This is a genomic window from Pseudomonas sp. TWP3-1, assembly GCF_049896625.1.
In the GTDB taxonomy this organism is placed as follows: Bacteria; Pseudomonadota; Gammaproteobacteria; order Pseudomonadales; family Pseudomonadaceae; genus Aquipseudomonas.
This window is the reverse complement of the sequence record NZ_JAFCUQ010000014.1, coordinates 114084-170987: the sequence shown is the minus strand read 5'-3', so window position 1 is coordinate 170987 and position 56904 is coordinate 114084. Positions and strand designations below refer to the sequence as shown.

Sequence of the window (56904 nt, the reverse complement as noted above, 5' to 3'; positions counted from 1 at the left end):
GAGCAACACACCCCAGAGGAGCTGGCGGCTTTTGCTAAAGAAGCCATCGGCTGGATGGCCAGCCGAAGAACTTAGATGTGTAGATACCAATGCTCATCGCTGGCAAGCCAGCTCCCACAGGTTTTGCGGTGTTACAAGGTCAAAGTGAGTCGGCTGACCAGCGCGCCCGGCAGCAGCGCCGACGAAGTATTGCGCTGGCTATAAGTACTCGCCGACAGCAACAACTCGCGCTCTGCCGTCAACGCCTCAAGCTGCGAACCGAGCAGGCTGTAAGCGCTGTCATCAAAACGCATGGTGCTGACCGGCGCTTGAATCTCGCCGTTCTCGACCCAGAACGTCGCAAACCGGGTCATCCCGGTCAAACGCGCCGCCGGCTGATCGGAGAAGTTCAGGTACCACAGGTTGCTGATGTACAGTCCGGTGCCCAATTGTTTGAGGATCTCCGCTTGCGGCAGATCACCGGCGGCCATGTTCAGCGCACTCGGCGCTTCACCGCCGCCGGCGCCGTTAGCCGTCAGGCCATACTCGGCAGCGCTGCGCGAGCCGACCAATTGCTCGCCGGCCTTGCCTTCGATGATCAGCCGCAGATCGCTGCGCGGATAACCTTCGCCGGAGAATGCCGGGCTTAGCGAGTCGCTGACTTTCTCATCCAGCGACACCAGCGGACTGAACGACTGATCGCCGACATACAGCTTTTGCAGCGGACTGCTCTTGCTGGCAATCGACTGCGCCGAGAAGCCGCCCCAGCACAACATGCCCATGATTTCTTCCAGCGCGGCAGGTGCCAGATAAGCGCGGTATTGCCCCGGCGCCAGGGTGCGCAACGGCCGACCGAGAAACTCCAGTTGCTCGCGCGCCTGCTGGAAGCGCTGGGCGAAACCCTCGCTGCTCCAGTCATGCCCGGCGTAGCTAGCTTTAACCGCTTCGCCGTTCTCGTGGAACAGGCTGAAGTCGAAGTTGAAACTGTTGGCCTGATGCCAGCCAAACGCGCCCGCCGAACTGGCAAAGCCACGGCTGATCGGCCCGGCGGCATAGAAACCGACCAGGTCCAGACCTTCAGCGGCTTGGGCGATTTCCGCCACAACCTGCTCGGTGTCCGGCAGTGGAATGTCCTGCACATTCTGGCTCTGCCAGTCGTTGTGATTGAGCAGCAGGTACGGATCCTGCGGCAGCAACGGCAGGGTTTCGCGCAATTGTTGCAGGCCTTCGGCGAGGCGTTGCAGATCGGCGTCCTGATCACCGGAGAGGGTGATTTGCAGATCAGCGTGGCGCCCGTCATCGACCAGTTTCAGACCGATATCGGCCTGCTGCACTTGCCCGGCCTGACGCACCTTGGCGTGATTGAAGCGCACGAACGCCGAGGACTCGGCGGCGTAGCTGACAGTGAATTGTTCCGGCTCGCGCACCGCATCGCGCAGCCAGTTCACCAGAACCTTAAAGGCCTCAGCCTGATTCTTTACCGTACTCATCAGGCGTCTCCCCCAAACACATCAACGTTGCTGAACACGCAGGCCGGCGAAGCGTGGCCGACGCGGATCACCTGATTCGGTTCGCCCTTGCCGCAGTTCGGCGTGCCCAGCACCTTGACGGTGTTGGCGTCGCCGACCGCGCGCAGGCTCTTCCAGAAGTGCGCGGAAATCGCCCGGTAATTCGGGTTTTTCACCACGCCTTTGAGTTCGCCGTTCTCGATCAACTGGCCCCATTCGCAGCCGAACTGGAATTTGTTGCGCGCATCGTCAATCGACCATGAGCGGTTGGTGCTCATCAGAATGCCGTGCTCGATGCCGCCGATCAATTGCTCCAGCGACCGGTCGCCCGGCTCGATGTTGAGGTTGGCCATACGGTCGATCGGCGGACGGTTCCAGCCACAGGCGCGGCTGTTGGCCACGCCGTCGAGACCGGCGCGGAACTGCGACAGCGCACCGCCCAAAGGACGCAACAGCAGACCTTCGCGAATCAGGAATTGCTTGCTCGCGGCGGTGCCGTCGTCGTCATGCCCGTAGCTGGCGAGTTCTTCCGGGATGTCCGGATCGAAGGTCACGTTGAGCAGTTTCGAGCCATATTGCAGGCTGCCGAAATCGGACGCCTTGACGAAACTGGTGCCGGCGTAATTGCGTTCATCGCCGAGAATCCGGTCGAGTTCCAGCGGGTGGCCGATGGACTCGTGGATCTGCAACATCATTTGATCGGGCATCAGCAGCAGGTCGCGCGGGCCTTGCGGGGTGTTCGGTGCGAGCAGCAGTTGCAGTGCCTGATCGGCGACTTGCGGTCCGGCGCCGACCAGACCACAACGACTGATCACGTCTGCGCCGCCCTGCTGGCCGAAGTTCTCGCGGCCGAGGCTGCGGGTCTGGCTGTCGTTGCCGTCATATGCCGTGACGTCGAGGCTTGGATAGACGAAGCGCTGGGCTCGGCGCAGTTCTGCCCCGGCGCTGCTCAGATAGATCTGCTCGACATTGGTGATACCGACGCTGACTTCCCAATTCACCAGGCGCTCATCCTTTGGCACCGAGGCGGATTCTTTGCCGAGCAGCTCGTAGCAATCGCTCAGGGACGGGAAGGCTTGTTCGAGATTGGGTGAAAAGTAATCAGCGCGGTCGCTTGAAACCGGCTGCTCGCGCAGATCGAGCAAGGCGTGCGGTTTGAGCCGGCGGGCCTGCTGTTCGGCGCGTTCGAGGGCGGCTTGCAGGCCTTGCAGCGACAGATCATTGGTCGCGGCGTAGGCTTCGACGCCATTGACGCGCACGGTGAGCATCGCACCTTCGTCACGGCTCAGGCTCGGCGGTTCGGCGACGTTCTTGCGCACCGACAGGAACTGGCCGGACTCGCGTACATACCGCAGGGAAAAAAATTCAGCGCCCGTGCGCAAGGCAGCAAAGCGCTGCTTGAGCTGGGGGTGGAAATCGAACATTCAGGAACCTCCGTGTAATGGGAGTAGCGGCGATGCGGTTCGGCGGGGAAGGGGTGAAACGATTGCGCGAGGTCTAGAGTAGGCCTGCGTGGGGGTAGGATCAAGTGAAGAGGGGGTGTAGGAGGTTTTACTGTGGAGCTGGGGGATTTTCGCAGAATGTGAGGGCCTCATCGCTGGCAAGCCAGCTCCCACAGGTTTTTTTGGTGATCACAACATCTGTGAACAACACAAATCACTGTTGGAGCAGGTAAGCCATCTCCCACAAGATTTGTGAACGACACAAAACCCTGTGGGAGCTGGCTTGCCAGCGATTAGCCTTGACGCGGTGTAACGATCTTACTGAGCAGCAGGCGTGATATCACGCATCGGCTTGCCTTTCACCGGCGCATCGCCCGCGACGTAGTACGGCGCGGTGCTGCGCGGCAGTGGCTGACGGCCACGGATCTTGTCGGCGATTTTCTCGGCGATCATGATCGTCGGCGCGTTCAGGTTGCCGGTGGTGATGATCGGCATGATCGAAGCATCGACCACTCGCAGACCCTGCATGCCATGCACGCGACCTTCGCCGTCCACGACCGCCATCTCGTCGGTGCCCATCTTGCACGAGCAGGACGGGTGGAACGCGGTTTCGGCGTGTTCACGGATGAACTTGTCCAGCTGCTCATCGGTTTGCACGTCGATGCCCGGGCTGATTTCGCGGCCACGGAATTGGTCCAGTGCTGGCTGCTGCATGATTTCACGGGTCAGGCGGATGCCGTCGCGGAATTCCTGCCAGTCCTGCTCGGTGGCCATGTAGTTGAACAGGATGCTCGGGTACTCGCGCGGGTCTTTCGACTTGGCCTGGATGCGACCACGGCTTGGCGAACGCATGGAGCCCATGTGCGCCTGGAAACCGTGCTCTTTCACACCGTTACTGCCGTTGTAGTTAATCGCGACCGGCAGGAAGTGGTACTGAATGTTCGGCCATTCGAATTCCGGACGCGAACGGATGAAACCGCCGGCCTCGAACTGGTTGCTGGCGCCGATACCGGTGCCGTTGAACAGCCACTCGGCACCGATGGCCGGCTGGTTGTACCAGAGCAGCGACGGGTACAGAGAAACTGGCTGAGTGCAGGCGTATTGCAGGTACAGCTCAAGGTGATCCTGCAGGTTTTCACCCACGCCCGGCAGATCGTGAACCACCGGAATGTCGAGCTGGTTCAGCAGTGCGGCAGGGCCGACACCGGAACGTTGCAGAATCTGCGGCGAAGCGATGGCGCCGGAGCACAGCAGCACTTCTTTGCGTGCGCGGGCTTCAACGCGTTCTTCGGCGGCGCCGATCAGGTAACGCACGCCGGTCGCACGCTTGCCTTCGAACAGAATCTTGTCGGTCAGGGCGTGGGTGACGATGGTCAGGGTCGAACGCTTTTTCGCCGTGTCGAGGTAACCACGGGCGGTGGAAGCACGACGGCCGTTCGGCGTCACGGTGCGGTCCATCGGGCCGAAGCCTTCTTGCTGGTAGCCGTTCAAGTCTTCGGTGCGCGGGTAACCGGCCTGCACGCCGGCTTCAACCATGGCGTGGAACAGCGGGTTGTTGCCAGCCTTCGGCGTGGTCACGCTGACCGGGCCTTCGCCGCCGTGGTAATCGTTCGGGCCAATGTCACGGGTTTCCGCTTTGCGGAAGTACGGCAGGCAGTCGAGGTAGCTCCAGTCTTCCAGACCTGGCAGTTTCGACCAGCCGTCGTAGTCCATCGCGTTGCCACGGATGTAGCACATGCCGTTGATCAGCGAGGAACCGCCGAGGCCTTTGCCGCGACCGCATTCCATCCGGCGGCCGTCCATGTGTGGCTCTGGATCGGTTTCGTAAGCCCAGTTGTAACGACGGCCTTGCAGCGGGAATGCCAGTGCAGCGGGCATTTGCGTGCGGAAGTCGAGACGATAATCCGGGCCGCCTGCTTCGAGCAGCAAAACGGTGACGCCTTCGTCTTCAGTCAGACGGGTCGCCAGGGTGTTACCGGCCGAGCCGGCACCGATGATGATGTAATCGAATTCTTGGGACATTGGATGCACCCTCTTTGATAGTGGTCAGGTCAGACCTCGGCGAGTGCTGCGCACTCGAATCGCTGGCAAGCCAGCTCCCACAAGGATTGGGGGCTGCCACAGATTTGACGGACGACTCCAAACCTGTGGGAGCGGGCTTGCCCGCGAAGAGGCCTTCGCGGGCAACGCAAATCTCGGGTCTTAGAACACCGAGACGTAATCGCCCAGCTCGACCTGTACCGATTTGATGCGGGTGAAGTTGTTCAGCGAGCTGATGCCGTTCTCACGGCCAACGCCCGACTGCTTGTAACCGCCAACCGGCATTTTTGCGTCGGACTCGCCCCAGGCGTTGATCCAGCAGATACCGGCTTCCAGTTGATGAATCACGCGGTGGGCGCGGTTCAGGTCTTTGGTGACCACACCGGCGGCCAGGCCGAAGTCGGTGTCGTTGGCGCGGCGGATCACTTCTTCTTCGGTTTCGTACGACAGGATCGCCATGACCGGGCCAAAGATTTCTTCGCGGACGATGGTCATGTCGTCGGTGCAGTCAGTGAACACGGTTGGAGCCACGAACGCGCCTTTGGCGAACTCGCCGTCGGTCAGACGCTCGCCGCCGCACAGGACGCGGGCACCTTGTTCTTTACCTATGGCGATGTAACCGAGCACGCTTTCCATGTGGGCGAAGCTGACCAGCGGGCCGAAGTTGGTGTTCTCGTCTTCCGGGTTGCCGATGCGGATGCGCGCAACGCGCTCAGCGATCTTGGCTTCGAAAGCGGCTTTCAGGTGGCTCGGTACGAACACGCGAGTGCCGTTGGTGCAGACCTGACCGGAGCTGTAGAAGTTGGCCATCATCGCGGTGTCGGCGGCGCGATCCAGATCGGCGTCGTCGAAGATGATCAGCGGCGACTTGCCACCGAGTTCCATGGTCACGTCTTTCAGCGAGGATGCCGAAGCGCTGGCCATGACTTTCTTGCCGGTGTCGGTGCCGCCGGTGAAGGAGATCTTCTCGATGCGCGGGTGCTCGGTCAGCCAAGTGCCGACTTCACGGCCGCTGCCGGTCAGAACGTTGAACACGCCAGCCGGAACGCCAGCTTCGGTGTAGATTTCAGCCAGTTTCAGCGTGGTCAACGAGGTGACTTCGCTTGGCTTGAAGATCATCGCGTTACCGGCGGCCAGCGCTGGAGCGGATTTCCACAGAGCGATCTGGATCGGGTAGTTCCACGCGCCGATACCGGCAACCACGCCCAGCGGCTCGCGACGGGTGTAGACGAATGCGGTGTCACGCAGCGGGATCTGCTCGCCTTCGATGGCTGGCACCAGGCCTGCGTAGTATTCCAGCACGTCAGCGCCGGTCACGATGTCGACGTACTTGGTTTCGGAGAACGCTTTACCGGTGTCCAGAGTTTCCAGAGCAGCCAGTTCATCGTTGCGCTCGCGCAGGATGTCGACGGCACGACGCAGGATGCGCGAACGCTCCATGGCGGTCATCGCAGCCCAGATTTTCTGGCCCTTTTCGGCGCTGACCACAGCGCGCTCGACGTCTTCCTTGGTCGCACGTTGTACTTGTGCGAGGACTTCACCGTTAGCCGGGTTGATGGCTTCGAAGGTGGCGTCGCTGCTGGCATCGGAGTACGCGCCATCAATGTAGAGTTTTTGCAGTTCGAAACGGGCCATAGTGTCCTCGCAAGAGCATAAGTGGTTGGCGTTGGTCACCGGGTGAGCCATACAGCTGTGGCATCGCTGGTCGGTGACAGTTCAGGGGCCGAGCGTTTTCTCTGTGCTCTAGCTCACCTGCTTGGCCAATTGGAAATCCATGTATTCGTAAGCGATCTGTTGCGCCTGCTCGGTGTCGAAAGCGTCTCCCGACAGCGCGCCGCGCAACCACAAACCGTCGATCAGAGCTGCCAGTCCCCGGGCGGCGCTGCGCGCATCTTCGAGCGGCAACACCCGGCGGAACTCGCAGCACAGGTTGGAATACAGACGGTGATCGTTGATCCGCTGCAACCTGTGCAATGACGGCTGATGCATGCTGGTGGCCCAGAAGGCCAGCCAGGTTTTCATTGCCGGTCCATTGACCTGGCTGGCGTCGAAGTTGCCTTCGATGATCACCTGCAGATGCGCCCGTGGGCTGTCATCTGTCAGCGCCTGACGACGCGCGGTGACGTTCTCGCTGAGGACGTTCATCAGATACCGCATCGTGGCGGCGATCAGGCCATTCTTGTCCTGAAAATAGTGACTGATGATGCCATTCGAGACACCGGCCAAACGGGCGATCAGCGCAATGCTGGCGTCCCCCATGCCGACCTGATCAACCGCCAGCAATGTGGCTTCGATCAACTGTTGGCGGCGGATGGGTTGCATACCGACCTTGGGCATCTTGCACATCTCCTTAGGCCTTCCGAGGGGCGATCAACGCTCATCGGATTGACGGCCAGTCTATTTTGTTTTGATTGAACGTTCAATCAACAAAGAATAAGATCTGCGACAAATCGTCGCTACCTACAGGTTTTTCCTACGTGTAAATGGCGAGTATCCGACATCTAAATCGGCTCGAAACCTATACGCCACGGCGTTTCTGGGGCTTCGGGTTTTTCGCGGTGTCTTTATATCACCCGCTGGTCGGCTGCCAACTAACCGATTGGTCGGGTGCCCGTGTTGCCTTGTGTTCTTCTCTCGCACTGCCTGGAGCATTTGTGCCATGAGTTCTGCCTCTCTTATAAAGACCCCGCCCGAGAAGGTGACGGTCAACGGTTGGGTGTTCTACACCTCTACCGCGCTGATTCTGTTGTTGACCGCCATTCTGATCATCGCCCCGCAAGAGGCCGGCAGAATGTTGGGAGTGGCTCAGGCCTGGTTGTCGCGCAGCTTCGGCTGGTACTACATGGTGGTGATTGCCGCCTATCTGGTATTCGTCGTGGGTCTGGCGTTTTCCTCGTACGGCAAACTCAAACTGGGCAGCAAGGACGACACCCCGGATTTCAGTTACGGCGCCTGGGCGGGGATGCTGTTCTCGTCGGGTATCGGTATTTCGCTGTTGTACTTCGGCGCATCCGAGCCACTGGATCACTACTTCAATCCGCCGGAAGGCGTGGCCGGCAGCAACCTCGCTGCGCGTCAGGCGGTGCAACTGACGTTCCTGCACTGGGGCCTGCACGGCTGGGCGATCTACGCACTGGTCGGTCTGGCCGTGGCGTATTTTGCTTACCGCCACAACCAGCCGCTGGCCTTGCGTTCGGCGCTGTATCCGCTGGTCGGCGAGCGCTGGGTCAAAGGCGCGGCCGGGCACGCGGTGGACGGCTTCGGCATGTTCGTGACCCTGCTGGGGCTGGTGACCAATCTGGGGATTGGGTCGCTGCAAGTGTCGTCGGGGCTGGAAAACCTGTTCGGCATGGAACACAGCAACACCAACCTGCTGATCGTGATCATCGTGATGAGCACCGTGGCGACCATCGCTGCCGTGTCCGGCGTGGAAAACGGCATCCGTCGTCTGTCCAACCTGAACATCGTGCTGTTCAGCGGCCTGCTGATTTTTGTCCTGCTGTTCGGCCCGACCCTGCACCTGCTCAACGGCTTCGTGCAGAACATCGGTGACTACCTGAACGGCATCGTGCTGAAAACCTTCGACCTGTATGTGTACGAAGGCAGCGGCGAGAAGTCTGAACGCTGGATGGGTCTGTGGACTCTGTTCTACTGGGCCTGGTGGATTTCCTGGGCCCCATTCGTCGGCATGTTCATCGCGCGGATTTCCCGTGGTCGTACCGTGCGTGAACTGGTGGCCGGCGTGCTCCTGATTCCGCTGGGCTTCACCTTGGCCTGGCTGTCGATCTTCGGTAACTCGGCGCTGGACCTGGTGATGAACCATGGGGCGGTGGAGCTCGGCAAGACGGCGCTGGAACAACCGTCGATGGCGATCTACCAACTGCTTGAGCATTACCCGGCGTCGAAGATTGTCATCGGTGTGTCGATCTTTGTTGGTTTCGTGCTGTTCCTGACCCCGGCGGATTCTGGCGCGGTGATGATGGCGAACCTTTCGTGCAAGGGCGGCAACGTCGACGAAGATGCGCCGCACTGGCTGCGGATTTTCTGGTCGGCCGTGATCACGCTGGTGACCATCGGCCTGCTGTTCGCCGGTAACTTCGAAGCCATGCAAACCATGGTGGTGCTGGCCGGTCTGCCGTTCTCGGTGGTGCTGGTGTTCTTCATGTTCGGCCTGCACAAGCAGATGCGTCTGGACGTGCAAGTCGAGCAGGAACAGGCGCAACTGGCTGAACGTGGTCGTCGTGGTTTCAGTGAGCGTCTGACGCAACTGGATCTGCAACCGAGCCAAGCGGTGGTGCAGCGCTTCATGGACAAACACGTCAGCCCGGCGCTGGAAGATGCGACCGCGCAGATGCGTGCACAGGGTCTGGAAGTGCAGACGCTGTTGGGTAAATCCAAGCGCTGCATGGGCGTACGCGTCGAGATGGAAGAGGGCAACCCTTTCGTTTACGAAGTGAGCCTCGATGGCTATCTGGCGACCCCGACTGAATCGGCGCAGTCCGATGAGGAGCGCCAGCGCTACTACCGCGCCGAGGTGTATCTGCACAACGGCAGTCAGGACTACGACCTGATGGGCTTCACCCAGGATCAGATCACACGGGATGTGCTCGATCAGTTTGAAAGCCATCGGCAACTCCTTGGCCGGGTGTATAGCTAAGATCAAGGGCTACCCCTCACCCCAGCCCTCTCCCTAAGGGAGAGGGAGGAGAGGGAGCAGATCGTCGTGATCTTCAAGGCCTGAGTTCGACTCGATAATTCAGGTCGATGTAGCTTGGAAGTACAACTTGGTCAGTCCCCTCTCCCTCCGGGAGAGGGTTAGGGTGAGGGGCTCTTTTCCCTGACCCAATAAAAAAGGGATCGCTCACCGCGATCCCTTTTTTATCCCGCCTTAACCGAGGTTCTTGCCCAGCAACGCGTGATACAACTCGCTGTCGCCCAAGATCCCCACCACATGATTGTTGTCATGCAGCACCAGTTTGTTGCCGGTCTGATAACGAATCTGCAACGCATCGCGCATGCCGATATTGGAGTCCACCAACGTTGGCCTGCGCTCCAGGCCTTCAACCGCCTGGCCCGGTGCCCAGTTCTGCAAGTCCAGCGCCACGCCGTTCTGCCGTGCGCCTTTGATGGTGTTGCCTTCCGCCAGGTCCAGCCACGAATCACCGCCCGGATCGAGGCACACTGAACCGTTGATGCGTTTGCAGTTGTCCAGCGTGCGCATCAGGCTGCGCCCGCACAGCACGTTGAGTGGATTGGTGTGCGCGACGAAGGTCCGCACATAATCGTCCGCAGGGTTGAGAACGATCTCTTCCGGCACGCTGTACTGGATGATCCGCCCGTCCTTCATGATCGCGATGCGGCTACCCAGTTTGAGAGCCTCATCGAGATCGTGACTCACGAACACAATGGTCTTGTTCAGTTTGCGTTGCAGTTCCAGCAGTTCGTCCTGCAGGCCTTGGCGGATCAGCGGATCAAGTGCCGAAAACGGTTCGTCCATCAGCAGAATATCGGCGTCCATCGCCAGCGCACGGGCCAGGCCCACACGTTGCTGCATGCCGCCAGAGAGTTCGTCGGGTTTCTTGTTGCGCCATTGGGTCAGGCCGACCAGTTCGAGTTTTTCGTCGACCAGTTTGCGCCGTTCTTTTTCCGGGCGACCCTGCATTTCCAGACCGAAACTGATGTTCTCGCGCACCGTCAGCCACGGCATCAGCGCGAACTTCTGAAAGACCATGGCGATGCGTTTGGTGCGCATCATTTTCAGCTCGGCCGGGGTGCAGGACGCGATATCGATCTGCTTGCCTTCGTGTTCGACGAACAGCTTGCCGCGGCTTACGGTGTTGAGGCCGTTGATGCAGCGCAGCAGACTCGACTTGCCGGAGCCGGACAGGCCCATCAGCACGCAGATCTCGCCTTTGTTGATATCGAGGCTGGCCTTTTCCACGCCGACGATCTGCCCGGTCTTTTTCAGGATCTCACTGCGGGTCAAGCCTTGATCGAGAAGTTTCAGTGCTTCGCGCGGATCTTTGGTGAAGATCACGTCGACGTCTTCGAAGCGAATAATGCTCATGCGTCACCCCCTGCTTTAGCGTCGGGTTGTTTGCAGATACGGTCGAGCATGATCGCCAGCAGTACGATCGCCAGGCCCGCTTCGAAGCCCAGGGCGATATCAGCAGTGTTCAGTGCGTTGACCACCGGTTTGCCGAGTCCGTCGGCGCCCACCAGTGCCGCGATCACCACCATCGACAGCGACAGCATGATGCACTGGGTGATGCCGGCTGCGATGCTCGGCATGGCGTGTGGCAGTTCGATCCGTGAGAGCAGTTGGCGACGCGAGCAGCCGAAGGCCTTGCCGGCGTCCATCAGTTCTTGCGGGACATCGCGGATGCCCAGGTAGGTCAGGCGGATCGGCGCGGCGATGGCGAACACCACCGTGGAGATCAGGCCCGGCACCACACCCAGCCCGAAGAGGGTCAGGGTAGGAATGAGGTAAACGAAGGTCGGTACGGTCTGCATCAGATCGAGTACCGGCCGCATCATGGTGTAGAACATCGGTTTGTGCGCGGCGACGATGCCTAACGGCACGCCGATCAGCACGCACACGAAGGTGGCGAACAGCACCTGGGCGAGAGTTTCCATGGTCTCCTGCCAATACCCCAGATTGAGGATCAGCAGAAAGGAGGCGATGACGAATACCGTCAGTCCCCACTTGCGCTGGATGAAATGCGCGAGCAGGGCGATGAGGCCGATCAAGACAAAAGGGTTGAACCAGGTGAGCGCAAACGTCACGCCGTGGATCATCGTTTCCAGTGTCACGGCGATTGCGTCGAAGGTGTTGGCGCCGTGTTGCGTCAACCATTCAACGAAGCCCGCGATGTACTGGCCTAAAGGGATTTTCTGATCAATCAGCATGGTATTGAACGTCCGCATGCGAGGAAAAAACAGCCCGGACAGCCGAAGCCGTCCGGCATAAGCGATGCTCCTGAATTCAAGGCGCCAGCTTGGCTTTCACGGCTTCCAGGCCAGGTTTACCGTCAATGGTGGTCACGCCGGCGAGCCAGGTTTCGAGTACCTGTGGATTGTTTTTCAGCCAGGCCTTGGCGGCCGCGTCAGGCTTCATTTTGTCGTCGAGGATGTTGCCCATCAGTTCGCTTTCCATGTCGACCGTGAACTCAAGGTTTTTCAGCAATTGGCCAACGTTGCTGCATTCCTCGGCGTAGCCCTTGCGGGTGTTGGTCGCTACGGTGGCTGCGCCGAAATCCGGGCCGAAGAACTCGTCGCCGCCGGTCAGGTACTGGATCTTGAAGCGCTTGTTCATCGGGTGCGGCGCCCAGCCGAGGAACACCACTTCGGTACCGCGACGCGAAGCCCGGTCAACCTGCGACAGCATGCCTGCTTCACTGGACTCGACGACTTTAAAACCGGCGGTCTTCAGGCCGAAGGCATCCTTGTCGATCATGCTCTGGATCAGACGGTTGCCGTCGTTGCCCGGCTCGATCCCGTAGATCTTGCCGTCGAGTTCTTTCTTGAATTTGGCGATGTCGGCGAAGTCATGCAGACCTTTGTCGTATAGGGCTTGCGGGACGGCGAGTGTGTATTTGGCGCCCTTGAGGTTGGTGCGCACGGTTTCCACGGTGCCGGCCTCGCGGTAGGCCTTGATGTCGTTTTCCATGGTCGGCATCCAGTTGCCGAGGAACACGTCCATGTTCTTGCCGTCGGCCAGCGACTTGTAGGTCACGGGCACGGAGATCATGGTGGTCTTGGTCTTGTAGCCGAGGGCGTTGAGCACCACGGAAGTGGTGGCGGTGGTGGCGGTGATGTCGGTCCAGCCGACATCGGAGAAATTAACGGTACTGCACTGTGCCGGCTCTGCGGCTTGAGCCAGCAACGGCAGACTCAGCATGGCGGCCAACAACAACGACGGGGAACCTTTCATGGATGGACTCCTTGGTGTTTTTTTTGGCAGTGTTCCGACTGGACCACCGCACTTATGGGTTGCGGTTGGATGGCGTTCTGGAGACAGCTCTACCGCAGCGCCTTGCAATCGAGTCGATACGATCATGTACCAGTGAAAATCTGACGCCTACAGGGTGCGTCGTATCCAGTACAGGGATGGTCGCATCCAGTGTCGGTGACGTCGTTTACAGCTTTTTTTCGCTCGATTTGCCCGACTGCACCGCATAAAACGGCGAAAAACTTCGGTAAAAACGGCGCGGCGCTGGTGGACATGAGTGCGTCGGTGTCAGACGCCGGGCGAGTGACCAAAAGCCTGATGATGCGGCCATCCTGGCGGATCGCAGCTTGAGCGTAGCAGCTCCGCCAGCGGGCGCTCCCCGCCCCGAACCGGCATCTTCAGGAGTCCTGCAGTAATGGCTATCAGCGTGTTCGACCTGTTCAAAATCGGCATCGGGCCATCCAGCTCGCACACCGTCGGCCCGATGCGCGCCGCCGCGCTGTTCGTCGAAGCACTGCGCGACCGGCATCAACTGGAACAGGTGCGCAGGGTCGAGGTGCAACTGTTCGGTTCGTTGTCGGCTACCGGTATCGGTCACGGCAGCGACAACGCGGTGATCATGGGCCTGATGGGCGAGTGGCCGGACGCGATCGATCCATCGCAGATCGCCCCGCGGATTCAGGCGCTGCGCGAAACCCACACTCTTTTATTGGACGGTCGTTTGTCGGTGCCTTTCGTCTGGGCGCGCGACATGCGCCTGATCGATGAAAACCTGCCGTTCCACCCCAACGCCATGCGCCTGATTGCCGAGGGTGATCACGGTGAGCTGCATAGCGACACTTACTACTCAGTCGGTGGCGGATTTGTCGTGGATGAGGCGCAGGCTTCCAGCGGCGTGGTGGATCTGGATCGCACTGAATTGCCTTACGACTTTTCCAGCGCGGTCGAGCTGTTGGAGCTGTGCAAGCGCAACAATCTGCGCGTCGCCGAATTGATGATGGCCAACGAAAAGGTCTGGCGCAGCGAGGAAGAAATCCGCGCCGGGCTGATGAAGCTCTGGCGAGCGATGCAGGATTGTGTGGAACAGGGCCTCAAGCACGAAGGCATCCTGCCCGGTGGACTCAATGTGCGCCGTCGAGCGGCGAAGTTGCATCGCAGTCTTCAGGAACTTGGCAAGCCCAACGTGATTGGCTCGACCCTCAGCGCCATGGAGTGGGTAAATCTGTTCGCCCTTGCCGTCAACGAAGAGAACGCTGCCGGTGGGCGCATGGTCACGGCGCCGACCAATGGCGCGGCGGGGATCATTCCGGCGGTGTTGCACTACTTCATGAAATTCAGCGAAGCGGTGACTGACGCCAACGTGGTCGACTATTTATTGGGAGCCGCAGCGGTAGGGATTCTGTGCAAGAAGAACGCTTCGATCTCCGGCGCTGAAGTGGGTTGTCAGGGCGAAGTCGGCTCGGCCTGCGCGATGGCGGCGGCGGGGTTGGCAGAGATTCTTGGCGCGACGCCGGAACAGTTGTGCAACGCAGCGGAAATCGGCCTGGAACATAACCTCGGGCTGACCTGCGATCCAGTTGGCGGTCTGGTGCAAGTGCCATGCATCGAGCGCAACGCGATTGCGGCGGTGAAGGCGATCAACGCGGCGCAGATGGCCTTGCGTGGGGATGGTCAGCACTTTATTTCGCTGGACCGGGTGATCCGCACCATGCGTGATACCGGCGCTGATATGCATGACAAATATAAGGAGACATCGCGGGGTGGGTTGGCGGTCAGTGCTGTTGAGTGCTGAGACCGGGTTGGCCCCAATCGCTGGCAAGCCAGCTCCCACAGGTTCTGCGGTGTTGCTGATTTCTTCAAACCACTGAAGATCCTTGTGGGAGCTGGCTTGCCAGCGATTGGGCCAGACCAGTCAAAACTGCGCGCTAAGTGCACACCCGAATCAAAACGCGCCACGTTTTGGCGCGTCGCAATCAGATAAGAGCCTTTCCCACTGCCAGCGCCTGCTGCACGCCGCTACCGCCCGTCCCCTGTGCCTCTGGTGACACTGTCCGACAATCGCACCAAGCCTGTTCCCAAAAGTGCTACCGATATGCTCACAGGCTTTGGGACAGGGCGCCCGCTGCGGTTGATGGCACTTCGAAATACCCCTCGTCCGGCATCTTGTATAGACGCCTCGCGACGTCGTTTTCAGGAGTTATTGAACGGCCATTCAATTTCAGGCATGGCAATTGCTCTGTCATAACAAAGCCCGTCTCCCACGCGAGAACGATGGCAATAACAAGAGCCTCCGCCTGAGGCCATCACCCGCTTTGTGTGAGGAGATACCGCGATGACGACGTTCAACTCCGGGGCCCAACCCCAGAACCGTGCGCCTCAATCCATCGGCTTTCTGCTGCTGGACAATTTCACGCTGATTTCCCTGGCTTCCGCAGTCGAACCGCTGCGCATGGCGAATCAGCTGTCCGGTCGCGAGTTGTATCGCTGGACCACCCTCACCGTCGATGGCGGGCAAGTCTGGGCCAGTGACGGCCTGCAGATCACCCCCGACGCCTCCATGCACAAAGCCCCGGCGCTCGACACCATCATCGTCTGCGGCGGGATCGGTATTCAGCGCACCGTTACCCGTGAACACGTCTCGTGGCTGCAAAGCCAGGCGCGTCAATCCAAGCGTCTCGGTGCCGTGTGCACTGGCAGCTGGGCTTTGGCTTGCGCCGGTCTGCTCGACGGTTTTGATTGCAGCGTGCACTGGGAATGCCTGGCGGCGATGCAGGAAGCTTTTCCGCGCGTGGCGATGAGCACGCGTTTGTTCACCCTCGACCGCAACCGTTTCACCAGCTCCGGCGGCACCGCGCCACTGGACATGATGCTGCACTTGATCAGCCGCGATCACGGGCGTGAACTGTCCGCCGCGATCTCGGAGATGTTCGTCTATGAACGCATCCGTAACGAGCAGGATCACCAGCGTGTGCCGCTCAAGCACATGCTCGGTACCAATCAGCCGAAGTTGCAGGAAATCGTTGCGCTGATGGAAGCCAACCTCGAAGAGCCAATCGACCTCGACGAACTGGCGGTTTACGTCGCCGTGTCGCGTCGTCAACTCGAGCGGCTGTTCCAGAAATACCTGCACTGCTCGCCGTCGCGTTATTACCTCAAACTGCGGCTGATTCGTGCGCGGCAGTTGCTCAAGCAAACGCCGATGTCGATCATCGAAGTGGCCTCGGTCTGCGGCTTCGTCTCGACACCGCACTTCTCCAAGTGCTACCGCGAATACTTCGGCATTCCGCCGCGTGACGAACGCGTTGGCTCCAACACTACCCAGCAAGTGGCGATGTTGCCGCTGCCGCAAGCGTTGGTGCTGGCGCCGCTGTCGGGGCCGATGTCGGCGTTGAGTCAGGCGCGCAATGAGTCGACTTTTGCCAGTGTAAGGCTCTAGACCGAGCTGGCTTTATCGCTGGCAAGCCAGCTCCCACAGGTTTCTGTGTTGAACACAAATTCTGTGAACGACACTAGTCACTGTGGGAGCTGCGGTTCGACGACTCGACTTGCCAGCGATGACGGACTGTCAGGCGCTACGGGTCTGTTGGTACTGCGCCAACGCCGGCAACAACTGTTTATCGAACGCCTCACGCACCGCCGGCAAAATCGTCGCGCTGCTGGTGTACATCTGCTTGACCATCGTGCGCAGGGTATTCGCCCGCACATCATCCAGACCGCGCACCGCGTACTCGCAGGCCTGCTCGGCCGTGGCGCCGGACGGCACTTCGAAACCCAGCGACTTGAGCTGGCCCAACAGATCTTCCTGGTCAATCAAATCGGCGTACATCATCACGCAAATCCTTCTTCGGCATCGGAGGTCGTGGCTCGATTCTGGTAGTCGTACGTGGTGACGGCAAGGGCGTTTTGTCGCAGTGGCTGCGACGGCTATGAACAGGTCGTTTTCGGCTAACTCGCCGGGGAGGGGAATCGGCACACTGGGCCCAGCTCGCTTCACGAAGGTTTGGTCACCCTCGCCGCGCCAGCTCCTCAAAGGTATGTTCGCCCCGATCCAGTCACGGCTGGTCTCGGGGCTTTTTTTGTCTGCGTTTATCGCGGTGGCGGCAGGGCGATAACCCGGCCGATATAAGCGGGGGCAGGCAGGTCGGACTGCTCGGCGACGATGGCTTGCAGTCGGCTCAGGGTTTCTGGACTGAAGGGCGCCGAGCGCGGCCCTGCGAGGTCGACGTGCAGGAGCATTTGTTCGTTGCCGGCCAATTCCTTGTCGCCACCCGCCAGATGCAGGCTGTGGTAGAGGTGCAGGCGTTTCTGGTCGTGGCCGATGATTTGCGTGCGCACTTCGACCTCGGCGTCGAGTTTTACTTCGTGCAGGTAGTTGAGGTGCAGTTCGAGGGTGAACAGCGAGTTGCCGCTGGCTTCGCGGTTGCTGCTGTCCATGCCGAGGCGATCCATCAGGGCGTCGGTGGCGTAGCTGAAAATCAGCAGGTAAAAGGCGTCGCGCAGGTGGCCGTTGTAGTCGACCCAGTCGGGGATGATTTTGGTTTGGTAGGTGGTTAACTTGGGCATATCGGCTGATCCAGAACTGATTGTGATTGGGCTGCCGCCATCGCTAGCAGGCTAGCTCCCACATTGGAGTTGTGTGGTTCAGCCATCCAGTGTGGGAGCCGGTCCTGCAGGTCGATTACTCGCTGAATGCCATGCCGTGCTTTTGCTTGGTGGTCTTCACCGCCTCAAGCACTGCGAGCAGGCAATCATCACGATAGCGCTCCAACGCCGAAATGCTGCGCTCACCCAACTGCTCACTGGTCCCGTCCACCACATCATCAATCAACTTGTCCGTCAGCTCCGGCGCCGGCAGATACGTCCACGGCAACTGTAATGCCGGACCGAACTGCGACATGAAGTGCCGCATCCCTGCATCGCCACCCGCCAGCGTATAAGTCAAAAACGTGCCCATGAATGACCAGCGCAAACCCGCGCCAAAGCGGATCGCATCGTCAATCTCACCGGTGGTCGCCACGCCGTCATTGACCAGATGCAGCGCCTCACGCCACAGCGCTTCGAGCAAACGGTCGGCAATAAACCCTGGCACTTCCTTGCGCACATGCAGCGGGCGCATGCCGAGGGATTCGTAGACTTTCATCGCCGCTTGCACTGCCTCAGGCGCGGTGTTTTTGCCGCCGACCACTTCCACCAGCGGCAGCAGGTAAACCGGGTTGAACGGATGCCCGACCACGCAGCGTTCCGGATGAGTGGAGCTCTCGTAAAACTCGCTCGGCAACAGGCCAGAAGTACTCGAGCCGATCAAAGCATTGGGTTTGGCTGCTGCGCTGATTTTGCTGTGCAGATCCAGTTTCAGCTCGAGACGTTCGGGGGCGCTTTCCTGGATGAAATCTGCATCACGTACGCACTCTTCAATGGTCGAGACAAAGCGCAGGCGATCTTGCGACGCACCCGGCGCCAGGCCATTTTTCTCCAGCGCGCCCCAGGCATTGGCCACGCGTTTGCGCAGCGCCGCTTCAGCGCCCGGCGCCGGGTCCCACGCCACCACATCCAAGCCATGGGCGAGGGCGCGGGCGACCCAGCCGCTGCCGATGACACCGCTGCCGAGTGCGGCGAAGGTTTTGATTTCGGTGATAAAGCTCATGGTGACTTCCTGTAAATCGCTGATTTCTGGTGGAACACAGTCACTGTGGCGAGGGGATTTATCCCCGTTCGGCTGCGCAGCAGTCGTAAAATTTCAGGGCCGCTGCGCGCCCCAACGGGGATAAATCCCCTCGCCACAAATTCGGTTCCAAAAGGGGCGCAGTTATGAGGTTCAGCCGCGTTGGGTCAGGCCCATTTTTTTGCGGCCTTCAGCTGGGGTCAAAACGCGGGCGCCGAGGCGGCTGAGGATTTCGCTGGCGCGTTCGACCAGTTGGCCGTTGGTCGCCAGCACACCCTTGTCCAGCCACAGGTTGTCCTCCAGCCCGACCCGCACGTTGCCGCCGAGCAGCACCGCTTGCGCCGCCATCGGCATCTGCATCCGGCCGATACCGAAACCCGCCCACACCGCGTCAGCCGGCAAGTTGTCGACCATGGCTTTCATGGTGGTGGTGTCCGCCGGCGCGCCCCAGGGGATGCCCAGGCACAGCTGGAACAGCGGATTGTCGAGCAAGCCTTCCTTGATCATCTGCTTGGCAAACCACAGATGACCGGTGTCGAAAATTTCCAGCTCGGCTTTCACACCGAGTTCGGTAATGCGTTTGGCGCCGGCGCGCAGTTGCGCCGGGGTCGAGACGTAAATGGTGTCGCCATCGCCGAAGTTCAGCGTGCCGCAATCCAGCGTGCAGATTTCCGGCAGCAGTTCTTCGACATGTGCGAGGCGGGTCAGCGGGCCGACCAGATCGGTGTTCGGGCCGAACTCCATCGGGTTCTCGCCGGCGCCGATTTCCAGGTCGCCGCCCATGCCGGCAGTCAGGTTGACGATGATGTCGACGTCAGCCTCGCGAATGCGCTCCATGACTTCGCGGTACAGCGCGACGTCGCGGCTGAACTTGCCGGTCTGCGGATCGCGTACATGGCAATGCACAACCGTGGCGCCAGCCTTGGCCGCTTCCACCGCCGCAGCGGCGATCTGTTTCGGGGTGACCGGCACGTGCGGGCTGCGGCCGGTCGTGTCGCCAGCACCGGTGAGTGCGCAGGTGATGATGACGTCGTGGTTCATGAGGCGGTTTCCTTCAGGCGTGTCGGGTCTGTCCGCAGCCCGGCTGGGTCTGCGAAGCGTCGTGAGTCCCCTCTTCCTCCGGGCGGTCCGACGTATCGGGAGGGTTAGGGTGAGGGGCTCTTAAATCGAGGGTTACTTGGTGGTCAGTTGCAGGTTTTCCGCCGCTGGTTTGCCGTCGAAAGTGGTCACGCCTTCGAGCCAGCGCTGCTTGTCCTGCGGGTGATCCTTGAGCCATTGCCTGGCCGACTCAAAGGCGTCTTTATGATCGAGCAGCGGCTGCATCATGCGGCTCTCGTCTTCGGCGGTGTACGTCAGATTGGTCAGCAAGCGACCGATGTTCGGGCACTGCTCGGCGTACTTCGGCGAGGTGACCGTCCACACCGTGGCCATGCCTTCGTTCGGGCCGAGGGCGTCTTCGCTGCCGGTGAGATACGTCATCTGCACGTTGACGTTCATCGGGTGCGGCGCCCAGCCGAAGAACACCACAGCCTCCTTGCGGCGTACCGCGCGATCCACGGCGGCAAGCATGCCGGCCTCACTCGACTCGACCAGTTGGAATTTGCCGAGGCCGAACTGGTTCTTGGCGATCATCGCTTTGATCTGGGTATTGGCGCCCGAGCCTGGCTCGATGCCGTAGATCTTGCCGCCGAGTTCTTTTTCAAACTTGGCGATATCGGCAAAAGTCTTCAGGCCCTTGTCGGCCAGATAAGTCGGCACAGCGAGAGTGGCGCGCGCGTCTTTCAGGCTTGGCGCTTCGAGGACTTTGACCTGGTTGGCGTCGACGAACGGGGTGATGGTTTGAGTCATCAGCGGGTTCCAGTAGCCAAGGAACAGATCCAGCCGCTGATCGCGAATCCCGGCGAAGATGATTTGCTGGGACGCGCTGGTTTGTTTGGTGTTGTAGCCGAGGCCGTCGAGCAGAACCTGGGTCATGGCGCTGGTGGCGATCACGTCGGTCCAGTTGACCACGCCCATGCGTACGTTTTTGCACGAGGCGGGTTCGGCGGCGATAACGCTGGCGCTAAAAAACGCGGTACCACTGAGTGCAAGAACACAGCTGCTGATCAGTCGTTTCATGTCGGGTTCCTCGGCAGGTCGTTATTGTGAGTTCCGGCATCTGCGTGCCGGTGATGCAAAGTTACGCAGCCAGTGCGTCGTGCAAACGCACTACGGCGACCGGCAATTGCACTGTAGCGACCTGCACCCTTGAATGCCGCTCGCAACTGGCGTATCAACGTTGCACGCTACCCTCCCTCTCGTTACCCGCGAATCGAGTGCGCGCCATGTCCCAGGATTTCTACTTTCTGTTGCTGCCAGGGTTTTCCGCCATCGGCTTCATCTCCGCCATCGAGCCGCTGCGGGTGGCCAACCGTTTTCGCGGCGAGTTGTATCGCTGGCATGTACTGAGTGCCGACGGTGGAGCGGTGTTGGCGAGCAATGGCATGTCGGTCAACGCTGATGCGGCGCTGGAACCGTTGAAGAAAGGCGCGACGTTACTGGTGGTCGCCGGTTTCGAACCGCTGAAATTTGCCACTCCGGCGCTGGAGCATTGGCTGCGTCGCCTCGACAACGAAGGCGTGACCCTCGGCGCCATCGACACCGGCAGCTTCGTCCTCGCTGAAGCCGGTTTGCTCGACGGCCATCGCCTGACCCTCCATTGGGAAGCCATCGACGCCTTCAAGGAGTCTTATCCACAGCTCAGCGTCACCCAGGAATTGTTCGAAATCGATCGCCGACGCATCACCTCGGCCGGCGGCACTGCTTCCATCGATTTAATGCTGGATCTGATCGCCCAGGCCCACGGTCCGCAACTGGCCATCGAGGTAAGCGAACAGTTCGTGCTCGGGCGCATCCGACCACGCAAAGACCACCAGCGCATGGAAGTCGCCACCCGCTACGGCATCAACAACAAGAAACTGGTGCAGGTGATCGGCGAGATGGAGCAACACAGCGAGCCGCCGCTGAGCACGCTGCAACTGGCGGAATCGATCAAGGTCACGCGGCGGCAACTGGAGCGCTTGTTTCGCCTGCATCTGAACGACACGCCAAGCAACTTCTACCTGCGCTTACGCCTGGAAAAGGCCCGGCAGTTGCTGCGTCAGACCGATATGAGCGTGCTTGAAGTGAGCATCGCCTGCGGGTTTGAATCACCGTCCTACTTCACCCGCAGCTATCGGGCGAAATTTGCCCGCTGCCCACGCGAAGACCGACGAATCGCGCAGGCCTGATTTCGACGTCACCACAAGAACCTGTGGGAGCGGGCTTGCCCGCGATGAGGCCGGCACATCCAACATTGATACCGACTGACACACCGCCATCGCGGGCAAGCCCGCTCCCACAGGTTTTAATGTGACGTCGTGATTCGGTTTACTTCTTCACCAACGCCGAGCAAGCAGCCTTGTAAGCCTCATGCTGATACTTGTTCAACGTCCCCGGCAGGTCGAAATTGTGCTTCTTGGCCTGCGCATTGATCGTCTGCGGTGACAGCAACGTCACCTCACAACCATCGAGCAACTGAAACACACCCTCAATCTTGAACGTGGTTGGCCCGCCGGCAAACTCACCCTTCTTGCTGCGCTTCTTGATCGCGATCCGGTCAATCGAATTCTCACGCACAAACGACGCCACCTGCGCCGCGAAGCGTTTGACGTTGGCCGCTTCGTCGTCATCGTCGAGGGCGATTTTCTTGGTGCTCAAGGCGACATGGCTCAAGGTCGAACCGTCGAGCGAGGCCACGGCGATGATCGCTTCACTGCCTTTGATTTCGATGCCGCAGATGTTCATGAGAATCCCTTTTTTGGGTGAAGAGGTGCAGCTTACAGCTCAAGCACTCACTCCTGCCCAATCGACTCCAAAAACTCCGACCGCTCATCGCTCATGCGGGCCACGCAATCATTCTGCGCAATCTTGAATGCCTTGCTGCCGTCCGTCGCCGGGAAGGCTTCTACCGCGCAATCGGCGTCGCGGGTTTTCAGCCATTGTTGCTGGGCGGTTTTGATTTTTGCGTTGATGTCGGCCAGTTGCGTCGGGTTTTTGCCGTAGGCGGTCTGCATGCGCTCGGCCAGGCTTGCGTAGTTGTCTTTGAGCAGGTCTTCGGCGGTGGTGCGGCTGTAGGTCGAGCATTCCAGGGTCTGCACGTCGTTTTCGACCGCGTCGCACGGGTTGTTGTCGGACTCTTCGGCGGCGTGTACGCCGGTCGCAATCAGTGTCAGGGCCAGGAAGATCGATTTCATTGAGGTCGCCGCTCTAATCCGGTGATGTATCCAAGATGCGGGAGATTCTGGCCCAAGGAAGCGGGCTTGAACAGGTGGTCGGCCGGGCCGGCTGGCGACCCTTTGTCGCGGATTGACGCTTTCGGCAATTCCCCTGTCGTTTTTGCACCCGGCTGCTGCTGCACCGAGGCATATGCTGGCCCCAAAGCGCCGGCAGACGATTCGGCGCATGGATTGCCAATAAGGGGACGCCTGATGAGCCCAGCCGAATTACACGCCGACAGCATCGTTATCGACGGTCTGATCATTGCCAAATGGAACCGCGAGCTGTTCGAAGACATGCGCAAGGGCGGTCTGACGGCGGCCAACTGCACCGTGTCGGTTTGGGAAGGCTTTCAGGCCACGGTCAACAACATCGCCGCCAGCCAGAAGCTGATCCGCGAAAATGGCGACCTGGTGATGCCGGTGCGCACCACCGCCGACATCCGTCGCGCCAAGGAGCAGGGCAAGACCGGCATCCTCTTCGGCTTCCAGAATGCCCATGCGTTTGAAGACCAGATCGGCTATGTCGAGGTGTTCAAGCAGCTCGGCGTCGGCATCGTGCAGATGTGCTACAACACGCAGAATCTGGTCGGCACCGGTTGTTACGAACGTGACGGCGGCCTGTCGGGCTTCGGTCGCGAGATCGTTGCCGAGATGAACCGCGTCGGCGTCATGTGCGACCTGTCGCATGTCGGTTCCAAGACCTCCGAGGAAGTCATCCTCGAATCGAAAAAACCCGTCTGCTATTCCCACTGCCTGCCGTCGGGGCTCAAGGAGCACCCGCGCAACAAGTCTGATGAAGAGCTGAAATTCATTGCTGACCACGGCGGTTTCGTTGGCGTGACCATGTTCGCGCCGTTCCTCGCCAAGGGCATCGATTCGACCATCGACGACTACGCCGAAGCCATCGAATACGTGATGAACATCGTCGGCGAAGACGCCATCGGCATCGGCACCGATTTCACCCAGGGCCACGGCCAGGACTTCTTCGAATACCTGACCCACGACAAGGGCTACGCCCGGCGTCTGACCAGTTTCGGCAAGATCATCAACCCGCTGGGCATCCGCACCGTCGGCGAATTCCCGAACCTGACCGAAACCCTGCTCAAGCGCGGCCACTCCGAGCGCGTTGTGCGCAAGATCATGGGCGAAAACTGGGTCAACGTCCTCAAGGACGTCTGGGGCGAGTAACGCTTTCGACAGACCGCCGCCGAACTGCCCCCTCTCCTGCGGGAGAGGGCTGGGGTGAGGGCCGCGGCCACCACTGAACCATCATTTTTCTGGAGTCAAGTTTCCATGGCCAAGATCGCCCCGCAATTGCCAATCGAAGTCGACAGCGAAACCGGTGTCTGGACCTCCGACGCCCTGCCAATGCTCTACGTGCCACGGCACTTTTTCGTCAACAACCACATGGGTATCGAGGAAGTGCTGGGCGCCGACGCCTACGCGGAAATCCTCTACAAGGCCGGCTACAAATCCGCCTGGCACTGGTGTGAAAAAGAAGCTGAATGCCACGGTCTGGAAGGCGTTGCGGTGTTCGAGCATTACATGAAGCGCCTGTCGCAACGCGGCTGGGGCCTGTTCAAGATTCAGGACATCGACCTCGACAAAGGCACTGCCAGCGTCAAGCTCGAACACTCGGCATTCGTCTATGTGTACGGCAAGGTCGGGCGCAAGGTCGACTACATGTTCACCGGCTGGTTTGCCGGTGCGATGGATCAGATTCTTCAGGCGCGCGGCAGCAAGATCCGCACGGTTGCCGAGCAAGTCTACGGTGGCTCCGAAGAAGGCCACGACGACGGCCTGTTCACCGTCAAGCCGTTGTAAGTCGAGGAACCCGCCATGGCTTTCGAAGCAATGTTCCAGCCGATCCAGATCGGCAAACTGACCATCCGCAACCGCGTGCTCAGCACCGCCCACGCCGAGGTCTACGCGACCGACGGCGGCATGACCACCGACCGCTACGTCAAGTATTACGAAGAGAAAGCCAAGGGCGGCATCGGCCTGGCGATTTGCGGCGGTTCGTCCAGCGTGGCCATCGACAGCCCGCAAGGCTGGTGGAAATCGGTCAACCTCGCGGACGACCGGATCATCCCGCACTTCCAGAATCTGGCCGACGCCATGCACAAGCATGGCGCCAAGATCATGATTCAGATTACTCACATGGGCCGCCGTTCGCGTTGGGACGGTGAGCACTGGCCGACATTGCTCTCGCCATCGGGCATCCGTGAACCGGTACACCGCGCGACCTGCAAAACCATCGAGCCGGAAGAAATCTGGCGCGTGATCGGCAACTACGCGACCGCAGCAGCCCGTGCCAAGGCCGGTGGTCTGGACGGCGTCGAATTGTCCGCCGTGCACCAGCACATGATCGATCAGTTCTGGAGCCCGCGCGTCAACAAACGTACCGACGAATGGGGCGGCAGCTTCGAGAACCGCATGCGGTTTGGCCTCGAAGTGCTCAAGGCTGTGCGCAAGGAAGTCGGCGACGATTTCTGCGTCGGCATCCGTCTGTGCGGTGACGAATTCCACCCGGACGGCTTGTCCCACGAGGACATGAAACAGATCGCCAAGTATTACGACGACACCGGCATGCTCGACTTCATCGGCGTGGTCGGTTCGGGCTGCGACACCCACAACACCCTGGCCAACGTTATTCCGAACATGAGTTATCCACCGGAGCCATTTCTGCATCTGGCGGCTGGTATCAAGGAAGTCGTCAAAGCTCCGGTTCTGCACGCGCAGAACATCAAGGATCCGAATCAGGCCACACGCATTCTCGAGGGCGGTTACGTCGACATGGTCGGCATGACCCGTGCGCACATCGCTGACCCGCACCTGATCGCCAAGATCAAAATGGGCCAGATCGACCAGATCAAGCAGTGCGTCGGCGCCAACTACTGCATCGACCGTCAGTACCAGGGGCTGGATGTGTTGTGCATCCAGAACGCCGCGACTTCCCGCGAATACATGGGCGTGCCGCACATCATCGAGAAATCCACCGGCGTCAAACGCAAAGTGGTGGTGGTCGGTGCCGGTCCGGCCGGGATGGAAGCGGCGCGCGTGTCCGCCGAACGCGGCCACGACGTGACGCTGTTCGAGAAAAAAGAGTTTATTGGCGGGCAGATCACTACCGCCTCCAAAGCGCCGCAACGTGACCAGATCGCCGGCATCACGCGCTGGTTCCAGCTTGAACTGGCGCGGCTGAAAGTCGATCTGCGTCTGGGCACGGCTGCCGATGTCGCGACGATCATGGACTTGCGTCCGGACGTGGTGGTGCTGGCGGTTGGCGGGCATCCATTCCTTGAGCAGAACGAACACTGGGGCGCCGCCGAAGGGCTGGTGGTCAGCAGCTGGGACGTGCTCGACGGCAAGGTCGCGCCGGGCAAGAACGTGCTGGTCTACGACACGATTTGCGAGTTCACCGGGATGTCGGTTGCCGACTACCTTGCGGACAAGGGCAGCCAGGTCGAGATCGTCACCGACGACATCAAACCGGGCGTGGCCATCGGCGGTACGTCGTTCCCGACCTACTACCGCAGCATGTACCCGAAAGAAGTGATCATGACCGGCGACATGATGCTCGAGAAGGTCTACCGCGAAGGCGACAAACTGATCGCGGTGCTGGAGAACGAATACACCGGCGCCAAAGAAGAACGTGTGGTCGATCAAGTCGTGGTGGAAAACGGCGTGCGTCCGGACGAAGAGCTGTATTACGGGCTCAAGGACGGATCGCGCAACAAAGGCCAGATCGACATCGACGCGCTGTTCGCGATCAAGCCGCAGCCATCGCTGAGCACCACCGGTGACGGCTACTTGCTGTTCCGCATCGGCGACTGCGTGGCGCAGCGCAACACCCACGCCGCGATCTACGACGCCCTGCGCCTGTGCAAGGATTTCTAAAGGCACAACCATCACCTGTGGCGAGGGAGCTTGCTCCCGCTGGGCTGCGCAGCAGCCCCAAAAAACTCAAGTCGAGGTGCATCAGATAAGCACTGGAGACTGTTTTGGGAGTGCTTTGCACTCCAGCGGGAGCAAGCTCCCTCGCCACAAGTAGGTGCTCGCCCTTAGCGGCTTGTACATGACCCCGAAGTCTTTGGGAGCAACACCTATGTTGAACACCCTTCTTCCAATCCTGTTGTTCGCCGCCCTGGGCCTCGCCGTCCTTGGCGCGCTACGGCGGGTGGCCATGTGGCGTCGCGGTCGTGCCTCGAAGGTCGATCTGCTTGGCGGGCTGCTGGCCATGCCCAAGCGCTACATGGTCGATCTGCACCATGTCGTGGCGCGGGACAAATACATCGCCAACACTCACGTGGCAACGGCCGGCGGCGCAGTGGCGTCGATTGTGCTGGCGATTCTGGTACACGGTTTCGGTCTGCATAACCGCATCCTCGGCTACGCATTGCTGCTGATGTCGGCGGTGATGTTCGTCGGGGCGATCTTCGTTTATCTGCGCCGACGCAACCCGCCTTCGCGGCTGTCGAAAGGCCCGTGGATGCGCCTGCCGAAAAGCCTGCTGGCATTCTCGGCGTCGTTCTTTCTGGTGACCTTGCCAGTGGCCGGGATTCTGCCGGAGAACTTCGGCGGCTGGTTGCTGGCGGCGATTCTCGGGGTGGGCGTGCTGTGGGGCGTGTCGGAATTGCTGTTCGGCATGACCTGGGGCGGGCCGATGAAACACGCCTTCGCTGGTGCTTTGCATCTGGCCTGGCACCGTCGCGCCGAGCGTTTCGGGGGCGGCCGCTCCACCGGTTTGAAACCGTTGGACCTCAACGATCCAAGCGCACCGCTGGGCGTGGAGAAACCCAAGGATTTCACCTGGAACCAGTTGCTCGGTTTCGACGCCTGCGTGCAATGCGGCAAGTGTGAAGCGGCATGCCCGGCGTTTGCCGCCGGCCAACCACTGAACCCGAAAAAGCTTATCCAGGACATGGTCGTCGGCCTCGCGGGCGGCACTGATGCCAAGTTCGCCGGCAGCCCTTACCCTGGCAAACCGGTGGGAGAGCACAGCGGCAATCCGCATCAACCCATCGTCAACGGTCTGGTCGACGCCGAAACCCTGTGGTCATGCACCACCTGCCGCGCCTGTGTCGAAGAATGCCCGATGATGATCGAGCACGTCGATGCCATCGTCGACATGCGCCGTCACCTCACTCTGGAAAAAGGCGCAACCCCGAACAAGGGCGCCGAAGTCCTCGAAAACCTGATCGCCACCGACAACCCCGGCGGTTTTGCACCGGGCGGGCGGATGAACTGGGCGGCGGATTTGAACCTGACGCTTCTCAGCGACAAGCAATCCACCGATGTGCTGTTCTGGGTCGGCGACGGCGCGTTCGACATGCGCAACCAGCGCACCTTGCGCGCGTTCGTCAAAGTCCTCAAAGCGGCCAAAGTGGATTTCGCGGTGCTCGGTCTTGAAGAGCGTGACAGCGGTGATGTGGCCCGACGTCTCGGCGATGAAGCGACCTTCCAGTTGCTGGCCAAGCGCAATATTCAGACCCTGGCCAAGTACAGCTTCAACCGCATCGTCACCTGCGATCCACACAGTTTCCACGTACTGAAAAACGAGTACGGCGCGTTCGACGGCAACTACCTGGTGCAGCACCACAGCACCTACATGGCGGAAATCATCGCCGCTGGCGCGCTGAATCTTGGTCAGCACAAAGGCAACAGCGTGACCTATCACGACCCATGCTACCTCGGCCGCTACAACGGCGAATACGAGGCGCCGCGCGAAGTGCTGCGCGCCCTCGGCATCGAAGTGAAAGAGATGCAACGTTCCGGCTTCCGTTCGCGCTGCTGCGGCGGCGGTGGCGGGGCGCCGATCACCGACATTCCGGGCAAGCAGCGGATTCCCGACATGCGCATGGACGACATCCGCGAGACCGGCGCTGAACTGGTGGTCGTGGGTTGTCCACAGTGCACGGCGATGCTCGAAGGCGTGGTCGAACCGCGTCCGCTGATCAAGGACATTGCCGAACTGGTGGCCGACGCGCTGCTCGAAGACGCGGCCCCGAACAAACCCGCCACCCCGGCCAAACGTGAACCTGCGGAGGCCCACTGATGAGCGACATTATCCGCCGCGACCCGCGTGCTGAATGGATCGCACGCAACCGTCTGCATCCGCTGCATGCGGCGATGCAACCGGCGCAACACAGCTGGATGGGGCCGAACGGCGTGATCCGCAAGAACCTGCACGGCATCGGTTTCATCGGACCGAACGGCATCAAGCGGATTGACCGCAGCGGCGCCCAGCAGGGCGGGGCGACTAAACGTTCTGCCGCTGTGGAAGTGCAATTGCCGCTGCATCAGGTGCCGGCTCCGGCGTTCTACATCAGTGTGGTGCCGGACATGGTTGGCGGTCGCTTGAGCAGTCATGACCGTGACTTGCTGGGTCTGGCGCATCAATTGGCCGGCAGCGATGGTGCGGTGTTGGCGGTGGTGTTTGGTGAACACAAAGAAAATGCCTTCGCCACCGCAGGCGTTGATCGCTTGCTGGTACTCGAAGGCGAAGAATTCAGCGGTTATGCACCGGAGCAACGTGTGCAGGGGCTGCGGGCTGTGGATAACCAGTTCAGTCCGCGTCACTGGCTGCTGCCAGACAGTCGCAGCGGTGGCGGCGAACTCGGTCGGCGATTTGCTGCGGCACTCGGCGAACGCCCGGCAACGCGTGTATGGCAGGTCAAGGATCAAGAGTGTATCGGCCGCGCGGGCGCCGGTTTACAAGACTTGGCGCGTCCGGTCGCACGGCTGATTCTCGCATCCGCCGAATGTGCCGAGCCGGTCAGTGAAACGCGGCATGAAGCGCTGCCGGTAGAGTTATCCACAAGCGTCGCGCGCAGCTTGTCGCGGATCGAGGATCTGGGCGCAGTGGCGGTGGATCCGGCGGCGATTCCGATGGCTGAAGCCGAGTTCATCTTCTCCGGCGGCAATGGTGTTCGTGACTGGGAGCTGTTCCACAGGACTGCAGCAGCGTTGGGCGCCACCGAAGGCGCTTCACGCGTGGCAGTGGACGACGGCTTCATGGCCCGCGACCGCCAGGTCGGCGCGTCCGGCACCTGGGTCACCGCGCGAGTTTATGTTGCGGTGGGGATCTCCGGAGCGATCCAGCATCTGCAAGGCATCGGCGCCTGCGACAAAGTGGTGGCGATCAACCTCGATCCGGGCTGCGACATGATCAAACGCGCCGACTTGTCGGTGATCGGCGAGAGCGCGGAGATTCTTCAGGCCTTGATCGCGGCGGTAGAGGCTTACCGCAACGAAGCCAAGCGCGATGCGGCTTAAGGAACGCTTATGAACACGAAAATCATCAGTCTGGTTTCAATCGGGGCACACCCGACCTCCGGCCGCCCACGCCGTGCCGAACAGGATGCGCGCGCCGTGGAGCTGGGCTTGCAACTGGCTGGGGATAACTTGCAGGTGCTGCATGCCGGTGATGTTGCGGAACCCGCGCTGCGCGCGTACCTGGGCATGGGCCTGGAACAGATGCATGTACTTGAGCAACCGGCGGGCGCGGATGCGTTGCCGGCGTTGACGGAATATTTGCGTGAGGCTGGTGCTCAGGTGGTGCTGACCGGTAGCCAGGCGGAAACCGGCGAAGGCTCGGGGATGTTGCCGTTTCTGCTCGCTGAAGGTTTGGGCTGGCCGTTGGTGGTGGGATTGGCGCAGGTTGAGTCGATCAGTGAGGGTTCGGCGCTGGTACTGCAAGCGTTGCCGCGCGGGCAGCGGCGGCGGTTGAAGGTGAAGCTGCCGTTTCTGGCGACTGTGGATAACGCAGCGCCCAAGCCTCGGCAGAGCGCTTACGGGCCGGCGCGGCGTGGGGTGTTGCAGGCTGATGATGTTGAGGTGGTGGATGATGAGTTGCTGGCGGTGGCTACGCTGCAACCGGCCAAGCCTCGGCCGAAACGCTTGAAGGTGATCAAGGCCAAGAGCGGGGCGGATCGGATGAAAGCCGCCACCGCCAAAGCCAGTGGCGGAGGGGGGCAGGTGCTTAAAGGTGTAACTGCGCAGGCTGGCGCCGAAGCCATTCTCAAATTGCTCATCGAAGAAGGCGTTGTCCGCTGAAGAGCCCCTCACCCTAGCCCTCTCCCGGTGGGAGAGGGGACTGACCGAGGGGGATTGGCCGGGTACATCGACCTGCGACTTCGCGGTGGCCTTGGGTTGCCAGGCTTCAATTGCCTTGCTTTGCCAGTTTAAGGTCGCGGCGAACGCTCAGGTCGATGTACCTCGCAAGTTCACCACCGTAGGCCCCCTCTACCTCTGGGCGGTCCGACGTTTCGGGAGGGCTGGGGTGAGGGCAAGCAGATATCAAACCATCCACAAAGCTAAAAGTACCCACAATCTTTGTTGGCGCTTCTGTGGATAAGATGTTCGCTATTGTCTGCAAGCCATATAGAACGTGGCTTTCAGTGTGCTGGTTGAAAAATGAGCAATTCACTCGATCAGCCCTGTAAAACTCGCCAAAGCGGTTATATCTCAAAGCCTTCAGCACTTTTCCACAGACACCCCAAAGTTACCCCCGATCTCTGTTGGTGCTTCTGTGGATAACGTGTTCGCTATCCGCTGCGTGCCACGTAAAACGTCGCTCACAGAGATGTGATCAAAAAACACTCAATCCGCTCGGCAAACCCTGCTTCTGGATAAGTCACGCTTTTTCTGCACATATCCACCGACCATTTTGCACGTTACCCACAGTTGTCCCCATTACCTGAGGGTATCTATGTGGATAACTTGTACACCAAACCCTGCAAGCCCCGCTGTATATAGTCCAAACCGCTATTGATCACATTTCATACAGTTCTAAACCCCTGCCTTGACTTAGATCCGACCGCTGTCTTCACTGCAATGGCACAAGGACAGCCGTCACTTATCCACATCTGGTTCAGGGAGAACGCGTGATGGATAGCCCGCCACACAGCCCGCCCCCGATTCCCCGTCAGCGCACGTTGCGTCGCGCCGCCAATCAACGCGCCCGCCTCTAGCTGCCCGATCACTTTCACATTGCTGTTCTGCCGCCGCGCATTGCCGGTGGCCAGGTGCTCGTTCGTCCATTGATTGCAGGCAACCGCAGAGTTGCCCTCATCTGCCTGATAGAGGAACTACCTCATGACCCGGATCGCTACGCCCATCAGCGCCATCAAAGAACATTACGACGTGATCGTCATCGGCTCCGGCTATGGCGGCGGCATTGCCGCGTCGCGCCTGTCCCGAGCGGGGAAAAAGGTCTGCCTGCTGGAACGTGGCCGGGAAATCCAGCCCGGCGAATATCCCAACACCATGATCGCGGCCACTGAAGAGTTGCAGGTGCATGACCCGGACGGGCATATCGGTTCACGCACCGGATTGTTCGACCTGCACGTCAACGCGCAGCAAAACGTGGTGGTCGGTTGCGGCTTGGGCGGCACCTCGCTGATCAATGCCAACGTCGCGCTGGAACCGGAGCCGGGCGTGTTCGACGATCCGCGCTGGCCGCTGGAGGTGCGCGAGCACCGCGACACCCTGCTCAAGGACGGCTACGCCCGCGCCCGGGAAATGCTCAAACCCAATCCATACCCGAGCACTGCGCCAAATCTGCCGAAACTCGATGCCAACAAAAAATCCGCGGACTTCCTCAAGCAAGGCGCGCATTTCTACAAGCCGCCGATCAACGTGACCTTCGACAAACTGCCGAACAACCTCAACCACGTCGGCGTCGAGCAACTGCCGTGCAACCAGTGCGGCGACTGCGTTTCGGGCTGTAACAACAAGGCCAAGAACACCACGCTGATGAATTACCTGCCGGACGCCAGCAACCATGGCGCGGAGATTTTCTGTCAGGCCCAGGTGCGCCATCTGGAGCGCGACGGTAACGGCTGGATCGTGCACTTTCAGTATCTGGACAGCGGCCGCGAGAAATTCGATGCGCCGACGTTGTTCGTCAAAGCCGACATTGTTGTGGTGTCGGCCGGCACCCTCGGCTCCACGGAAATTCTCCTGCGCTCGCGGGACAAAGGCCTGGCGATGTCGGCTCAGCTCGGCGAGAACATGAGCGGCAACGGTGACATCCTCGGCTTCGGCCACAACTGCGAACAGACCATCAACGGCATCGGTTTCGGCGCACACCCGGCCAAGGAACTGCACCCGGTCGGCCCGTGCATCACCTCGGTGATCGACATGCGCACCGAAGGCGACTGGCGCAGTCGCATGGTGATTGAAGAAGGCTCGATCCCCGGCGCGCTCGGTCGGCCAATGGTGCCGGCGATGGCCGGTTTTGCCGAGATGATCGGCGAGCCGACCGACACTAGTTTCAGCGCCAAAGTGAAGTACAAGGCGCGCGAAGCCGAGAGCTTTTTGCGCGGTCCGTATTACGGTGCGCTGCACAACCTGCAGACCTATCTGATCATGAGCCACGACAGTGGCAACGGCCGGATGCTGCTCGACAGCAAGGATCAGCTGCGCATCGACTGGCCGGGCGTCGGCGAGCAGGAAAACGTCAAACTCGGCAACCAGCGTTTGCACCAGAGCACCGAGGCGTTGGGCGGGATCTGGGTGGAAAATCCGATCTGGACCAAATTGCTCAAGCACAGCATCGTTTCGGTGCATCCGCTCGGTGGATGCGTGATGGGCGCGGACGCCGGGCAAGGCGTGGTCAATCACAAGGGCCAGGTGTTCAGCGGCGCCAGCGGCACCGATGTGTACGCCAATCTATATGTAACCGACGGCGCGGTGATCCCGACGTCGCTGGCAGTCAATCCGCTGCTGACGATCTCCGCCGTCAGCGAGCGCAACATGGCTTTGCTCGCCGCTGACCGTGGCTGGGAAATCGATTACACCTTGCCATCGGCGCCGCGCAAACCGGCAGTGCCGCCGACCCTTGGAGTGCAGTTCACCGAGACCATGAAAGGCTATTTCTCCGAGGCATTCACAGGCGCGCAGAGCACCGATCTTAAAGTCTATGAAGCCGCCGCCAAACGTGGCGAAGCAGACAATTCGCCAATCGACTTCACCCTGACCATCACCGCCAGCGATCTCAACCGCATGATCAAGGAGCCGGAACACGCCGCAACCATCGTCGGCACGGTCATCGCTCCGGCGTTGTCGCCAGAGCCGCTGACCGCCAGCAACGGCGTGTTCAATCTGTTCGAACAATTCGAGGAGCAAGTCGATACGCGCCACATGAAGTACGACATGAAGCTGACCGCCGAGGATGGCAGCGACTACTTTTTCAGCGCGTTCAAAACCGTGCCGGAAGACAACGGCGTGCTGAACATCTGGCACGACACCAGCACCCTCTACGTAACGCTGTATCGCGGTTCGGACAAGTCCGGTGAAGTGATTGGCTCGGGGGTGATGCACATCAAACCGACCGATTTCGCCAAACAGATGACCACCATGAAAGTGCTCAACGCGCGCAATGAGCGTGAGCGTATCGAAGGGCTGGCGCGGTTCGGCAAGTTCTTTGCCGGGATTCTCTGGGAAAGTTACGGCGGGGTATTTGCCGGGGATATCTACTTCAACCCCGACGCACCGCCACGCTTGAAACGGCCACTGGATGCGCCGACGCCGCAAGTGCATTTTTTCCCCACCGAGGACGGCGTCGAGCTGCGGCTGACCCGCTATCAGGCCGGCAGCAAAGGCCCGGTGATGCTGGTGCATGGGCTGGGCGTGGGTTCGAATATCTTCTCTACCGACACCATTCAGACCAACCTGCTGGAATACCTGTGCAAGCACGACTACGACGTCTGGCTGCTGGATTTCCGGGTGAGCATTCTGTTGCCGGCGAGCAAGAAGGAATGCAATGGCGACCAGATCGCTCAGTACGACTTCAAGGCAGCCATCGCGCAGATTCAGCAACAGACGCAGGCCAAAGACGTGCAGTGCGTGGTGCATTGCTACGGCGCGACGACGTTTTTCATGTCGCTGCTGGCCGGCCTGCAAGGTGTGCGTTCGGTGGTGTGTTCGCAGATTGCCGCCGACACGGTGGTGGCGACTGCGACCGGGCTAAAGGCCGGATTGCACCTGCCGGGCATGCTCGATGCGATTGGCGTGAAGTCGATGACCGCTTACGCCGACAGCAAGGAAAACTGGTTCAACAAGCTCTACGACAAGGCCCTCAACGGCTACGCGCGAATCGAGGCGCAGGGCTATTGCACCAACCCGGTGTGCCACCGCATCACCTTCATGTACGCCTCGCTGTACCGCCACGACACCCTGAATGAAACCCTGCACGACAACCTGCACGAGTTGTTCGGCGAGTCGAACATTCAGACTTTCGAGCACCTGGCGCTGATCGTGCGCAAAGGCCATTTGGTGGATTTCAAAGGGCAGGATGTGTACATGCCGCACTTCGAGCGGTTGAGCATGCCGATCTGCTTTATCAGCGGCGCCGATAACCAGTGCTATCTGCCGGAAAGCACGCTGAAGACTTACCAGCGCGTCTGCGATGTCCATGGACCGGAGCGCTACATCCGGCATGTGGTGCCGGGCTACGGGCATATCGACTGCATGTTCGGCAAGAACGCAGTGGTCGACGTGTATCCGATCATCCTTGAACACCTGGAGAAAACGGCCCTCGGCTGATCTCGGACCGAGTCGACTGCATCGCTGGCAAGCCAGCTCCCACATTGGATGGTGCCAGGCACAAATCCTGTGAACACCTCTAGACCTGTGGGAGCTGGCTTGCCAGCGATAGCAATCTTTCAGTCGCTACATCTCTAAGGACAAGGACGATATGGACAGCTACATCCGCTGGTTTCAACGCTTCATCTGGATCGGCATCGCCATGAATATGGTGTTCGCGATTCCTGCGCTGTTCGCGCCGGGGTTGCTCACATCGGTGGTCGGCCTGCCGCCGCAACTCTCCGATCCGTGGCTGGAAAACGCCGGGATGCTGCTGGTAGGCATCAGCGTGTTGTACATGCCGTCAGGCTTAAACGCGCCGCGCTATGTGGTGCATTCCTGGCTGTGTGTGCTGACGCGGTTGATCGCCGTGGCGTTCTGGATCTATCTGATCAACACCAGCAATCAGGGCTCGGTATTCGTGCCGATGTTGATGGGTGATCTGAGCTTTTTCCTGATCCTCGGCATCCTCCTGTACCTGGGCAACACACCGGCCAATCGGCCCGTGGCGCTGCTGTGTGACGGCTGGCGTGAATGGCGCGCCGGTTGGGCGCGGCGCTGGCAGAGCCATGCGTTCAAGGTTGGCACTCTGGTCGTGGTTCTGTTGCTGGGCTTCATCGGCTACCAGACCTGGTATCAGATGCTGCGCGTGGTGCCGGAACAGCAATACGCCTCCGACGAAGACCACTACAAATACGCCGCCATCGGTCTCGGTATCGAGGCGCGAATCCCGTATTACCTGTTCGCTGTGCTGCCGCAGATGTGCCCGGAAAAAATGCCCAAACCCGGTGGCTGGGAAGTCTTCGGCTTCCTGTTCGAGAATGGCAAGGACCTGCCAATCGGCATGGCCAAGCGACAGATCGGTTACCCCTCGGTCGAGCCGAACTGCGCGTTGTGCCACACCGGTTCCTATCGTGCGAATGCCAGCGACGTCGCGGTGAATGTCGCCAGTGCACCGGCCAACACCCTGCAACTGCAAGCCTTCCAGTGGTTCGCCTACGATTGCGCCAGCGATCCGAAATTCACCACTGACGCACTCATGACCGCGATCAATGCCAAATTCCAGTTGGGCTTTTTCGAGCGCCTCTACAACCGCTACCTGATCATGCCGATGGCGAAAAGTGCGCTGCTCAAACAGAAGCAAGCCTACGCCTGGCAGAAGCTGCGCCCACAACAGGGCCCGGGGCGTACCGACACCTTCAACCCGACGAAAATGGTGGTGTTCGGCTTCCCGGATGACTCGACCATCGGCACCGTCGATCTGCCGCAAGTGTGGAACCAGAAACCCCGCGAATCGATGTACCTGCACTGGGACGGCAATAACAACAAGATCCACGAACGCAATTACGCCGCCGCGATGGCCGTCGGTGCAACGTCGGAATCAGTGCTGCCGCCGAGCTTCAACCGTGTGACCAACTGGCTGCTTGGGCGCAAACCGCCGGCGTGGCCGTGGGCGCTGGATCAAGCCAAAGTCGCGCAGGGCAAACCGATCTGGGAAAGCAACTGCGCCGGTTGTCACGACTTCGGCCGTGCCGACACCGGACAAGTGACCACTAACATCGATCAGTTGGGCACCGATCCGCATCGGCTCAACTCATTCACTACCGGGCTGGTCGCCGCGTTCCACAGCTTCAAGAAGCCACCGTTCGACTTCGGCGCGTATCGCAAAACCCAGAGCTACAGCAACACACCCACCGACGGTATCTGGCTGCGCGCGCCGTACCTGCACAACGGCTCGGTGCCGACCCTGTGGGACTTGCTGCAAACACCGGACAAACGCCCGCAGGCGTTCATCACCGGTTCGGACATCTACGACCCGGTCAACGTCGGTTTCGTCAGCAGCGGCGCCCAGGCGAAAGCCTCGGCCGACTTCCACTACGACACGCGCCAAGAGGGTAACCACAACAGCGGTCACCTGTACGGTACGCAACTGTCGGACATCGACAAGCGCGCACTGATCGAATTCATGAAAACCCTGTGAACCCTTACGGATAGAGGAATGCGCCATGTCACTGGTCAGTCATTGGGAACACGAATACGACAAGGTCAAATTGCGTCTGCACGGCTTGTTCACGCGCATGGAAATGGCCTGGATGAAGCTCATCAGCGAACTCGAACCGGAGGAGTTCAAGGCGATCATCAGTTTGCTGCAGCGCGGTCACGATCAGGCTCACTACGTGCTCAAACATGGCGAGTTGCCCGACGACGAGCCGAGCGTGCCGTGGGAACTGGCCCACGGCTTGTCGATCCTGCGCATCGGCAATGCCACGCCGTTGCCGCAATCTACCGCCGAGTTGCAAACCCGCGTGCTCAAGGACGGCAGTCTGCTCGGCTGTCGCAAGTGGGAGTTGCTTGATCTGCTGTGGAGTGAAGCGCTGCTGAAGTGGATCGAAAACCTGCGTCATCACGCGACCTTTGGCACCGATCCGGCGCTGGTGAAAATGGATCGCGAAGTGACGCTGGCGATCGCCGGAGATTGGGGCACCGGCCCATTCGACAGCCACGCGCCAGCGGTCTCGGTGGCCAATCAGATGCAACTGGCCCAGGCCGATTTCACCGTGCATCTGGGGGATGTGTATTACGCCGGCAGCCATTCCCAGGAAGACGTGGACATGGCCGGTTGGCCGAGGGGCACCCATGGCTCGTTCACCCTCAATTCCAACCACGAGATGTACAGCGGCGCCCACGGCTATTTCAAGGAATTGGCCAAGCGTTTTCCGGGGCAACAGGGCACCAGTTACTTTGCGTTGTACAACGATGACTGGCTGGTGGTCGGACTGGATTCGGCCTATGCCTCTGACGCCTTGAATCTGTACATGGATGGCACGCTGAACGAACCGCAGATCGAGTGGATGAAGGGGTTGCCGAAGCGCAAAAAAATCATGGTGCTCAGCCACCATCAGGGCTTCGACATTTCCGGGCACAACAAGACTGCGCTGTATCAACCAGTGTGCGATGCGCTGGGGCGTGAGCCGGATTATTGGTATTGGGGGCATTTGCATAACGGCATTGTTTACGCGCAGCAGGGCGGACTGCAGGCACGCTGTGCCGGGCATGGGGCGATTCCCTACGGCAACGCCAGTGAACTGGACGGGCATTTGCGGGTGTTGTGGTCGGAGACGCAAAGTGCGCAGGACCCGGCGTATCCGGATCGGGTGTTGAATGGGTATGTGAAAGTTCGGCTGGTCGGAGAAAATATCATTGAGGAGTTTATCGCCGAGAACGGAGAAGTTCGTTGGCGATCTAACTAATGTGTTTAACCCAAGTGCGCCGATCAAGGCGCACTTTTTATTGTTCAAATTGATAACAATATTCTGAAGTGTATTTTCGATATACGTCTTGTTTGATTTTTCGGTTAATAAGTTGCCAGCGGTAATTCGATTGCTGGAACTTGTATCATGGAAGATTGAATGATGTACGCGATCAAAAATACTGCATTAGCGCTGGGGCTGTTGAGTGCTCAGCTTACTTCTTTGTCGTTGTCCGCGGCTGAAACAGCTCCGGGCATCAATAACTTCAAAAAACCGTTTAACGAATACTCGTGGGTGACGGCGCACAACGGTTATCTGGATGACATGCGTACTCAGCTCAACCGGGGCGTTCGTGGTTTCATGCTGGACTTGCACCCCGGTACTTCGGGCGGCGAGGCGGATGCTTATCTGTGCCATACCCCTAAAGACCCGGGTGCTTGCAATATCGGTACTAATACCAAGTTTGCCGATGCGTTGAACAATGTGTTTCTGCCGTTCCTGCGCAGTAATCCCAACGCCGTGGTGACACTGTTGCTGGAGACTCGCGTGGAGAAGGCCAGCATGACTCGCGCGATCAGCCAGGTGCCTGGGTTAGCTGACTGGGTATTCGACCCGGCGGCCTATAGCAATTCGGCGTCCTGGCCGACGCTGGAACAAATCATCGGCAGTGGCAAGCGCCTGGTGATCCTTACCGACAGGCACGACGGCGTGTATCCGGTCAATGGCAAGAGCGTCAATGTACTGCTCGATAACAAATGGGAAAGCCAGAACTACTGGGATTTGGGCATTACTTCGCTCAAGCATGAATGGAGCTGCCCGTCGCGCTGGACGAATTACTATCCGACTGTAGATGCAGTCGGATTCAAAAATTGGCCGCGACTGTTTGTGATGAATCAATTTCACGCATGGGGGGCAACCGCAGCGCACGCGGGTACTACGGATAACAATCTGACGTGGCTGGAACGGCGAGTGGACAACCACTGTGCGAGCGCATTAGGCAAACGCACTGCACCAAGCTTTATGACGATTGATTTCAATCAGACGGGGGACGCCTTTCCCTACGCTGCTGCCCTGACTCAGGGTGGCTTCTACTTCTATGAAAAAAGCCATGTGGACCAGACAGGTGACACTGTCTGCGTGGTTCCGGCGGGCCAGGATCTTGACTTCAGCTTGCCGGGGCGGGGCTGTGAAAGAGATGAATCGCGTTCTCTGCAACTGCGTGGAGTTGCCAAGGGTACGCGCCTCAGCCTGTACGACTCGCCCGGTGGCAGCGCCAGTGATGACTACACTTTTGTCGATGTAAAACGCGACATTGGTATTAACGAGTCAGTAAAACTTGGCAGCTTCGAGGCCAACTTTGAAAATGCCGATATCAAGGTCACACATATTCACAATAACGGTCTGGATGGAAAGGTTTCGCGTATCTCGGTGGGGAAAACACCAGCGCCGGGAGACTTTCGCGATGCGAGTGTTGTGCTTTATGAAGGTAATTCGGCCACCCAGAATATTATTTGCACCGTGACGCTGGCTAATACTCACACGTTCAATTTTGGCGGCAGCTGTAAAAATGATGACGCGCGCTCCGCGAAAATCGTAAAGGCCAAGGCCGGCACCAGTTTTATGGTGTACGGCAATAAGAATGTGAATGAAAACCAGGGTTATGCCCGGATAGACGTTTTAAGTGACATCACCACCCCTGTGATAGTGGCCAGCTTCGAACGCAACCACAACGGTGGTGCTTACCGCATCATTCGTGGTGGCCCGAGCAGCCAGTTGGATGGCAAGGTTTCCAGCATGCGAGTCATGGCGCCGTAAGGCATGGAAATGCAAAACCCGCAGCGTCAAATGACGTCTGCGGGTTTTTTTGCCCTGTGGGTCGGTTCAGCCCTGAACAGGAACGCCTTTCAGGTAGGGCGCAGGCTCTGCCCCAAGATTGCTCAGCAACCGCTCGCTGTACCAGTCGACGAAATTCACCACGCCAAATTCATAGGTCTTCGAGTACGGCCCCGGCTGGTAGGCGGTGGAGTTGATGCCGCGCTGGTTTTCTTCGGCCAGACGGCGGTCCTGATCGTTGGTGGCGTCCCACACCTGGCGCATGCGTTCGACGTCGTAATCCACACCTTCGACCGCGTCCTTGTGCACGATCCATTTGGTGGTGACCATGGTTTCCTGCGCACTGATCGGCCACACGGTGAAGACGATGATGTGATCGCCCATGCAGTGGTTCCACGAGTGCGGCAGATGCAGGATGCGCATCGAACCGAGGTCCGGGTTCTTGATCCGCCCCATCAGTTTGGCGCAACCCTGTTTGCCGTCGAGGGTCATCGACACGGTGCCCTTGAGCAGCGGCATGCGCACGATGCGGTTGCGCAGGCCGAAACTGGCGTGGGCGTAAGGGATCTTCTCGGCTTCCCAGGAAGCGGCAGAGGCGGCGACGTGATCCTTGAACGCCTGATCAGCGCGCGGGTCGGTGACGTCGTCCCATTCGAGCAGGGTCTTGAGCAATTCCGGGTGCGACGCGTTGCAGTGGTAGCACTCGCGGTTGTTTTCCAGCACCAGTTTCCAGTTGGCCTTTTCCATCAAGGTGGTGGTGATCGCCACCTTGGTGTTCTCCATGTCGTACGGTTCCATGTAGTGGTTCAGCGTCGACAGGAAGTCATCGATGGCCGGTGGATTCTCCGCCAGGCTGATGAAGATGTAGCCGCCGGCGGTCTTCACGTTCACCGGTTTCAGGCCGTATTGCTTCATGTCAAAGTCGGCGCCCATTTCGGTGCCGGCGAACAGCAGGCGACCGTCCAGCTCATACGTCCACTGGTGGTAATGGCAGACCAGTTTGGCGACCTTGCCTTTCTCGCTGGTGCACAGGCGCGAGCCACGGTGGCGGCAGACGTTGTGGAACGCATGCACCACGCCCTCGGCGCCGCGAATCACGATGATCGGATTCTTGCCGATCTGCAGCGTCAGGTAGTTGCCTTTGGCCGGGATCTCGCAGGTCATGCCGGCGATCAGCCATTCCTTCTGAAAGATCTCCTGCATGTCGATATCGAACAGGCGCTCGTCACTGTAGAACGGCTGCGGCAGCGAAAAGGTGCGCTCACGCTCTTGCAGCATCTGTGCGGTGGCCTTGCGTGCGGGTTCCAGCGGATCGCCCAGGCTGATTTTTGCGGTGTCCATCGATGTGATCCTCAAGGCCATTCTGTGTGGCCGGCGAAAGTGGCTGATCAGAGCTGCAACGCAAGGTGTAAAGAATCTGTTTTGTCTGGAGCCGAGTGTGGGGCCGGCGCGGGCGCGAACCTTATCCATGGGCGACATGATGCAATCTGTTCCCGACGCGCAACCCCCGGTGGCTGGGGGCTGGTCGCGATAAGTATGTCAATGTCGCGGATAGGTAAACGGGCCGTCTGCGCTATACGCAGAATCGCCACATGAAGGCCGACAGTCGGCCGTGGAGAACAGCATGTCCAACAGCTTCCTGAATCCGGTCACCACACAGACCTGGGCCAATGGCCGACACATCGTCCGTTGCGTCAAAGTCATCCAGGAAACCTGGGACGTGCGCACCTTCTGTTTCATGGCCGATCAGCCGATTCTGTTCTTCTTCAAACCGGGGCAGTTCGTCACCCTCGAGCTGGAAATCGAAGGCCAGCCGATCATGCGTTCCTACACTATTTCCAGTTCACCGTCGGTGCCGTACAGCTTTTCGGTCACCATCAAACGCGTGCCGGGCGGTAAGGTGTCCAACTGGCTGCACGACACGCTGCATGAAGGCCAGGAGCTGGCGGTGCACGGGCCGGTCGGCTTGTTCAACGCGATGGACTTTCCGAGTCCGAAAGTCCTCTACCTGAGCGGTGGTGTGGGCATCACCCCGTGCATGTCGATGGCGCGCTGGTTCTACGACACCAACGCGAACGTCGACATGACCTTTGTCCACAGCGCGCGCTCACCGAAAGACATCATTTACCACCGCGAGCTGGAGCACATGGCGTCGCGGATCGACAACTTCAGCCTGCATTTGATTTGCGAGAAGCACGGTTTGGGCGAGCCATGGGCCGGTTATCGCGGTTATCTGAATCACAAGATGCTCGAACTGATGGTGCCGGATTTCCTTGAACGTGAAGTGTTCTGCTGCGGGCCGACGCCTTACATGACAGCGGTCAAGCGTCTGCTGGAAAACGCCGGCTATGACATGAAGCGTTATCACGAGGAATCCTTCGGCGCGACACCGCCAGAGGCGCGTGCCGATGCGGTGGAGCAGGCGGAGCAGGCTGCTGACGCACCCGAAGTACCGACGGCGGATCTGCACTTGGTCGAGTTCACCTCTTCAGACAAGAGCATTCGGGTGGCACCGGGTGAGACGGTGCATGCGGCGGCTGCGAAAGTTGGGTTAATGATTCCCAAGGCTTGCGGGATGGGGATTTGCGGGACGTGCAAGGTGCTCAAGCTTGGGGGCGAGGTGGAGATGGAGCATAACGGCGGGATTACTGAGGATGATGAGGCTGAGGGGTACATTCTTTCTTGCTGCAGTGTGCCGAAAGGGGATGTCCGTATCGATTTTTAAGTCTGCGTCGCATTTTCAAAAAGCCCCTCACCCTAGCCCTCTCCCGGAGGGAGAGGGGACTGACCGAGGTGTTCTGGTGAGCTACATCGACCTGAGCTATCGCGTCGAACTCAGGACTTGAAAGGCACATGAATCGGCCCCCTCTCCCTCGGGAGAGGGCTGGGGTGAGGGGTGGATCTCACTGACACACTGATCAGTCGACAAACAAATCCGCCATCAACTTCGCATCGCTCCCCGCTTCAAATCGATAGTGCTCAAATTCCGTCACACCGCTCTCGCGCAAAATCTCCTCATCAATCAACAACCGCCCGGTAATCCCACGCCCGGTGCTATTCAAAATCACATAAGCCGCATCCGCCATAATCTCCGGCGTGCGCGCATGCTTGAACGACTCTCTGCTCCCCAGCTGAAACTCGATCGCTGACGTGGCAATCATGGTCTGCGGCCACAGCGAATTCACGCTGATTCCGTAATTGGCGAACTCTTCACTCATCCCCAGCGTCAGCATGCTCATGCCGTACTTGGTCACCGTATAAGGGCTGTACTGCGCAAACCATTTGCTCGCCAGATTCAGCGGCGGGGACAGGTTGAGAATGTGCCCGGCAGATTTTTTCAGGTAGGGCAGGGCGGCTTGACTGCACAGCAACACCGCGCGGGTGTTGATCTGGTGCATCAGGTCAAAGCGCTTGAGTTCGATGTGCTGCACACCCGTCAGTTTGATCGCCCCGGCATTGTTCACCAGTGCATCGATCGCGCCGAAATGTTCGTTGGCTTGCGCCAGCGCCTTTCGCACTGCGTCTTCATCGCGTACATCGAGTTGCAGCGCCAGGGCTTTGCCGCCAGCGACTTCGACTTCTGCAGCCACGCTGTGAATGGTGCCGGGCAACTTGGGGTGCGGCTCGGCACTTTTGGCCGCTATCACGATATTCGCGCCGTCCCTGGCGGCACGCAGCGCAATCTCACGGCCGATGCCACGGCTGGCGCCGGTGATGAACAGGGTTTTGCCTTTTAGCGACATGCCGATGCTCCTGCTTATTGTTCTGTGAGCGGAGGGCTCGACAGACAATGTAGACCAAGAGACTGACGCGGCAGGAATGGCTGTGTTTTTGTGGCGAGGGGATTTTGTGGCGAGGGGATTTATCCCCGTTGGGCTGCGAAGCGGCCCCAAATCCAGAGAACGCGGTTTTGTCAGGAAATACCGCGTTCTCTGGTTTTACGACGGCTTCGCCGCCGAACGGGGATAAATCCCCTCGCCACAGGGGATCAGCGTTAGGCGGACATGACTTCGCGGATATCACGCGCCAGTTCGCGTACGCGTTCTTCTTCGGTGTCCCACGAGCACATGAAGCGCGCGCCGCCCTTGCCGATGAAGGTGTAGAAGCGCCAGCCGCGTGCGGTCAGGGCGGCGATGGCCGGTTCCGAGAGTTGCAGGAACACGCCGTTGGCCTGTACCGGGAACATCAGTTCGACGCCCGGAATGTCGCTGACCAGTTCGGCCAGCAATTGCGCGCAGTGGTTGGCGTGGCGCGCGTATTTGAGCCAGGCGTCGTTTTCGAGGATGCCAACCCACGGTGCCGACAGAAAGCGCATCTTCGACGCCAGTTGCCCGGCCTGTTTGCAGCGGTAATCGAAGTCTTCCGCCAGTTTATGGTTGAAGAACAGAATCGCCTCACCGACCGCCATGCCGTTTTTCGTGCCGCCGAAGCACAGCACGTCGACACCGGCCTTCCACGTCAGATCGGCAGGCGAGCAGCCGAGGAAGGCGCAGGCGTTGGAGAAGCGTGCGCCGTCCATGTGCAGGTTCAGGCCCAGCTCTTTGCAGGTGGCGCTGATGGCGCGGATTTCTTCAGGGGTGTAGACGCTGCCGACTTCGGTGGCCTGGGTCAGGGTCACCACGCGCGGTTTCGGGTAGTGAATGTCCTGGCGCTTGAGCGCGACTTCGCGGATCGAGGCCGGGGTGATCTTGCCGTTTTCAGTGCCGGCGATCAGCAGTTTGGAGCCGTTGGAGAAGAATTCCGGCGCGCCGCATTCGTCGGTTTCGACGTGGGCGGTTTCCGAGCAGATCACGCTGTGGTAACTCTGGCACAGCGACGACAGGGCCAGCGAGTTGGCGGCGGTGCCGTTGAAGGCGAAGAACACTTCGCAGTCGGTATCGAACAGTTTGCGGAAATCATCCGAGGCGCGTGCGGTCCATTCATCGTCGCCATAAGCGCGTTGGTGGCCGTGGTTGGCCTGTTCCATGGCGGCCCAGGCTTCCGGGCAGATACCCGAATAGTTGTCGCTGGCGAATTGTTGGCTCTTGTCGGTCATGGCCGGCTTCCGTGATCGAGGCGCTTGTGGCGCTTCGTTTGGTCAATGATGGTGCGCACTTTACCGAAGATCATCCGGGGAGCACACGGGATGTCGCTGACAGAACATTACAGGGACGCGAGGCGATTATGCACCTGAGCCAACGCGACGGCGCGCTCGATCTGCTCAAGTGGCTGGCGCTGTTGAGCATGCTGCTCGATCACCTGCGATATGTCGGGATCAGCGCCGATTGGCTGTTTGTGCCGGGGCGTCTGGCGTTTCCGTGGTTTTGTCTGGCGATGGCGGCGAATCTGGCCCGGGCCGGCGCGCGGAAAACTGAATGGCGGTATCTGGGCTGGTTACTGGTGTTCAGTGCGCTCAGCGAGATTCCTTACCGGTTGTACATTCCTGATCCCGACACGTTGAACGTCATGCCGACGCTGGCGCTGGGCTTGCTCGTGGCGCGCGGGTGGCAGGATCCGTCGCTGGTAGCACGCCTGCTGGCGGTGGGCGCATTGCTGTTGGCGGCGCTGTTCCCGGAGCGACTGATGTTCGGCTTCTTCGGTGTGCTGCTGCCGTTGGCGATGCTGCTGGTGTTCCACAAGCGCTGGTATTTCAGCCTGCTGCCGGGGCTGATCTGTCTGGCGGCAAATCAATGGCAAGTGCTGTTCGAATCGGCGCAGTTCGGCAGTAACGTTGCAATCCTCGGCCTCGGCGCATGCTTGTTTGCGCCACTGCTCGGAATGTTCCTGTTGCGACATGCCACGTCCGTGCACCCGCCAGCCATGCGCCGCTGGGCGTACGCGCTGTATCCCGCGCATTTCCTGATCCTGCTCGCAGTACGCCAGGCTTTCACATAACCCTGTGGGAGCTGGCTTGCCAGCGATAGCGGTGGGTCAGCCGCCATCAATGCTGGATGTGCCACCGCCATCGCTGGCAAGCCAGCTCCCACAGGGTTCTCCGGTGTTTTCAAGGTCGAGTCTGGCAAGCCCATTTGCGCCCATGTCGTAAACGCACCTTTGCGTGGCGTCCGTAGGCATTTGAACTCCCTGCGCCGGTCATACCATCGCATCAAAGGGCACTGCCGCCAGGCAAGGGCCTCACTGATACGAATGGCGCACCGCCGCCGCTGGGAGAGACGCGATGTTCAGCAAGCAAGACCAGATCCAGGGCTACGACGATGCACTGCTGGCGGCGATGAATGCCGAGGAGCAACGTCAGGAAGATCACATCGAGCTGATCGCGTCGGAGAACTACACCAGCAAACGCGTGATGCAAGCGCAAGGTAGCGGCCTGACCAACAAATACGCCGAAGGCTATCCGGGCAAGCGCTACTACGGCGGCTGCGAGCACGTCGACAAGGTTGAAGCGCTGGCCATCGAACGCGCCAAGCAACTGTTCGGCGCCGATTACGCCAACGTCCAGCCGCACTCCGGTTCTTCCGCCAACAGTGCCGTGTACCTGGCGCTGATCCAGCCGGGCGACACCATTCTGGGCATGAGCCTGGCTCACGGCGGTCACCTGACCCACGGCGCCAAAGTGTCGTCCTCGGGCAAGCTCTACAACGCCGTGCAGTACGGCATCGACACCAAAACCGGGCTGATCGATTACGACGAAGTCGAGCGTCTCGCCGTCGAGTGCCAGCCGAAAATGATCGTCGCCGGTTTCTCGGCTTATTCCAAGACTCTGGATTTCCCGCGCTTCCGCCAGATCGCTGACAAGGTCGGGGCGCTGCTGTTCGTCGACATGGCCCATGTCGCCGGTCTGGTCGCCGCGGGTCTGTATCCGAATCCGCTGCCGTACGCCGACGTGGTTACTACCACTACGCACAAAACCCTGCGCGGCCCGCGTGGTGGTTTGATCCTGGCCAAGTCCAACGAAGAGATTGAAAAGAAACTCAACTCCGCCGTGTTCCCCGGCGCCCAGGGCGGTCCGCTGATGCATGTGATCGCCGGTAAAGCCGTGTGCTTCAAGGAAGCGCTGGAGCCGGGCTTCAAGGCGTATCAGCAACAAGTGATCGACAACGCTCAGGCGATGGCGAGCGTGTTTATCAAACGTGGCTACGATGTAGTGTCCGGCGGCACCGATAACCACCTGTTCCTGGTCAGCCTGATCCGTCAGGGCCTGACCGGCAAAGACGCCGATGCCGCCCTCGGTCGTGCGCACATCACCGTGAACAAGAACGCCGTACCGAACGATCCGCAGTCGCCGTTCGTGACCTCCGGCTTGCGCATTGGCACCCCGGCGGTGACCACGCGTGGCTTCAAGGTGACCCAGTGCGTGACGCTGGCCGGCTGGATCTGCGACATCCTCGACAACCTCGGTGATGCCGACGTCGAAGCGAATGTTGCCCAGCAGGTTTCGGCCCTGTGCGCTGACTTCCCGGTTTATCGCTGAGCGTTCTGGAGTACATGACTATGCAACGCTATTCAGGCTTCGGCCTCTTCAAACATTCGCTCAGCCATCACGAGAACTGGCAGAAAATGTGGCGCACGCCGACCCCGAAAAAGGTCTACGACGTGGTCATCGTCGGCGGCGGCGGGCACGGTCTCGCCACGGCTTACTACCTGGCGAAAGAACACGGCATCACCAACGTGGCGGTGGTCGAGAAAGGCTGGTTGGGCGGCGGTAACACCGCGCGCAATACCACCATCGTGCGCTCCAACTATCTGTGGGACGAGTCGGCGCATCTGTACGAACACGCGATGAAACTCTGGGAAGGCCTGTCGCAGGACCTGAACTACAACGTGATGTTCTCCCAGCGTGGCGTCTATAACCTGTGCCACACCTTGCAGGACATTCGTGATTCCGAGCGTCGGGTCAGCGCCAACCGCCTCAACGGTGTCGATGGCGAACTGCTCAACACTGAGCAAGTGGCCAACGAAATTCCGTACCTCGATTGCTCGAAAAATACTCGCTACCCGGTACTCGGTGCGACCGTGCAGCGTCGCGGCGGCGTGGCTCGTCACGATGCCGTGGCCTGGGGCTTCGCGCGTGCCGCTGATGCGCTCGGCGTGGATTTGATCCAGCAGACCGAAGTGATCGGTTTCCGCAAGGAAAACGGTGTGTGCATCGGCGTAGAAACCAACAAGGGTTTCATCGGCGCCAAGCGCGTCGGCGTAGTGACGGCGGGTAACTCCGGACACATGGCCAAACTCGCCGGTTTCCGTCTGCCGATCGAATCCCACCCGCTGCAAGCGCTGGTGTCCGAGCCGATCAAACCGATCATTGACAGCGTGATCATGTCCAACGCCGTGCACGGTTACATCAGCCAGTCGGACAAGGGCGACCTGGTGATCGGCGCCGGTATCGACGGCTACAACGGCTATGGCCAGCGTGGTTCGTACCCGGTGATCGAACACACGATTCAAGCAATCGTCGAGATGTTCCCGGTGTTGTCCCGTGTACGCATGAACCGGCAGTGGGGCGGCATCGTCGACACCACCCCGGACGCCTGCCCGATCATCTCCAAGACCCCGGTACCGAACATGTTCTTCAATTGCGGTTGGGGCACCGGTGGCTTCAAGGCCACACCTGGCTCGGGCAACGTGTTTGCCGCGAGCCTGGCCAAGGGTGAAATGCACCCGTTGGCCGCACCTTTCTCCATCGACCGTTTCCACAACGGTGCGTTGATCGACGAACACGGCGCTGCTGCCGTCGCCCACTAACCGTCGACCTGATAAAGAGGAGAAACCCCATGTTGCATATCTTCTGTCCTCACTGCGGCGAACTGCGCTCCGAAGAGGAATTCCATGCATCCGGCCAGGCGCACATTCCGCGTCCACTGGATCCGAACGCCTGCTCTGATGAGGAGTGGGGCGACTACATGTTCTTTCGCGATAACCCGCGCGGTCTGCACCACGAGTTGTGGGATCACGTCGCCGGTTGCCGCCAGTATTTCAACGTCACCCGCGACACCGTGACCTACGAGATTCTCGAAACCTACAAGATCGGCAGCAAGCCGCAATTCACCGACAAGGCTGACGCTGCGAAAACAGCCACGACGGCGCTGGGAGAGAAGGTATGAGCCAGACCAATCGCCTGTCCAACGGTGGACGGATCGACCGCAATAAAGTGCTGAGCTTTACCTTCAACGGCCAGACCTACAAAGGCTTCGAAGGCGATTCGCTGGCCGCTGCATTGTTGGCCAACGGCGTCGACATTATTGGCCGCAGCTTCAAGTATTCGCGTCCACGCGGGATCTTCGCAGCCGGTGCCGAAGAGCCGAACGCGGTGCTGCAGATCGGCGCCACCGAGGCCACGCAGATTCCCAACGTGCGCGCCACGCAACAGGCGTTGTATCAGGGCTTGGTCGCCACCAGCACCAACGGCTGGCCGAGCGTCAACAACGACATGATGGGGATTCTCGGCAAAGTCGGCGGCAAGCTGATGCCGCCGGGTTTCTACTACAAAACCTTCATGTACCCGCAATCGTTCTGGATGACTTACGAGAAGTACATCCGCAAGGCCGCAGGTTTAGGCCGTTCGCCGACCGAGAACGATCCGGACACTTACGACTACATGAACCAGCACTGCGACGTGCTGATCGTTGGCGGTGGCCCGGCCGGTCTGGCGGCTGCTCTGGCGGCTGCGCGCAGCGGTGCTCGCGTGATCCTCGCTGATGAACAGGAAGAGTTCGGCGGCAGCCTGCTTGATTCCCGCGAAAGCCTCGACGGCAAGCCTGCGGTGGAATGGGTCGCCAGCGTCATCGCCGAATTGAAGGACACCCCTGACGTGCTGCTGTTGCCACGCGCCACGGTCAACGGTTACCACGACCACAACTTCCTGACCATTCACGAGCGTCTCACCGATCACCTCGGTGACCGTGCGCCAATCGGCCAGGTGCGGCAGCGCATCCACCGGGTTCGCGCCAAGCGTGTGGTGCTGGCGACGGGTGCGTGCGAGCGTCCGCTGGTCTACGGCAACAACGATGTGCCGGGCAACATGCTCGCGGGTGCGGTTTCGACTTACGTGCGCCGCTACGGCGTGGCACCGGGCAAAAAGCTTGTCTTGAGCACCAACAACGACCACGCCTACCGCGTCGCTCTCGATTGGCTCGACGCCAGCCTGCAAGTGGTGGCGATTGCCGATGCCCGCAGCAATCCGCGCGGCGCGCTGGTGGAAGAAGCGCGCGCCAAAGGCATTCGCATCCTCACCGGCAGCGCTGTGATCGAAGCGCGTGGCACCAAACGTGTCACCGCTGCGCGCATCGCCGCGATCGATGTCAAAGCACACAAAGTCACCAGCCCCGGTGAATGGCTCGACTGCGATCTGGTCGCCAGCTCTGGCGGTTACAGCCCGATAGTTCACCTGGCTTCGCACTTGGGCGGCAAGCCGACCTGGCGCGAAGACATCCTCGGTTTCGTACCGGGCGAAGCACCGCAGAAACGCGTGTGTGTCGGTGGCATCAACGGCGTTTACGGCCTCGGCGATTCGCTGGCCGATGGTTTTGAAGGTGGCGCGCGTGCGGCCAGCGAAGCCGGTTTCAGCGTCGTCGAAGGCACCTTGCCTAAAGCGCTGAGCCGTCACGAAGAACCGACGCTGGCGCTGTTCCAGGTGCCGCACGAAAAAGGCACGACACGCGGGCCGAAGCAATTTGTCGATCTGCAGAACGACGTCACGGCCGCTGGCATCGAACTGGCGACCCGCGAAGGTTTTGAGTCGGTCGAGCACGTCAAACGCTACACCGCGCTGGGCTTCGGTACCGATCAGGGCAAGCTCGGCAACGTCAACGGTCTGGCCATCGCCGCGCGTTCGCTGAACGTGACCATCCCGCAGATGGGCACCACCATGTTCCGCCCGAACTACACGCCAGTGACGTTCGGCGCGATAGCTGGCCGGCATTGCGGGCACATCTTCGAACCGGTGCGTTACACCGCGCTGCATCAATGGCACCTGAAAAACGGCGCCGAGTTTGAGGACGTCGGCCAGTGGAAACGTCCGTGGTACTTCCCGAAAAACGGTGAAGATCTGCATGCCGCCGTCAAACGCGAATGCCAGGCCGTGCGCGACAGTGTTGGCCTGCTGGATGCTTCGACTCTCGGCAAGATCGATATTCAAGGCCCGGATGCCCGCGAGTTCCTCAATCGCGTGTACACCAACGCCTGGACCAAACTCGACGTGGGCAAGGCGCGCTACGGTTTGATGTGCAAAGAAGACGGCATGGTCTTCGACGACGGTGTCACGGCGTGTCTGGCCGACAACCACTTCGTCATGACCACTACCACTGGCGGCGCCGCTCGCGTCTTGCAATGGCTGGAGCTGTACCACCAGACCGAATGGCCGGACATGAAGGTGTACTTCACCTCCGTTACCGACCACTGGGCGACCATGACCTTGTCCGGGCCGAACAGCCGCAAGCTGCTCAGCGCCGTGACCGACATTGATCTGAGCAACGAAGCGTTCCCGTTCATGACCTGGAAAGAAGGTCTGGTCGGTGGCGTGCCGGCGCGGGTGTTCCGCATCTCGTTTACCGGTGAGCTGTCGTACGAAGTCAACGTGCAGGCCGACTACGCCATGGGCGTGCTGGAGAAAATTGTCGAGGCCGGCAAGCAGTACAACCTGACGCCGTACGGCACCGAGACCATGCACGTGCTGCGGGCCGAGAAGGGTTTCATCATCGTTGGCCAGGACACCGACGGCTCGATGACCCCGGACGACCTGAACATGGGTTGGTGCGTCGGTCGTACCAAACCGTTCTCGTGGATCGGCCAGCGCGGCATGAATCGCGAAGATTGTGTGCGTGAGCAGCGCAAGCAGTTGGTCGGCCTGAAGCCGATCGATCCGACCAAGTGGCTGCCGGAAGGTGCGCAGTTGGTGTTCAACACCAAGCAGGCGATCCCGATGACCATGGTCGGCCACGTGACCTCCAGCTACGCGCACAACTCCCTCGGTTATTCGTTTGCCATGGGCGTGGTCAAGGGTGGTCTGAAGCGCATTGGTGAGCGGGTGTTTGCACCACTGGCGGATGGCAGCGTTATCGAGGCGGAAATCGTTTCTTCGGTGTTCTTCGATCCGAAAGGTGATCGGCAGAATATTTGATGGCCTCGAGTCCTGTGGGTGGGCTGCCAATCGCTAGCAGGCTAGCTCCCACAGGAACCAACAGAATTCAGGAAGGTGTTTTATGACCACAGCCAACGTTTACCAACAACGCCCGTCCACCGGGGCCAAGGCCGAGTCGTCGCTGCATCACGCCGACCTCGCCAGCCTGGTCGGCAAGGGCCGCAAGACCGCTGGCGTGACCGTGCGTGAGAAGAAACTGCTCGGCCATCTGACCATCCGTGGTGATGGTCATGACGCTGCATTTGCTGCCGGCGTGCACAAGGCGCTGGGCATCGAATTGCCCGGCGCCCTGAGCGTGATCGTCAAAGGTGAAAGCAGTCTGCAATGGATGGGCCCGGATGAGTGGCTGCTGATCGTGCCGAGCGGTGAGGAATTCGCCGCTGAACAGAAACTGCGTGAAGCGCTGGGTGATCTGCACATCGCCATCGTCAACGTCAGCGGCGGCCAGCAACTGCTCGAACTGAGCGGGCCGAACGTGCGTCAGGTGCTGATGAAATCCACCAGTTATGACGTGCATCCAAACAGTTTTCCGGTCGGAAAGGCTGTCGGAACGGTGTTTGCCAAGTCGCAGTTGATGATTCGCCATACGGCTGAGGACACTTGGGAATTGCTGATTCGCCGCAGTTTCTCGGATTACTGGTGGTTGTGGTTGCAGGATGCTTCGGCTGAATTTGGGCTTAGTGTTCAGGCTTGAGATTTTTCCCCCTCACCCCAACCCTCCCGAAACGTCGGACCGCCCCCAAGGGGGCGAGGGGGAAGGGAGCTGATCTCGGCTGGTTTCCGGGCCTGAGTTCGACTCGGTATCTCACGTCGGCGTAACTCGACAGAACACCTCGGTCAGTCCCCTCTCCCTCTGGGAGAGGGCTAGGGTGAGGGAAAAACCTGACACCCCGCACAAAGAACAGGAGTCATCGCACCATGAGCCGCGCCCCAGACACATGGATTCTGACCGCCGACTGCCCCAGCGTCCTCGGCACCGTGGACGCGGTAACGCGTTTTCTGTTCGAGCAGGGTTGCTACGTCACCGAGCACCACTCGTTCGATGACCGCCTCTCGGGGCGTTTCTTCATCCGTGTGGAGTTCCGTCAGCCTGATGGTTTCGACGAACAATCCTTCCGCGCCGGCCTCGCCGAGCGCGGCCAGGCGTTCGGCATGATCTTCGAGCTGACCGCGCCGAACTACCGGCCGAAAGTGGTGATCATGGTGTCCAAGGCCGATCATTGTCTCAACGACTTGCTCTACCGCCAGCGCATCGGTCAGTTGTCGATGGACGTGGCAGCGGTGGTGTCGAATCATCCGGATCTCAAGCCGCTGGCCGACTGGCACCAGATTCCGTATCACCATTTCCCCCTCGACCCGAATGACAAACCGGCGCAGGAGCGCAAGGTCTGGCAGGTGATCGAAGAGTCCGGCGCGGAGCTGGTGATTCTCGCCCGTTATATGCAAGTGCTGTCGCCAGAGCTGTGCCGCAAGCTCGACGGCAAGGCGATCAACATTCATCACTCGCTGCTTCCGGGTTTCAAGGGCGCCAAGCCATATCACCAGGCCTACAACAAGGGCGTGAAACTGGTCGGCGCCACCGCGCATTACATCAACAACGACCTCGATGAAGGGCCGATCATTGCCCAAGGCGTGGAGGCGGTGGATCACAGTCACTATCCCGAGGATTTGATTGCCAAGGGGCGGGATATCGAGGGCCTGACTTTGGCGCGTGCCGTGGGATATCACATCGAACGAAGAGTGTTTCTCAACGCCAACAGAACCGTCGTTCTTTAGGCCGCTATCGCTGGCAAGTCGAATCGTCGCACCGCAGCTCCCACAGGGATTTGTGTCGTTCACAAAATTTGAATCCAACCCGAATCCTGTGGGAGCTGGCTTGCCAGCGATGAGGCCCTCACAAGCAACACATAAACAGCATCTGTACCCGAGCACTTAACGCGCTGCCTGCCTGGGCAACGCGGTTCCATAAAAACAACAGCGAGGTGAAAGCATGTCTGGCAATCGTGGTGTGGTGTATCTCGGCGCGGGCAAGGTCGAAGTACAGAAAATCGACTATCCGAAAATGCAGGATCCGCGCGGCAGGAAGATTGAGCACGGCGTCATCCTGCGTGTGGTTTCAACCAATATCTGTGGCTCCGACCAGCACATGGTGCGCGGCCGTACGACGGCGCAGACCGGTCTGGTGCTGGGCCATGAAATTACCGGCGAAGTGATCGAAAAAGGCTCCGACGTCGAGAACCTGAAAATCGGCGATCTGGTTTCCGTACCGTTCAACGTGGCTTGCGGGCGCTGCCGTTCCTGCAAAGAGCAGCACACCGGCGTCTGCCTGACCGTCAACCCGGCCCGTGCCGGCGGTGCTTATGGCTACGTCGACATGGGCGACTGGACCGGTGGCCAGGCCGAATACGTGCTGGTGCCGTACGCCGACTTCAACCTGCTGAAGCTGCCGGATCGCGACAAGGCCATGGAGAAAATCCGCGACCTGACCTGCCTTTCCGACATTCTGCCAACCGGTTACCACGGCGCAGTGACTGCTGGCGTTGGTCCGGGCAGTACCGTTTACATCGCTGGTGCCGGCCCGGTCGGTCTCGCCGCTGCGGCGTCTGCACGGCTGCTTGGTGCGGCGGTGGTGATCGTTGGTGACGTCAATACCATCCGCCTGGCGCATGCCAAGGCGCAGGGTTTTGAAATTGTCGACCTGTCCAAAGACACACCGCTGCATGAACAGATCGCTGCGTTGCTGGGCGAGCCTGAGGTCGATTGCGCGGTGGACTGTGTTGGCTTCGAAGCGCGTGGCCATGGTCACGATGGCGTGAAATCCGAAGCGCCGGCCACCGTACTCAACTCGCTGATGGGCGTGGTGCGTGTCGCCGGCAAGATCGGTATCCCGGGCCTGTACGTGACCGAAGATCCGGGCGCTGTGGACGCCGCCGCGAAAATGGGCAGCCTGAGCATTCGCTTTGGTCTCGGTTGGGCCAAATCCCACAGCTTCCACACCGGCCAGACGCCGGTGATGAAGTACAACCGCCAGTTGATGCAGGCGATCATGTGGGACCGGATCAACATTGCCGAAGTGGTGGGCGTACAGGTCATCAGCCTCGATCAGGCGCCGGAAGGCTATGGCGAGTTCGACGCGGGCGTGCCGAAGAAGTTTGTGATTGATCCGCACAAGTTGTTTAGTGCGGCGTAAGCGTTTCCAAATAAAACGGCGCCGTTAGGCGCCGTTTTACATCCGTACAAAGTAAAGGCATCAGGGCTACATCATTTCATTCGGGACGCACACTTGCTGCCTGCATTCCTTTTTGCCCTTTCTCCGCGATATAACTGACAGCTTGCCCCTCCTTCAAACTTTTGAATCCATCCGCGTCAATGGCCTTGAAATGAACAAAAAGATCATCGCCTCCATTTTTCGGAGTGATAAATCCAAAGCCTTTTTCGTCATTAAACCACTTGACGGTACCGCTCTCTCTTTCACCTGACATGTTCGTGCTTCCCGAGTCGATTATTAAGTTAGTTAAAACATCACAGCAGTTCAGAAGATTTGAGGGGGATCGGGTATGTCCTCTTCTTGCGCCAGTTTTATGTCTACGGCGTAAAACTGGTAGTTGTCACCACGCACAAGGTCATAAGTGACCTTCTGCCCCGCTTTGATATGTTTGATGATCGGATCGTCCGGGCTAATGCAAAAGATGATCGGCGGGATGTCCGGGTCAAGCGGTTCATTGCGCTGTACGCATTGCTTTTCCATCACCGTATCTCCTATTGAATTGTCCGGCGGCTGTTCCTCGCTATTTTTGAGTCTTAAACGCAATCTCACCATATTCCAGGTGTTTCATTCTGGTAACTGTCAGATCTGACAGGTTTTAGGAGTGGTTTGAATTAAGCGGCGAGCTATTTATAAGTTCTGGAAATAAACCGGGTATTTCAGGCCGATCCATGTCGGCTGCCACGCAGCACCACGCTGTTTGGAACATGTCGCTGAGTGTCCGGTCAAATCGGCAGCTTCATCGCCCATTGCGCGGCGGTAATCACGCTATATATGCACGTCACAAGAGGATGTCTGAATGAAGATTTCACGCGGTTTTGCCCTGGCATCGCTTCTGACTCTGGCCGCCGGCCCGGTCTTCGCCGGTTTCAACCTGAACGATGTGGCGAACGCGGTATCGGGCATGCAGGGTGGCGACAAGGCGGCTGCCGCAGCACCGACGTCGGAAACTGCGGGTCTGTTGAGCGCGCTGAGTGCGCTGGACGTTACGCCGCAGCAAGCGGTGGG

At 59.8% G+C, this 56904-nt stretch carries 44 protein-coding genes (1 of these 44 cut by a window edge); 24 read left to right on the top strand and 20 right to left on the bottom strand.

Features of this window, described 5'->3' with window-relative positions; translation table 11 throughout:
• Window positions 1-131 precede the first annotated feature (131 nt).
• The 5 genes from ACP7BN_RS19585 to betI all read right to left on the bottom strand — a co-directional run bounded on the left by ACP7BN_RS19585 (window position 132) and on the right by betI (window position 7306).
• A complete protein-coding gene (locus ACP7BN_RS19585) occupies window positions 132-1469 on the bottom strand; it encodes a TldD/PmbA family protein (RefSeq protein WP_426205713.1) in 1338 nt (445 codons plus the stop codon).
• Complete coding sequence (locus ACP7BN_RS19580) at window positions 1469-2911, bottom strand: TldD/PmbA family protein (RefSeq protein WP_426205712.1); 1443 nt, start codon at window positions 2909-2911, stop codon at window positions 1469-1471. The genes ACP7BN_RS19585 and ACP7BN_RS19580 overlap by 1 nt, the downstream gene beginning before the upstream one ends.
• A 336-nt stretch (window positions 2912-3247) precedes the next feature.
• Entirely contained in the window at window positions 3248-4951 is a 1704-nt protein-coding gene (betA, locus tag ACP7BN_RS19575) for a choline dehydrogenase (RefSeq protein WP_426205711.1), read from the bottom strand.
• A 180-nt stretch (window positions 4952-5131) separates the two neighbouring features.
• Window positions 5132-6604, bottom strand: coding sequence for a betaine-aldehyde dehydrogenase (gene betB / locus ACP7BN_RS19570; protein ID WP_426205710.1), 1473 nt, complete (start codon window positions 6602-6604; stop codon window positions 5132-5134).
• Between the two features lie 108 nt (window positions 6605-6712).
• Window positions 6713-7306: a transcriptional regulator BetI gene (gene betI / locus ACP7BN_RS19565; protein WP_420647296.1), complete on the bottom strand. Its 594-nt coding sequence runs from the start codon at window positions 7304-7306 to the stop codon at window positions 6713-6715.
• 379 nt (window positions 7307-7685) lie between these two features.
• Here betI and ACP7BN_RS19560 point away from each other — a divergent pair, with 379 nt between their 5' ends.
• Window positions 7686-9626, top strand: coding sequence for a BCCT family transporter (locus ACP7BN_RS19560; protein ID WP_426205716.1), 1941 nt, complete (start codon window positions 7686-7688; stop codon window positions 9624-9626).
• Window positions 9627-9857: 231 nt separating this feature from the next.
• Here the strand turns inward: ACP7BN_RS19560 and choV are convergent, their stop codons facing one another.
• From choV to ACP7BN_RS19545, 3 genes are all read right to left on the bottom strand, one after another.
• Entirely contained in the window at window positions 9858-11036 is a 1179-nt protein-coding gene (gene choV, locus ACP7BN_RS19555; protein ID WP_426205709.1) for a choline ABC transporter ATP-binding protein, read from the bottom strand.
• The gene (gene choW, locus ACP7BN_RS19550) at window positions 11033-11878 is read right to left on the bottom strand and encodes a choline ABC transporter permease subunit (RefSeq protein ID WP_420647294.1); all 846 of its coding nucleotides are present in this window, start codon (window positions 11876-11878) and stop codon (window positions 11033-11035) included. The genes choV and choW overlap by 4 nt, the downstream gene beginning before the upstream one ends.
• A gap of 76 nt (window positions 11879-11954) precedes the next feature.
• The gene (locus tag ACP7BN_RS19545; protein ID WP_420647293.1) at window positions 11955-12902 is read right to left on the bottom strand and encodes a choline ABC transporter substrate-binding protein; all 948 of its coding nucleotides are present in this window, start codon (window positions 12900-12902) and stop codon (window positions 11955-11957) included.
• Window positions 12903-13335: 433 nt separating this feature from the next.
• Between ACP7BN_RS19545 and ACP7BN_RS19540 the strand changes: the two genes are divergently transcribed.
• Entirely contained in the window at window positions 13336-14712 is a 1377-nt protein-coding gene (locus ACP7BN_RS19540; protein ID WP_426205708.1) for an L-serine ammonia-lyase, read from the top strand.
• Between the two features lie 540 nt (window positions 14713-15252).
• Window positions 15253-16356 (top strand): GlxA family transcriptional regulator, encoded by a 1104-nt coding sequence (locus tag ACP7BN_RS19535; RefSeq protein ID WP_426205707.1) that lies wholly within the window; start codon window positions 15253-15255, stop codon window positions 16354-16356.
• A 129-nt stretch (window positions 16357-16485) separates the two neighbouring features.
• On the opposite strand, the gene ACP7BN_RS19530 is transcribed toward ACP7BN_RS19535, so the two are convergent.
• The 5 genes from ACP7BN_RS19530 to ACP7BN_RS19510 all read right to left on the bottom strand — a co-directional run bounded on the left by ACP7BN_RS19530 (window position 16486) and on the right by ACP7BN_RS19510 (window position 20700).
• The gene (locus tag ACP7BN_RS19530; protein WP_426205706.1) at window positions 16486-16749 is read right to left on the bottom strand and encodes a hypothetical protein; all 264 of its coding nucleotides are present in this window, start codon (window positions 16747-16749) and stop codon (window positions 16486-16488) included.
• A gap of 257 nt (window positions 16750-17006) precedes the next feature.
• The gene (locus ACP7BN_RS19525) at window positions 17007-17483 is read right to left on the bottom strand and encodes a thioesterase family protein (protein ID WP_426205705.1); all 477 of its coding nucleotides are present in this window, start codon (window positions 17481-17483) and stop codon (window positions 17007-17009) included.
• Window positions 17484-17598: 115 nt separating this feature from the next.
• The gene (locus ACP7BN_RS19520) at window positions 17599-18564 is read right to left on the bottom strand and encodes an L-carnitine dehydrogenase (RefSeq protein ID WP_426205704.1); all 966 of its coding nucleotides are present in this window, start codon (window positions 18562-18564) and stop codon (window positions 17599-17601) included.
• A 171-nt stretch (window positions 18565-18735) separates the two neighbouring features.
• Window positions 18736-19623: a 3-keto-5-aminohexanoate cleavage protein gene (locus tag ACP7BN_RS19515; RefSeq protein ID WP_426205703.1), complete on the bottom strand. Its 888-nt coding sequence runs from the start codon at window positions 19621-19623 to the stop codon at window positions 18736-18738.
• A gap of 132 nt (window positions 19624-19755) precedes the next feature.
• Window positions 19756-20700, bottom strand: coding sequence for a choline ABC transporter substrate-binding protein (locus tag ACP7BN_RS19510; protein ID WP_420647286.1), 945 nt, complete (start codon window positions 20698-20700; stop codon window positions 19756-19758).
• Between the two features lie 206 nt (window positions 20701-20906).
• Between ACP7BN_RS19510 and ACP7BN_RS19505 the strand changes: the two genes are divergently transcribed.
• Window positions 20907-21851: a GlxA family transcriptional regulator gene (locus ACP7BN_RS19505; protein WP_426205702.1), complete on the top strand. Its 945-nt coding sequence runs from the start codon at window positions 20907-20909 to the stop codon at window positions 21849-21851.
• 139 nt (window positions 21852-21990) lie between these two features.
• On the opposite strand, the gene ACP7BN_RS19500 is transcribed toward ACP7BN_RS19505, so the two are convergent.
• Both ACP7BN_RS19500 and ACP7BN_RS19495 read right to left on the bottom strand, forming a co-directional pair.
• Window positions 21991-22407, bottom strand: coding sequence for a DUF3010 family protein (locus tag ACP7BN_RS19500; RefSeq protein WP_426205701.1), 417 nt, complete (start codon window positions 22405-22407; stop codon window positions 21991-21993).
• Between the two features lie 47 nt (window positions 22408-22454).
• Window positions 22455-22856, bottom strand: coding sequence for a lysozyme inhibitor LprI family protein (locus ACP7BN_RS19495; RefSeq protein ID WP_426205700.1), 402 nt, complete (start codon window positions 22854-22856; stop codon window positions 22455-22457).
• Window positions 22857-23090: 234 nt separating this feature from the next.
• On the opposite strand from ACP7BN_RS19495, the gene ACP7BN_RS19490 reads away from it, so the two are divergent.
• From ACP7BN_RS19490 to ACP7BN_RS19445, 10 genes are all read left to right on the top strand, one after another.
• Window positions 23091-24068, top strand: a complete 978-nt coding sequence (locus ACP7BN_RS19490) for a dipeptidase (protein ID WP_016983626.1) — start codon at window positions 23091-23093, stop codon at window positions 24066-24068.
• A gap of 105 nt (window positions 24069-24173) precedes the next feature.
• A complete protein-coding gene (locus ACP7BN_RS19485; RefSeq protein ID WP_008033249.1) occupies window positions 24174-24704 on the top strand; it encodes a DUF5943 domain-containing protein in 531 nt (176 codons plus the stop codon).
• A gap of 15 nt (window positions 24705-24719) precedes the next feature.
• On the top strand, window positions 24720-26780 hold the full coding sequence (gene dgcA / locus ACP7BN_RS19480; protein ID WP_426205699.1) for a dimethylglycine demethylation protein DgcA: 2061 nt from the start codon (window positions 24720-24722) through the stop codon (window positions 26778-26780).
• A 208-nt stretch (window positions 26781-26988) separates the two neighbouring features.
• The gene (gene dgcB / locus ACP7BN_RS19475) at window positions 26989-28938 is read left to right on the top strand and encodes a dimethylglycine demethylation protein DgcB (RefSeq protein ID WP_426205698.1); all 1950 of its coding nucleotides are present in this window, start codon (window positions 26989-26991) and stop codon (window positions 28936-28938) included.
• On the top strand, window positions 28938-30158 hold the full coding sequence (locus tag ACP7BN_RS19470; protein WP_426205697.1) for an electron transfer flavoprotein subunit alpha/FixB family protein: 1221 nt from the start codon (window positions 28938-28940) through the stop codon (window positions 30156-30158). Before dgcB ends, ACP7BN_RS19470 begins: the two co-directional genes overlap by 1 nt.
• Window positions 30159-30167: 9 nt before the next feature.
• Window positions 30168-30938, top strand: a complete 771-nt coding sequence (locus tag ACP7BN_RS19465; RefSeq protein ID WP_426205696.1) for an electron transfer flavoprotein subunit beta — start codon at window positions 30168-30170, stop codon at window positions 30936-30938.
• Between the two features lie 1041 nt (window positions 30939-31979).
• On the top strand, window positions 31980-35432 hold the full coding sequence (locus ACP7BN_RS19460) for a GMC family oxidoreductase N-terminal domain-containing protein (RefSeq protein ID WP_426205695.1): 3453 nt from the start codon (window positions 31980-31982) through the stop codon (window positions 35430-35432).
• 151 nt (window positions 35433-35583) lie between these two features.
• Window positions 35584-37452: a hypothetical protein gene (locus ACP7BN_RS19455; RefSeq protein WP_426205694.1), complete on the top strand. Its 1869-nt coding sequence runs from the start codon at window positions 35584-35586 to the stop codon at window positions 37450-37452.
• Window positions 37453-37477: 25 nt separating this feature from the next.
• Window positions 37478-38722, top strand: coding sequence for a metallophosphoesterase family protein (locus ACP7BN_RS19450; RefSeq protein WP_426205693.1), 1245 nt, complete (start codon window positions 37478-37480; stop codon window positions 38720-38722).
• A 159-nt stretch (window positions 38723-38881) separates the two neighbouring features.
• Entirely contained in the window at window positions 38882-40537 is a 1656-nt protein-coding gene (locus ACP7BN_RS19445; protein WP_426205692.1) for a hypothetical protein, read from the top strand.
• Between the two features lie 66 nt (window positions 40538-40603).
• Here ACP7BN_RS19445 and gbcA read toward each other — a convergent pair whose 3' ends face one another.
• Window positions 40604-41896 (bottom strand): glycine-betaine demethylase subunit GbcA, encoded by a 1293-nt coding sequence (gene gbcA / locus ACP7BN_RS19440; RefSeq protein WP_426205691.1) that lies wholly within the window; start codon window positions 41894-41896, stop codon window positions 40604-40606.
• Window positions 41897-42179: 283 nt separating this feature from the next.
• On the opposite strand from gbcA, the gene gbcB reads away from it, so the two are divergent.
• Window positions 42180-43280: a glycine-betaine demethylase subunit GbcB gene (gene gbcB / locus ACP7BN_RS19435; RefSeq protein ID WP_426205690.1), complete on the top strand. Its 1101-nt coding sequence runs from the start codon at window positions 42180-42182 to the stop codon at window positions 43278-43280.
• A 193-nt stretch (window positions 43281-43473) separates the two neighbouring features.
• Here gbcB and ACP7BN_RS19430 read toward each other — a convergent pair whose 3' ends face one another.
• A complete protein-coding gene (locus tag ACP7BN_RS19430) occupies window positions 43474-44298 on the bottom strand; it encodes an SDR family oxidoreductase (protein ID WP_426205689.1) in 825 nt (274 codons plus the stop codon).
• 251 nt (window positions 44299-44549) lie between these two features.
• Window positions 44550-45590, bottom strand: a complete 1041-nt coding sequence (locus ACP7BN_RS19425; RefSeq protein WP_420647272.1) for a low specificity L-threonine aldolase — start codon at window positions 45588-45590, stop codon at window positions 44550-44552.
• 128 nt (window positions 45591-45718) lie between these two features.
• Here ACP7BN_RS19425 and ACP7BN_RS19420 point away from each other — a divergent pair, with 128 nt between their 5' ends.
• The 8 genes from ACP7BN_RS19420 to fdhA all read left to right on the top strand — a co-directional run bounded on the left by ACP7BN_RS19420 (window position 45719) and on the right by fdhA (window position 55821).
• Window positions 45719-46429: a TraX family protein gene (locus ACP7BN_RS19420; protein ID WP_426205688.1), complete on the top strand. Its 711-nt coding sequence runs from the start codon at window positions 45719-45721 to the stop codon at window positions 46427-46429.
• 283 nt (window positions 46430-46712) lie between these two features.
• Complete coding sequence (gene glyA / locus ACP7BN_RS19415; RefSeq protein WP_420647270.1) at window positions 46713-47966, top strand: serine hydroxymethyltransferase; 1254 nt, start codon at window positions 46713-46715, stop codon at window positions 47964-47966.
• A gap of 20 nt (window positions 47967-47986) precedes the next feature.
• The gene (locus ACP7BN_RS19410) at window positions 47987-49237 is read left to right on the top strand and encodes a sarcosine oxidase subunit beta (RefSeq protein ID WP_047303829.1); all 1251 of its coding nucleotides are present in this window, start codon (window positions 47987-47989) and stop codon (window positions 49235-49237) included.
• A gap of 29 nt (window positions 49238-49266) precedes the next feature.
• The gene (locus tag ACP7BN_RS19405) at window positions 49267-49596 is read left to right on the top strand and encodes a sarcosine oxidase subunit delta (RefSeq protein ID WP_420647269.1); all 330 of its coding nucleotides are present in this window, start codon (window positions 49267-49269) and stop codon (window positions 49594-49596) included.
• Window positions 49593-52610, top strand: coding sequence for a sarcosine oxidase subunit alpha (locus ACP7BN_RS19400; protein ID WP_426205687.1), 3018 nt, complete (start codon window positions 49593-49595; stop codon window positions 52608-52610). Before ACP7BN_RS19405 ends, ACP7BN_RS19400 begins: the two co-directional genes overlap by 4 nt.
• A gap of 82 nt (window positions 52611-52692) precedes the next feature.
• A complete protein-coding gene (locus ACP7BN_RS19395) occupies window positions 52693-53325 on the top strand; it encodes a sarcosine oxidase subunit gamma (protein WP_426205686.1) in 633 nt (210 codons plus the stop codon).
• 224 nt (window positions 53326-53549) lie between these two features.
• On the top strand, window positions 53550-54407 hold the full coding sequence (gene purU, locus ACP7BN_RS19390; protein ID WP_420647266.1) for a formyltetrahydrofolate deformylase: 858 nt from the start codon (window positions 53550-53552) through the stop codon (window positions 54405-54407).
• A 214-nt stretch (window positions 54408-54621) separates the two neighbouring features.
• Window positions 54622-55821 (top strand): formaldehyde dehydrogenase, glutathione-independent, encoded by a 1200-nt coding sequence (gene fdhA, locus ACP7BN_RS19385; protein ID WP_102685723.1) that lies wholly within the window; start codon window positions 54622-54624, stop codon window positions 55819-55821.
• A 76-nt stretch (window positions 55822-55897) separates the two neighbouring features.
• Here fdhA and ACP7BN_RS19380 read toward each other — a convergent pair whose 3' ends face one another.
• Entirely contained in the window at window positions 55898-56113 is a 216-nt protein-coding gene (locus ACP7BN_RS19380) for a cold-shock protein (RefSeq protein WP_426205685.1), read from the bottom strand.
• A gap of 50 nt (window positions 56114-56163) precedes the next feature.
• Window positions 56164-56379 carry a hypothetical protein gene (locus tag ACP7BN_RS19375; RefSeq protein ID WP_426205684.1) on the bottom strand — a complete coding sequence of 72 codons (216 nt, stop codon included), beginning with the start codon at window positions 56377-56379 and terminating at the stop codon, window positions 56164-56166.
• Window positions 56380-56695: 316 nt separating this feature from the next.
• Here ACP7BN_RS19375 and ACP7BN_RS19370 point away from each other — a divergent pair, with 316 nt between their 5' ends.
• Window positions 56696-56904 carry the beginning of a DUF2780 domain-containing protein gene (locus ACP7BN_RS19370; protein ID WP_426205683.1) on the top strand. The gene runs 349 nt beyond the window's last position, so only the first 209 of its 558 coding nucleotides appear in the window; it begins with the start codon at window positions 56696-56698; the stop codon falls past the right edge of the window.

Excerpts from the sequence above, each read along its gene's own strand:
- ACP7BN_RS19495 (WP_426205700.1), bottom strand. The coding sequence starts at position 22,856 with ATGAAATCGATCTTCCTGGCCCTGACACTGATTGCGACCGGCGTACAC.
- ACP7BN_RS19510 (WP_420647286.1), bottom strand. The coding sequence starts at position 20,700 with ATGAAACGACTGATCAGCAGCTGTGTTCTTGCACTCAGTGGTACCGCG.
- dgcB (WP_426205698.1), top strand. The coding sequence starts at position 26,989 with ATGTTGAACACCCTTCTTCCAATCCTGTTGTTCGCCGCCCTGGGCCTC.
- ACP7BN_RS19450 (WP_426205693.1), top strand. The coding sequence starts at position 37,478 with ATGTCACTGGTCAGTCATTGGGAACACGAATACGACAAGGTCAAATTG.
- gbcA (WP_426205691.1), bottom strand. The coding sequence starts at position 41,896 with ATGGACACCGCAAAAATCAGCCTGGGCGATCCGCTGGAACCCGCACGC.
- ACP7BN_RS19500 (WP_426205701.1), bottom strand. The coding sequence starts at position 22,407 with ATGAACATCTGCGGCATCGAAATCAAAGGCAGTGAAGCGATCATCGCC.
- ACP7BN_RS19535 (WP_426205707.1), top strand. The coding sequence starts at position 15,253 with ATGACGACGTTCAACTCCGGGGCCCAACCCCAGAACCGTGCGCCTCAA.
- ACP7BN_RS19505 (WP_426205702.1), top strand. The coding sequence starts at position 20,907 with ATGTCCCAGGATTTCTACTTTCTGTTGCTGCCAGGGTTTTCCGCCATC.
- ACP7BN_RS19375 (WP_426205684.1), bottom strand. The coding sequence starts at position 56,379 with ATGGAAAAGCAATGCGTACAGCGCAATGAACCGCTTGACCCGGACATC.
- ACP7BN_RS19485 (WP_008033249.1), top strand. The coding sequence starts at position 24,174 with ATGGCCAAGATCGCCCCGCAATTGCCAATCGAAGTCGACAGCGAAACC.
- ACP7BN_RS19460 (WP_426205695.1), top strand. The coding sequence starts at position 31,980 with ATGACCCGGATCGCTACGCCCATCAGCGCCATCAAAGAACATTACGAC.
- choW (WP_420647294.1), bottom strand. The coding sequence starts at position 11,878 with ATGCTGATTGATCAGAAAATCCCTTTAGGCCAGTACATCGCGGGCTTC.
- ACP7BN_RS19405 (WP_420647269.1), top strand. The coding sequence starts at position 49,267 with ATGTTGCATATCTTCTGTCCTCACTGCGGCGAACTGCGCTCCGAAGAG.
- gbcB (WP_426205690.1), top strand. The coding sequence starts at position 42,180 with ATGTCCAACAGCTTCCTGAATCCGGTCACCACACAGACCTGGGCCAAT.
- betI (WP_420647296.1), bottom strand. The coding sequence starts at position 7,306 with ATGCCCAAGGTCGGTATGCAACCCATCCGCCGCCAACAGTTGATCGAA.
- ACP7BN_RS19380 (WP_426205685.1), bottom strand. The coding sequence starts at position 56,113 with ATGTCAGGTGAAAGAGAGAGCGGTACCGTCAAGTGGTTTAATGACGAA.
- ACP7BN_RS19430 (WP_426205689.1), bottom strand. The coding sequence starts at position 44,298 with ATGTCGCTAAAAGGCAAAACCCTGTTCATCACCGGCGCCAGCCGTGGC.
- ACP7BN_RS19585 (WP_426205713.1), bottom strand. The coding sequence starts at position 1,469 with ATGAGTACGGTAAAGAATCAGGCTGAGGCCTTTAAGGTTCTGGTGAAC.
- ACP7BN_RS19465 (WP_426205696.1), top strand. The coding sequence starts at position 30,168 with ATGAACACGAAAATCATCAGTCTGGTTTCAATCGGGGCACACCCGACC.
- ACP7BN_RS19545 (WP_420647293.1), bottom strand. The coding sequence starts at position 12,902 with ATGAAAGGTTCCCCGTCGTTGTTGTTGGCCGCCATGCTGAGTCTGCCG.
- dgcA (WP_426205699.1), top strand. The coding sequence starts at position 24,720 with ATGGCTTTCGAAGCAATGTTCCAGCCGATCCAGATCGGCAAACTGACC.
- ACP7BN_RS19530 (WP_426205706.1), bottom strand. The coding sequence starts at position 16,749 with ATGATGTACGCCGATTTGATTGACCAGGAAGATCTGTTGGGCCAGCTC.
- purU (WP_420647266.1), top strand. The coding sequence starts at position 53,550 with ATGAGCCGCGCCCCAGACACATGGATTCTGACCGCCGACTGCCCCAGC.
- ACP7BN_RS19490 (WP_016983626.1), top strand. The coding sequence starts at position 23,091 with ATGAGCCCAGCCGAATTACACGCCGACAGCATCGTTATCGACGGTCTG.
- choV (WP_426205709.1), bottom strand. The coding sequence starts at position 11,036 with ATGAGCATTATTCGCTTCGAAGACGTCGACGTGATCTTCACCAAAGAT.
- ACP7BN_RS19455 (WP_426205694.1), top strand. The coding sequence starts at position 35,584 with ATGGACAGCTACATCCGCTGGTTTCAACGCTTCATCTGGATCGGCATC.
- betB (WP_426205710.1), bottom strand. The coding sequence starts at position 6,604 with ATGGCCCGTTTCGAACTGCAAAAACTCTACATTGATGGCGCGTACTCC.
- ACP7BN_RS19420 (WP_426205688.1), top strand. The coding sequence starts at position 45,719 with ATGCACCTGAGCCAACGCGACGGCGCGCTCGATCTGCTCAAGTGGCTG.
- betA (WP_426205711.1), bottom strand. The coding sequence starts at position 4,951 with ATGTCCCAAGAATTCGATTACATCATCATCGGTGCCGGCTCGGCCGGT.
- ACP7BN_RS19410 (WP_047303829.1), top strand. The coding sequence starts at position 47,987 with ATGCAACGCTATTCAGGCTTCGGCCTCTTCAAACATTCGCTCAGCCAT.
- ACP7BN_RS19445 (WP_426205692.1), top strand. The coding sequence starts at position 38,882 with ATGATGTACGCGATCAAAAATACTGCATTAGCGCTGGGGCTGTTGAGT.
- ACP7BN_RS19540 (WP_426205708.1), top strand. The coding sequence starts at position 13,336 with ATGGCTATCAGCGTGTTCGACCTGTTCAAAATCGGCATCGGGCCATCC.
- ACP7BN_RS19515 (WP_426205703.1), bottom strand. The coding sequence starts at position 19,623 with ATGAACCACGACGTCATCATCACCTGCGCACTCACCGGTGCTGGCGAC.
- fdhA (WP_102685723.1), top strand. The coding sequence starts at position 54,622 with ATGTCTGGCAATCGTGGTGTGGTGTATCTCGGCGCGGGCAAGGTCGAA.
- ACP7BN_RS19470 (WP_426205697.1), top strand. The coding sequence starts at position 28,938 with ATGAGCGACATTATCCGCCGCGACCCGCGTGCTGAATGGATCGCACGC.
- ACP7BN_RS19425 (WP_420647272.1), bottom strand. The coding sequence starts at position 45,590 with ATGACCGACAAGAGCCAACAATTCGCCAGCGACAACTATTCGGGTATC.
- ACP7BN_RS19580 (WP_426205712.1), bottom strand. The coding sequence starts at position 2,911 with ATGTTCGATTTCCACCCCCAGCTCAAGCAGCGCTTTGCTGCCTTGCGC.
- ACP7BN_RS19400 (WP_426205687.1), top strand. The coding sequence starts at position 49,593 with ATGAGCCAGACCAATCGCCTGTCCAACGGTGGACGGATCGACCGCAAT.
- ACP7BN_RS19395 (WP_426205686.1), top strand. The coding sequence starts at position 52,693 with ATGACCACAGCCAACGTTTACCAACAACGCCCGTCCACCGGGGCCAAG.
- ACP7BN_RS19525 (WP_426205705.1), bottom strand. The coding sequence starts at position 17,483 with ATGCCCAAGTTAACCACCTACCAAACCAAAATCATCCCCGACTGGGTC.
- glyA (WP_420647270.1), top strand. The coding sequence starts at position 46,713 with ATGTTCAGCAAGCAAGACCAGATCCAGGGCTACGACGATGCACTGCTG.
- ACP7BN_RS19520 (WP_426205704.1), bottom strand. The coding sequence starts at position 18,564 with ATGAGCTTTATCACCGAAATCAAAACCTTCGCCGCACTCGGCAGCGGT.